Source organism: Saccharothrix sp. NPDC042600 (assembly GCF_040647305.1).
GTDB lineage: Bacteria > Actinomycetota > Actinomycetes > Mycobacteriales > Pseudonocardiaceae > Actinosynnema > Actinosynnema mutabilis.
The window spans coordinates 57,672-115,342 of the sequence record NZ_JBEZBW010000015.1; the positions used below are offsets into that span (position 1 = coordinate 57,672).

A 57,671-nucleotide genomic window follows, 5' to 3' on the forward strand; every position below is an offset into this window, starting at 1 on the left:
CGCCGCGAGCACCTCGGGCGCGGGGGCCTCGCGGCCCTGGAAACGGGCGGGCGCGGGTTCGCCGGTGAGCACGAGCCCGGCGGCGGCCATGGGTTGCAGGTCGCCGGTGCCCAGGGAGCCGATCTCGGGCATGCGCGGCGTGACGCCGGCCCCGACCAGGGCCAGGACGCGGTCCACGACCTCCGGCCGGACACCCATCGTGCCGCGCGCCATCGTGTTGGCCCGCAACACCAGCGCCAACCGGGCCACCCGGTCGGACAGGGCCGGCCCGACACCGGCGGCGTGCGACCGCAGCACCCGGCGCTGGAACTCGACCCGGTCGGCCTCGGCCAGCGGCTGGTCCTTCAACGGTCCCAGCGCCTGGTTCCAGCCGTAGACCCGCTGCCCGGCGGCGATCGCGTCCAACGCGCCGTCGCGGGCCTCGACCATCTTCCGCCGCGCCTTCAGGTCCAGCCGCACAGTCAGCCGGTCGGCCTCCAGGACTTGCACCAGCCGGTCCCAGCCGAGCGAGTCACCGTCGAGCACCAGGTCCACCCGCCGCTCGGCGACCGCGAGCGGCGACACGGCACCGGTGCCGGCCATCGCGACCAAAGCGGCGGTGAACACCACGAGCAGCCGTCTCCACACCGGCTCATCGTGGCACCGCGACGCCCGGACGACCTCCGGCCGACCCACGAACCGCACCATCGGGTAAGCAACACCGTTCACGGTCGAGCGGCCGGCGGTGGAACGGCCACAAAGGAGAGTTATCCTCACCCGCCGGCACCATCACCATCGGGGGACTTCCAGTGAGACGTGCACTACCGCTCGTAGCTTTGCTCGCCGCCGCCTGCACCACGGCCGAACCGCAAGCGGCCACCCCCACCCCTCCGCCGGCAACGACGACGACGGTCACCACCTCCACCCCCGCGCCGGCGGAACTGGCGCCGCAACGCGTCCGCGCCGCCACCCTGCCCGCCGACGCCCTGGACCGCTTCGGCGTCCCCGAACCCGGCACCGACTCCAACGGCCAACGCATCCAGCTCCCCCTGCCGTGCGCCGAGCCGAAGACGACCGGCCAGCAGGTCTTCGGCTACCACGTCAACCACCACCGCGAGTGGAAGAACCGCGGCTTCCAGTTCGTCCACGTGGTCACGTGGTACCAGGACCGCACCGGCGCGGACGCCGTCGCCAAGACGCAGGACATGGCGCAGTCCTGCCGCGAGTACGTCTACTCGACCAGGGACACCGGCGACCACACCCTCAACGTCACCGCGCCGATCACCCTCCCCACCCCGCCGGGTGTCAGCGCCGCGTACACGTACTGCGAGGACAACGGCACCGTCCACGTGTGCTGGGCCCTGCTCGGCCACAAGGACCTGACGTCCACCCTGACCACCTTCGCCGCGACCCGAGAGCAAAGCCTGACCCTGCTCACCGAAATGCTCCCGGCCGCCGCCGACCTGCTCACCAAGGCCTAGCCCAACGGAGTTCCGCCGCGGGCCGTGACGACGTACCGCGACCAGGCGATTCCACCGCTCTGCAACCCCCGTGCAACGACCGACGCCGACGCTGGGCCGCGTGGGTGACGAGCGACGTGAGTTCCAGGCCGACCTGGCCGAGTTGGAGAGGGGCATCCGCGACGAGGTCGAACCGGCGGTGGAGCACTTCGCCAAGGTGCTCTCCGACGTCGAGACCGTCGAGGACGCCGACCCCGACCGGATGCTGGACAACTTCGCCGTCATGGCGGGTTACGTGCAGGCGGTCGGGGCGGTGCTGGAGGGGCAGCGGGCGGCGGTGGCGTCGTTGGAGGCGTTTCGCGAGGCGCTGAAGGACGTCGTCCGCACCTATCGCGTGGTGGACGAGGCGGGTGCCGACAGCCTCCGGGCACTGCGCCGGGACTGAGGGGGATCGTGGAGGATCACGAGTTCGACGCGACGTTCAACAGCGGCGACAACTGGCTGACCTTGGCCATGTTCGACCTCTGGGTCGGCTTTCTGACCAGCAAACTCCCCTGGGGGACGCTGGAAGCGACACAGCAGACCTTCCACGGCCTGCCGATGTCCGGGGTCGGCCGTGACGACTTCTACGCGGTGCCGGCCGCGCTGTGCCACCAGGACCTGGACATGATGGGCCGCGTCTACGAGACCGTCGCGGCCAACCGCCTGGCCCTCGACGACGGCATGGAGAAGTTCCAGGACGGCTGCAACACCATGTTCCGCAACTGGCGCGGCGAGGCGCAGGGGGCGTGCGCCACGTACGGCGGCGCGATCATGGACTTCGTCAACGAGCAGCGCGACGCCACCGCCGACCTGGCCGCCTCCGTCCTCGGCTGCGCCGGCGCGGTGAAGAAGGCGCGCGAGGACTGGCTCGCCCTGGCCGACGCGTTCGTGGGCGCGCTCAACCAGAAGGCCGCGCAGGATCGCGCCTCCGGCTGGAAGGTGGTCATCACCTCCCTGGCCACCATCACAGCCGCCGCGGTCACCGTCGTCAGCAGCGGTATGACCGCGTTCGCGGGGGCCTTGGCCGCCGTGGCGACCGACATCGCGGCCGAAGCCGCGAAGGAGTCGTTGGACGCCGAGAAGTACCAGGACATCGCCCAGAACTACCTCCGTGCGTCCCGCCAGGTCCTGGACCAGCTCGACGCCGCCAACATCGACGTCGAGCGCAAGTTGCGCGGCATCTCCAGCCGCGACCTCACACCACCGCCGCAACCGCTCGACATCGGCGCGTTCGACCGCAACCCCGGCGGCCAACTCACCCCGGAGCACCGGACCGACAACGTCGACCGCTGGCTGGACAAGAAGACCAAGCAGGCCCAGACCGAACAACCCCGGTCCCCCATCGCTTCGAGGTTGACGACATGAGCGCCGCCGACGAGTTCCGCCGCATGCACGAGGACGCCACGCGCCGGGACGCCGACAAGATCATCGACATGGTCCACGGCAGGGCCATGGACTCCCGCGGCCACGCCACCTCGCCCGACGGCACCGTGCGCGTCACGGTGGACCCGACCGGCGCGCTGCTCACCCTCGACCTCGGCCACGCGCACCGGGCCCTGGCCGACCGGATCGTCGAGACCGTGCGGACGGCGGTCCGCCGGGCCCGGGAGGAGGCTGACGGCCTGTATGCACCGCTGGTCGACCTGGGGCTCGTCGCCCGCTCGCCCGTCCCGCCGGCTCCGGCCGCCCCGGCCGCTCCGGCTCGTCCTCCGCTTCCCGACGAGGAGCCGCCGCCGACCTACCTGCGCGGCGCGGACTGGTGACGTGGCCGCGATCGTCTGCGCGCCGGCGCCCGAAGTCGATATACAGGACGGGTGGAGGGGATCGCCGGCGAGAGAGCAGAGGTGTCGGGTCAGCTCGCGGTGCTGGGCGAGGTGCGGGTGCACCTCGACGGGCGACCGGTCGACTCGGGCCCGGCGCGCCAGCGTTGCGTCCTGGCGGCTCTCGCGGTGGACCTCAACCACGTGGTGCCGGTCGAGCGGCTGATCCGGCGGGTGTGGGGCGACGAGCCGCCGCACACCGCGCGCACGACCCTCTCGACCTACGTCTCCCGCCTGCGCAAGGTGCTCCCGCCCGGGGTGGAGCTGGCCAACCGGTCGGGCGGCTACGTCGTGCAGGCCGATCCCGCCGCCGTCGACCTGCACCGCTTCCGGCGACTGACCGCGCTCGCCCGCGGCGGCGCGGACGAACGCGCCGTCCGGGTGCTGCGGGAGGCGCTGGACCTGTGGCGCGGCGAGGCCCTGACCGGCATCCCGGGTGACTGGGCGGCGGGCTACCGCGAGCTGCTGCGCCAGGAACGCCTGGCCGTCGAGGGCGACCTCACCGACGCGCTGTTGCGGCTGGGACGGGCCGAGGAGCTGCTGCCCGCGCTGGCCGCCCGCACCGCCGAACACCCGCTGGACGAGCGCCTCGCCGCCCAGTACATGCTCGCCCTGCACCTCGGCGGTCGCAGCGCCGACGCGCTCGACCACTACCGCCGCACCCGCGCGCTCCTGGTCGAGGAGCTGGGGACCGAGCCCGGTGAACGGCTGCGCCGGCGGCACCAGGAGGTCCTGTCCTCCGAAGCCCCGGCGGAACGGCCCAAGCCGCCGAACACCCTGCCCCGCGACCTGGACGACTTCACCGGCCGCGACGACGAGCTGCGCCGCCTGCTGGCCGGCGGGCACGTCACGGTGGTCGACGGGATGGCGGGCGTGGGCAAGACGGCGTTGGCGCTGCGCATGGCCCACCGGGTGGCGGCCCGCCACCCCGACGGGCGGCTGTTCCTGGACCTGCACGGCCACTCCCCCGGTCAGGCGCCGGTGGCGGCGGTGGACGCGTTGGAGAGCCTGCTGCGGCAGGCGGGCGTGGCCGGTGACGCCATCCCGCGCGGCCTGGACGACCGGGCCGCGCTGTGGCGGGCGTGGACGGCGGACCGGCGGGTGCTGGTGGTGCTGGACAACGCGGCCGACGCCGCGCAGGTCCGGCCGCTGCTGCCCGGTGGCGGCGGGTGCCGGGTCGTGGTGACCAGCCGGGACCGGTTGACCGGCCTGGAGGGCGTCGACCGGCTCTCGCTGGACGTGCTGCCCCTGGACCAGTCGGTCGCGCTGGTGGAACGCGTGCTGGGCAAGCCGGTGGACGAGGAGCCGGCGGCCGTGCACGAGGCGGCGCGGATGTGCGGGTTCCTGCCGCTGGCGCTGCGCATCGCGGCGACCAGGGCGCGGTCGCGGCCGTCGTGGACCATCGCGCACCTGGCCGAGCGGTTGGGCGACGAGCACGGGCGGCTGGCCGAGCTGCGGGCGGGCGACCGCGGCGTGGAGGCGGCGTTCTCGTTGTCCTACCGGCAGCTCGACGCGGCGCAGCGCCGGATGTTCCGCGGTCTCGGGGCCGCACCGGTCGTGGAGTTCGACCGGGGCACGGCCGCCGCCGTGGCCGCCGTCCCGGCCGCCGAGGCCGAGGTGCTGCTGGAGGGCCTGCACGACGCCAACCTGCTGCTGGAGCCGACGCCGGGCCGCTTCCGGTTCCACGACCTGCTGCGCCACCACGCCCGCGCGCTGGCCACCCGGGAGGACAGCGCCGAGGACCGCGACGCCGCCGCCGCGCGGCTCTGCGACTTCCTGCTGCACACCGCGGCCCGCGCCGCCGACGCGCTCGAACCCAGCCGCGTGCGCTTCCCGATCGCGGTGGCGCGGTTCGACCTGCCGGCGTTCCCGAGCTCCGCCGAGGCGATCGCGTGGCTCGAAATGGAGCACCGCAACCTGGTGGCCGCGGTCGGTGTCGCGTTCACGCGCGGGTGGTGGACCCGGTGCTGGCAGCTCGCGCAGACCCTGTGGCGCTTCTTCTTCGTGCGCGGCCACCTCCAGGACTGGGTCACCACCCACCAACAAGCCCTGACCGCCGCCGGACACGACGACAACCCGGCCGCGGAAGCCGAGATCCTGAAGAACCTGGGCCTGGCGCACTGGCGCAGCGGCGATTTCGACGCCGCCCTGGACCACCACTACCGCGCGTTGGTCCTCGACGTCCGCACCGCCGACGCGCACGGGGAAGCCAAGACGCACAACCACTTGGGCCTCATCCACTCGCGCATGGGCAACCACGACGACGCCGTGCGCCACCAGAAGTCGGCCGTGGCGTGCTACCGGCGTGCCGGCGACCGCACCGGCTTGGCGAGGGCGTACCTGGGTCTGGGCAACGCCCACTACCACGCGGGCGAGGCGGCGTTGAGCGTGCAGTGGTACACCTTCGCGACCGCCTTGTGCGCGCAGGAAGAAGACCACTGGGGACTGGCGCTTGCCTTGGTGGGCCACGGTTTCGCGTTGGGCTCGCACGGCCGCCCGTTGCTGTCGCAAGCGTTGGACCTGTCGGCCGTGATCGGCGACCGTTGGAGCGAATGCCTGGCCCTGTGCGGGATCGGCCGCTGCGACCACTTGGACGGCGACCCCGGGCGCGCCGCCGACACGCTCCGCCGGGCCGTGACCCTGGCCCGCACCACCGGCGACCGCTGGGGCCTGCGCCTGGCCCTGTCCACCCTGGGCGCGGTCCTGACGGACCTGTCCCTGGACGACGAGGCCGTGGCCGCCCACACCGAGGCCCTGGCCCTGGCCCGCGAACTCCACAACCCCGACCTGGTGGCCGAAACCACCGCCGCCCTGGCCCGCACCGCCGGTTGGTGACGCGAGTGGGAAGCCGCGTGGCGGGGCGCGGAGCGGGGTGATCCGGACCGCGCCGCGGGCGGAGCGCCGGACCCGACGCCGCCGACAGTCGTGCCGACGCCCCACTACCTTGTGATACCGTGTACTGGTACTCAGCGACACTAGGTACCAGGAGGGTCGCTTGGACGGCCTGACGGAGATGTTGAAGGGCACGCTCGAAGGCTGCGTGCTGGAGATCATCGGCAACGAGGAGACCTACGGGTACGCCATCACGCGCCGCCTGAACGAACTGGGCTTCACCGACGTGGTCGAGGGCACGGTCTACACGATCCTGCTCCGCCTGGAGAAGAACGGCCTGGTCGAGGTGACCAAACGACCGTCCGGCCAGGGCCCGCCGCGCAAGTTCTACGCCCTGAACGACAGCGGGCGCGAAGAGCTCGCCACGTTCTGGGCCAGGTGGGAGTTCATCACATCGAGGATCGACAAGCTGAAGGAGGGCGGACGGTGAGCTTCTGGGAAACCATCACCGGCAGCGACCTGACCAGGGAGTACAAGGCGTTCGAAGCCCGGGCCGCGGCCCTGCCGGCCGACCACCGGGCCGCCTGGGCGGAGATCAAGGGACACCTCTCCCCCTACGCGGACTTCACCGGCCGCAACCTGATGCCCATCCTCGACGGAGCCCTCGGCCTGCTCGAACAGGCGGCGGCCGACGGCCAGGACGTCCACGAGGTGCTGGGCGACGACATCGCGGGCTTCTGCGCGGCCCTGGCCGGCGGCGCGGGCGCCCGGACGTACCGCGACCGGTGGCGCGAGCAGTTGAACAGGAACGTCGCGAGGAAACTGAGCCGGCTGGGAGGCTGACGTGGGCATCCGGGACATCGTCGAGGGCAAGAAGCAGTGGCGGGCGCACGTGGCCAGGGTCAGGTCGCTCCCGCCGGACCACCAGATCGTCTACAACGAGATCCAGAAGTACTTCTTCAAGGTCGGTCCGCTCGACCTGACCGACGGCACCCTGCTCCAGGACCTGGTCGACTTCTTCGCGGAGGGCGCGGCGTCCGGCAAGGGCGTCCTCGAACTCATCGGCGACGACGTGGCCGCCTTCGCCGACGGCCTGATCAAGGACTCCCGCACCTACGCCGACCTCTACCAGGAGTCCATCAGAAGGACCTAGGCCACAGGTCGGCGCAGGGCCGGATGCAGCCGAAAGGCAGAATCAGGAGCGGCTGACAACGGGGGGGACATGCGCATCGGTCGACCGGTACAGGCACTGCTGGTGCTCGTGGGCGCGTTCGCGGTCGTGATCGCGGTCGTCGCGGCGTGGCTGTGGTGGGAGTCGGGTGAGCGGGACCGCAGGTTGGCGCGGGTGGCCGAGCAGGTCTCGATCGACGGTTACCGGCTGGCGAAGAAGGTGGAGGACGTCGAGCACGGCCGCGAGTTCGTCACCGCCTACTACGTCGGACCGGCGACCGAGGACACGATCGACCTCGTGTCCGGCATCGCCGTCGAGCCGTCCGGCGGGTCCCGGACGACCGACGGGATGGACATCGGAGTCGCGACCGGCCACCCGGAGTACTGCCTGGTGTCGGTCAGCAAGCACGACCGGACCCAGAGCGCCCGCCCGGCGGACTCCGGCGTCACCGACGACGAGTGGGCGCGCGAGCGGTCGGGTGAACTCGACGTGGTCGGGATTTTGATGTTCTGCGACACGGACAGCGAAAAGGCCCGGTAGGTCCGGCACGGCGCAACAGGTCACCCATCTGTGTGATGGCGCGTATCAAGAGCGACCTCGACGGCTCTGTCCGTTCGCTGGGCATCGCCGACACGGGTGAAGCCCCACACCACCCGGAGGTCAACCGATGCGTGCCCACCGTCTCGTCGCCGCCCTCACCGCGGGCGCGTTGCTGGCCATCACACCACCCGCGCTGGCCGACGAACCCCTCTACAGCCGCGAGGAGACCGCCGCCGCCCCGGCGGTCGTCCCGGAGCACCTGACCAGGGCGTCGAGGGCGATCCGCGACCGGGTCCTCGACCACGTCGCCGCCAACGGCACCGCCCACGAGTTCAGCGTCTACCGCGACCTCGACGCCGGCACGGTCGTCGTCGGCACCAACGCCCCCGCCGACGTGCTGGCGCGGCTGATCGACGGCCACGCCGACGTGGTGCGCACCGTGGGCCAGGGCGTCGAGGAGACCGCGTCGCGCAAGTCCGACAGCGCGCCGTTCTACGGCGGCGCGGGCATCCGCCCCAGCGGGGGCACGGACAAGTGCTCCACCGGCTTCACCGTCAAGAACGCCGCCGCGACCCGGTTCATGGTGACCGCCGGCCACTGCTACCCCAACGGACAGGTGGCCGTCACGGAGAACGGCGGCGTCACGGTCGGCACCGTCACCAACGGCATCAGCACCACCCACGACATGGCGCTGCTGAAGAACCAGTCCTACGCGCCGCGCGTCTACCTGGGCGGAGTGGACAGTTCCACCAGCGCCCCGGTGCTGTCCGCGATGGACCCCCTGATGGACGTCGGCGGCTACTGCCACTCCGGGCGCACGACCGGCGAGCAGTGCGGGCACAAGGTGGTCGACGCCGACGCGATGGCGTGCACCAAGAACGGCTGCAAGGACCACGTCGTCAGCTTCAAGCTCGGCGTGCTGCCCGACCTCGGCGACTCCGGCGGCCCGTTCTTCGCCAAGAGCGGCACGAACATCCTCATCCGCGGCATCGTCTTCGGCCGCAACCTCACCGACATGACCGGCTGGGTCGAGCCCTACAGCCGCATCAAGGCCCAACTCGGCGTCACCGTCGTCAGCGCGTCCTGAGTGGGTCTCCACGACGTCCCGAAGCGCACGGAGACCCGCATGTCGCCGCTCACCCGGCAGTCGCAGTCGATTCACCCGTCCGAGGACACCGGAACGGCTAACGTCCCGGTGCGATGACCACCCGCGGCGAACCCCACCGACGTCCCGGCACGCTGATCCGCGCCGTCCCCCTGGCGCGCCGGTTCCGGCCCGACCACACGGGGGCGGCGTACCGCGTGTTCTACCAGGGTGTCGGCCACGACGGCCGGGGGCGGCTGGTCACCGGGTCGGTGTTCGTCCCCGACGGCACGCCCCCGCCCGACGGCTGGCCCGTGATCAGCTACGCCCACGGCACCACGGGCCTGTCCGACCGCACCGCGCCGTCGCGCACCGGCCTGCTCCGGCTCGAACGCGCCCACATCGCGGCCTGGCTCGCCGCCGGTCACGCCGTCACCGCGACCGACTACGAAGGGCTGTCCACCCCCGGACCGCACCCGTACCTCAACGGCGAGGCGGCCGCCGACGACGTGATCGACATCGTCCGCGCCGCACGACGACTCGACCACCCGCTGGACCGCCGCTGGCTGGTCGCGGGCTTCTCCCAAGGCGGCCACGCGGCCCTCTTCACGGCGCTGATGGCGACGAACTACGCCCCGGAGCTGGACTTCCTCGGCACGGTCGCCTTGGCCCCGCCCGTGCACCTGAGACGCGTCATCGCCGCCCGCACCAGCGACCCGGCCGCGCCCGTCTGCCCGTTCGTGCCGATCGTCCTGGCCGGCATGCGCACCCGCCACCCGACCCTCGCCCACACGTTCCTCACCCCGCGGGGCGCCACCCTGGTCGACCAGGCGGCCCGGCTGTCGCTGGTCGAGATCTTCCACGCCACCAGGGACTTCACCAACCACCAGACCGGCATGACCAACCTGACCGACCACCAGGACGTGGCCCGGGTGCTGGACGACTGCCGAGTCCCCATCACCCGCCTCGACCGCCCGCTCTTCCTGGCCGCCGCCGGCAACGACGAGATCGTGCCGTCCACCGTCATCCACGACTTCGCCACCGACATCACGGCAGCCGGCAGCACGGTGCACCTGACGACCTACCCGGACGCCACCCACAGCACCATCCTCACCGCGGCCGGCACCGACGCGACGACCTGGGCAGCCGGCCTCACCGGCCACTCGCACACCCCCGCCCCGTTCCGGTTCGACCTCCTGGACGCCACCGGCGACGGCCACCTGGGCCGCGACGACTACGAGGCCTTCGCGCTCCGCCTGGTCCAGTCCTTCGGCCACCCACCCCACTCCCCCGCCGCGATGACCGTCCGCTCCGCCTACCGCACCCTTTGGCGCGCCCTGGCCACCGAATCCGACACCGACGACGACGGCCGCATCAGCAAGGCGGAATTCCTGACTTGGGCAACCAACACCACCCACACCACCTTCACTGAAACCCTCCACCCGCTGGCGACAGCCGTGCTGTCCTTGATCGACACCAACGGCACGGGCCAGGTGGAACGCTTGGAGTTCCAAACCCTGTCGACCCGCTGCGGCCTCCCCGAATCCCTGTTCGACCGCCTGGACACCAACCACCGCGGCACCATCGAGATCACCGAACTGATCGAGGCCACCATGTCCTTCTGCCGCAACCCCACCCCGGAAAACCCGGGCCACTGGCTCTTCGGCCGCTTCTGATGACACCGGCCTTGAGCAGGGGCGACACCTGCGAACTGCCCGCCACCGCGGTCCACTGGCTCACCGACGACCCGCAGCCGGGCATCGTCCTGGTGGAACTGGTCGACGCCCAGGGCCGGCCCCACCAACTGGTGGGCAAGAGCGCCTACTTCACCGGCGACCTCTTCCCCGGCTCGACCTACCCGCGCCCCGCCGGCATCCCCTGCACGATCGAGGACATCGACCACGGCATCGCCACCGTGCGCACGTTGTGGGTGACCAGCACCGAGGACATGCCATTCTCTTTCGACGTCGAGTTGGCCGTTCTCAAGCCGGCCCCGCCGGGCATCACGCTGTCCTGAAAGGAATTCACTTCTCTCGTCCGACATTCGGCGCAACGAATCCCCTCCACCAGGACGGTTTTGCCGCCGATTCGCGGCACCGCCCCGCTCGGCCCGTTTGACCGCCCCCGAAGCCGGCAAAGGTCTGGACCATCAGCCGGCCGTGTGGGTGGTCGGCGACCAGAGGAAGTGGAGTGACGGATGAGCGACGCGCAGCTGCCACCGCTGTCGATCGACGAGCTGGCCGCCGAGGGCGGCACCGCCCTGCCGGACAAAGAGGTGTACTCGCTGCTCGACCTGAACGTCGACCTGGACCTCGCGCTCGACCTCGCGGCGCCGATCGGGCTCGCGCTCGCGGGCAACGCCAACGTCGCGGCGCCCATCGACGCCGCCGTGGGCGCGAACGTGCTGTCCGACGGGTCCACCGCGCAGGCCCTCTCCGAGCAGGGCGTCGCGATCCAGCAGGGCATCACCGGCGAGGCGGTGGCCAACTCCGACCAGGACAGCGCCATCGGCCAGGGCACCACCCCGACCCCGCCGCCCGCCGTCACCGACACCCCGGCGCCCACGGACGTGGCCGGCGCTCTGGACGGCGGTCTGCTCAACCTCGACGTGAACCTGGCCGCCGACCTCGACCTGGCCGCCCCGATCAACGGCGCGGTCGCCCTCAACGCCAACGTCGCCGCCCCGATCGACGCCGCCGTGGCCGCCAACCTCGGCTCCGTCGGCTCGGAGGCCACCGCCGTGGCGCAGCAGCAGGCGATCATCCAGCAGACCATCGACGGCTCCGCCGAGGCGAACGCCGAGCAGAGGTCCGAGATCGACCAGTGAGCGAGACGATGAACGCCGCACCGCCGCCGGCCGGCGGGGACATCGCGTCCCCGCCGCGCCGCGCGCGCGACGTCGAACTGATCGGCGCGCTGCGGGACTCCGGCCACCGCCACCCGCCGGCGCTGGTCCGCCGCGGCGACGGCCAGGTCCTCCAGCTCACGCCGCTGCTCTACCGGGTGCTGGCCGCCGCCGACGGGCGCACCGATCTCGCCGGGATCGCCGCCGCCGTCGGGCCCGCCATCGGCCGCACGGTGTCCGCCGACGACGTGCGCACCCTCCTGGACACCAAGCTCAAACCGCTCGGGCTGCTCGACGGCTCCCCGCCCGCGCACCGCAAGGCGGAACCGCTGCTCGGCCTCCGACTACGCCGCGTGATCACCGAGCCCGCCCGCACCCGCCGGATCACCGCGCCGTTCGCGCGGCTGTTCCACCCGCTGGTGGTGGCGACGGTGCTGGTGGCGTTCGCGGCCGTGTCGTTCTGGGTGCTGTTCGTGAAGGGCCTCGCCGGGGCCACCCACCAGGCGTTCCACGAGCCCGCCCTGTTGCTGCTGGTGTTCGCGGTGACGGTCCTCTCGGCGGGCTTCCACGAGTTCGGGCACGCCGCCGCCGCGCGCTACGGCGGCGCCACCCCCGGCGCGATGGGCTTCGGCCTGTACCTGCTCTGGCCCGCGTTCTACACCGACGTCACCGACAGCTACCGGCTCGGCCGGGCCGGTCGGCTGCGCACGGACCTGGGCGGGCTGTACTTCAACGCGCTGGTCGCGGTCGCCGTCCACGTCGTCTGGTGGCTGACCGGCTGGGACGCCCTGCTGCTGGTCATCGCCACGCAGATCCTCCAGATGGTGCGCCAACTCGCGCCGCTGGTCCGCTACGACGGCTACCACGTGCTCGCCGACCTGACCGGCGTCCCCGACCTGTTCCACCACATCAAGCCCACGCTGCTGGGCCTGCTGCCGCACCGCTGGGGCAAGCCGCAGGCCCTCAAGCCCTGGGCGCGCGCGGTCGTGACCACGTGGGTGCTCGTCGTCGTGCCGTTGCTGCTGACCAGCACGGCCCTGCTGGTGCTGGCGTTCCCGCGGGTCGTGGGGACGGCGTGGCAGAGCGTCGGCGAGCAGTGGCGGTCGGCGCGGACCGCCTTCGACGACGGCGACCTCGCCCTGCTGCTGGTGAAGGTGCTGTCGGTGGTCGCGATCGCGTTGCCCGTGGTCGGCATCGGCCTGCTGCTGACCCGCCTCGCGCAACGGCTCAGCGTCCGCGCCTGGAAGTCCACCACGGGCAGGCCCGGACGGCGTGCGCTCGTGGTGCTGTGCGGTGTCGCCGTGATCGCCGGCCTGGCGTGGGCGTGGTGGCCCCAGCCCGACCGCTACCGGCCGATCCGGCCCGACGAGCGCGGCACGGTCGCCGATGCCGCGCCCGTCCTCGCGTCGGCTCCCGGCCCCGTGCGCCCGGAGCCCCAACCGGTGCCGGCCCGCACCGTGTGGCCGACCGACAAGCCGTTGCCCCGCAAGGACAAGCCGGTCCTGGCGATGGTCCTGGAACCGGTCACGCCCGGCGCGCCGACGTGGGTCTTCCCGTTCGACCGACCCGAACCGCCCGGTCCCGGCGACAACCAGGCCCTGGTCGTCAACACCACCGACGGCGCGGTCCGGTACAAGGTGTCCTTCGCGCTGGTGTGGGAGACCGACGGCGTGGTGGACAACCGCAACGAGGCCTACGCGCTGGCGTCGTGCCGGGGCTGCACGACGGTCGCCGTCGCCTTCCAGGTGGTCCTGGTGGTCGGCGAGGCCAACGTCGTGGTGCCGGAGAACGTCGCCGTCGCCGTCAACCACTCGTGCGTCGAGTGCGTGACCTACGCGCTGGCCTCGCAGCTGGTCGTCAGCCTGCCCGAGGACCTCAGCCCCGAGGCGAAGGCCCGGCTGGAGGAGGTGTGGGCGCAGCTGTCCCGGCTGGCCGAGGACGTCCCGGGCATGACGGCCGCGCAGATCCAGCAGTCGCTGGAGGACGCCAAGTCCCGCATCCTCGACGTGCTGCGGGAGGAGGGCGTCCCGATCCCCGGCACGACGACCACCACCCCGCCCACCACGACCACGACGGAGAGCCCCCGCCCGACCACGCCCGAAGCACCCGCGAGCACCCCGGTGACGACGACCACGCCACCCTCGTCCGAGAGCCCGACGACGACGGTCACGTCCCCGCCCACCACGGTCTCGACCAGCTGATCCGTCCCCGGACTCTCGTACTTTAGACCGATCTGCGGTCGGAGCGGCTCGCATACCATCACTCGGTGCACGAGCTCCTCCGCGCCGTCTGGGACGAACCCCGCCCGCCGAACCCGCCGTCGCGCGCCCGGTGGGACTGGGCGCTCATCGGCGTGCTGGCGGTGCTCGGCGTGCTTGAGGGGGTGCTGCGCGACGACCTGACCTCACCGGTCGTCTCGGTGCTGGTCGTGGTGGGTGTGCTGCCGACGTTGCGGTGGCGGCGGACCCGTCCGCTGCTGGTGCTCGTGATCGCGTTCGTGGTCGGCGGCGTCGCCGCGGCGCTGGTCGGTCACGAACTGCAGATGTCCACGATGGCGTACTTCCTGCTGCTGCCGTACTCGCTGTTCCGCTGGGGCTCCGGGCGCGAGGCGGTGCTCGGGTCGCTGGTCGTGCTGGCCAACGTCGGAGCCTCGGTGGCGCAGGGCCACACGAGCCTGTCCGACGGGCTCGCCGGTGTGCTGGTCGTGTCCACGGCCGCCACCCTCGGCACCGCGCTGCGGTGGCGGGTCAAGGCGCGGCTGCGTGAGCTGGACCGGGCCAAGCTGCTGGAACGGGAGCGGCTCGCCCGCGACCTGCACGACACCGTCGCCCACCACGTCTCGGCGATGGCGATCCGCGCCCAGGCCGGTCTGGCGACCGCCGACGCGAACCCGCGGGCCGCGGTCGAGGCGCTGCGCGTGATCGAGGCCGAGGCGTCCCGGGCGCTGGCGGAGATGCGCGGCATGGTCCGGCTGCTGCGGCACGCCGAGCCGGCCGACCTGGCGCCCAACCCCGGCGTGGCCGACCTGGACCGGCTCGCGGGCCGCTCGCCGTTCGGGCCGACCGTGGACGTGGAGGTGGTCGGCGAGGTAGCCGACCTGTCGCCCTCGGTCGGCACCGCGGTCTACCGCCTCGCGCAGGAGTCGGTCACCAACGCCCGGCGGCACGCCCGGCACGCCTCCCGCATCGGGGTCCGGGTCGTCGTCGAGGACCGGGCGGTGCGGCTGTGGGTGACCGACGACGGCGAGCGCCCCAGCCGCCCGACCGCCCGCGGGCACGGGCTGATCGGCATGGCCGAGCGCGCCGGCCTGCTCGGCGGCACGTGCGAGGCGGGTCCCGGCCCGGAGCGCGGCTGGACCGTGACCGCCGTGCTGCCGCGCGTCGGGGGGACCGCGTGAGCGTCACCGTGGTCGTCGCCGACGACCAGGAGATCATCCGCACCGGCCTGACGATGATCCTCGACGCCCAGCCGGGCATCGAGGTGGTGGGCGCGGCGGCCGACGGCCGGGAGGCGGTCGAGCTGGCCCGGCGGCTGCGGCCCGACGTGTGCCTGTTCGACATCCGGATGCCGCTGGTCGACGGCATCGAGGCGACCCGCGCGCTGGCCGGGCCGGGCGTGGCCGACCCGGTGGCGGTCGTCGTGATCACGACGTTCGACCTGGACGAGTACGTGTACGCGGCGCTGCGCGCGGGCGCCAAGGGGTTCCTGCTCAAGGACGCCGGTCCGGGCTTGCTGGCGCAGGCCGTCCACGCCGCCGCGAACGGCGAGGCGCTGATCGCCCCGAGCGTCACGGCGAGGCTGCTCGACGCGTTCGCGGGCGCCGCGCCGCCGGTGGCCCCGGCGCAGCCGGTGGAACCGCTCACCGAGCGGGAGGAGCAGGTGCTGGCCGCGGTGGCGGCCGGGCGCACGAACAGCGAGGTCGCCGACCAGCTCCACATCACGTTGAGCACGGTGAAGACCCACGTCGCGAGCCTGATGAACAAGCTGGGCGTGCGCAACCGGGTGGAGATCGCGATCTGGGCCTACGAGACCCACCGGGTCCGGCGGTAGCCGAAAGTACGACCCGGTGCCCGGTCTTCCGGCCGGTCCGACTCCTGGTCCAACGCCCGATGATCCGAGCCGCCGCACCGGCCACGATCTGGGCATGACCACGACAACACCGCAGCGGCGCACCACGTGGGGCGTGCCGGCCGGGCTGATCGCGCTCGGCCTCGTCCCCGTGGTGGCCGGCAGCCTCCGCCTGGCCGAACTGGGCGGCGGCCCGCAACTCATCGCCTCCGGCGGCCGGGACTACGCGAGCGCTCCGGGATTCCTGGTGGCGCACATCGTCGCCGTGATCGTGTACGCCGTTCTCGGCGCTTTCCAGTTCGCACCGGGGTTTCGCGCGCGGCGGCGCGGTTGGCACCGGGTGGCGGGCCGGCTGCTGGTCGTCTGCGGACTCGTGGGCGCGGTGTCGGGCCTGTGGCTGTCCCTGTTCCAACACCGGCCGGAGATCAGCCCCCTGCTCACCGGCATCCGACTCGTCGTCGGCACGGCGTGGGTGGTCTTCCTCGTCCTGGGCTTCACCGCGATCCGCCGCCGGAACTTCGTCCACCACCGCGCGTGGATGACACGTGCGTACGCGATCGCTCTGGGCGCGGGCACCCAGGCCTTCACCGTCGGGGGCTGGCAACTGGCCGCCGGCACACCCGACCCGTTCACCGAAGCCCTGCTGATGCTCGCCGGCTGGCTGATCAACCTCGCGGTGGCGGAGTGGGCGATCCGACGCTCCACAGCCCGACGTGCGCCGATCACGGCGAGCACGGTGCGAACCGGATGACCACCCTCCCTGCGCAACCCTCCTCGTCCACCTCCACCGACACGAGACCGTCGACGGCGTTCAGAACGGAGAAGTGCGCTGTCCCCGCTTGGTACAGCGGGGACAGCGCGGTTGGCGTGTGAGGTCAGGGTGCGGTCAACAGGGTCAGGCTGTAGCCCGTCAAGGCATCCGACACCAGGGAGAACCACGACACGTTCTCCTTGCCGTCGTGGCTCAGGCAGCGCAGCTTGTTGGGAACGTTCTTGTCAGGGGTGAAACGGCCCGCGCTGGTCATGCCCTCCGCGTAGTTGCGCTTGGTGGCCTCCCAGCTGAAGTTCGAGCCGCCGGAGTCGCCCGGTTCGACGCACGCGTTGTGGCGGGTCAGGTTGGACACCTTCACCGCGGCGGTGTTCGGGTTGTTGTCGTGGTCCATGAGGATCGTCTCCCCCTTGGCCTTGATGACGCCGCACGTCAGCTTGGTCGTGGCGCCCGACTTGCACACCGAAGTGCCCGCCAGGGAGGACTTCTTCCCGTGGATGTAGTACTTGGCTTCGTTGGCGTAGGCGTTGACCCACGGACCCTGCTGCCACGCGGCGGTGTTGGACACCCGCACCGCGGCGCGGTCCACGCCGGGGAAGGTCGAGTGGGACACCACGCCGATGGCCGTCCCGTTCGCCGACGTCGGCGTGCCGTACGGGCCGCAGTGGCCGGCGGTGAGGAAGTAGCGGTTGTTGCCGTTCACCGCGTTGAAGCCGGCCGAGCAGCGGACCGCGCCGCTCCAGTACCCGTCGCCGCCGCGCAACAGGGCCGCGGCGGCGGGCGCGGCGTCGGTCTCCACGACGCGGACCGCGTCACCGTGGCGGGCGACGGCGTCGCGCACCGCCGCGCCCGGTGTCTGTCCACTCACGACGGTGATCACGACCGCGTTGCTCTTCGGGTCGGCGTGCCAGGCCGCGACGCCGGCGAAGGCGTCCGGTTCGGCGTCCAGCCGCTGGTCCAGCTCGGTCTTGACCGACTCGATCGCACGCAGCGTGCGGGTCACCACCCGCGCCTCCGCGCCGGCCGCGCGGACCTGTTCGGCGTCCTCGGTGGTGGTGACGGCGACCACGAGCTTGGCGGTGGTCTCGTCCAGCCACGAACCGCCGTGGTCGTCGCCCAGTCCGGGGACGAGGTCGGCGTCGAGCCGCATGGCGGCGTCCTGGGCGTCGAAGCGGGCCAGGGCCTGTCCCTCGGTCAGGCCGAGGTCGCGGCGCAGCGCCTCCAGCAACGCCGCGGTGGCCGGGTCGTCGGTCGGCTCGGCCGCGGCCGGCGCCGCGGTGAGGCCGGCGACGGCCAGGGTCATCCCGGCGATGACCCCGTGGATCTTCTTCCTGCGGTGCATGTCCCCTCCTTGTCCGGCGGCGCGAACCCCGCGCCGCACAACGGGATGGCGTTCAACGCGGGTGAACGGTGTTCGGTCGCCGGAGCCGCCAGGCGACCGGCGGGTGCGGCCCCGGGTGGTAGCCGCTGAACGTGCCGGTGTTGACCGACGTGTCGAGGTGGTGGCCCAGGTCCGGGAAGTCCCGGGTGAGCCGGGAGATCACCGCCCGCAGCGCGCGGGTGGTGTTGACCCGGGCCCGTTCGGCGGGTGAGCACGCGGGGCGCGCCCGGCCGCCCAGGCCGAACGCCCGCGCCAGTTCCGCGGTCAGGGCGTCGATCTCGGACCTGGCCCGCTCGGCGCGCTCCGGGTCGTGGCACTGCTCGGCGTCGGCCACCTCCTCGCGCAGGTCGGCGAGGCGACGGCGGTAGGCGTTCTTGGCGGTCTCGTCCAGCAGCGGTCCCGTGCCGCCGCACCCGCCGGCCGTCAGCTCCGGGTCGTGGTCCGCCGGCGGCGCGCCCGGCCCTTCCACCGCCGACAACTGGAGCGCGTGCAGGTCGATCCCGGGCGAGGACAGCAACGCGTGCAGGTAGCTCAGCCCTTTGCAGTGGCGCAGCCGCAGCACCGAGCCCGCCCACTCCAGCGACCAGTGGTCGCCTTCGCGGGACAGGGTGGCGACGGGCGTGCCGGCCGTGCCGGTGAAGCGCAGGCGCAACGACACCGTGTCGCCGTCGGCGGTCAGGTCCACCACCCGCCAGTCGGCGGCGGTCAGCGCGCGGCTCACCTCGTGCAGCGCGCCGGTCACCGAGGCCAGCGGCGGGCCGGATTCAGGGGAATGGGCGATGGTCATGCCGTCGAGCCTGGTGGGAGGCTTTTGAGCGGCCTTAGGGCCGGATTGGGCGGCACTGCTCCGATCGAGTGCACCGGCCCGGGAGGTCCTACCGTGCGGCGGCCGAACGGCGATGGACGGGGTGTGACGACGTCCGTGACGCCCGACGCCCTGTCCCGTCCCCGGCTGGACCACCTGCTCACCGCGGCCCGCTCGACCCGGCTCACCACGGTCGTCGCGCCCGCCGGGTACGGCAAGACCACGTTCCTGGCCGGCTGGGTGGATCGCGCCCCGGTCGCCTGGCACACCGTCACCGAGCGGGACCGCTTCGTCCAGCCCTTGCTGGCCGGGCTCACCGCCGACCTGCGCGCGGCGCTGCCCGCCCTGGACTTCACGCCCCCGGACGTGCTGGCCGACGACGAGGCCACCGGCAGCGCGGGTCGGGCCAACCGGGCGCACGCCATGGCCGCCGCGCTGTCCGACGCGGTGACCGCCGCCGCGACCGGCCCGGACCCGGTGTTGCTGGTCCTGGACGACCTGCACGTCCTGCACCGCGACGACCCCGCCGCCGAGCTGCTCGCGGCGCTGTGCCTGCAAGCGCCGCCGGCGCTGCGCGTGGTGCTCGCCGGGCGGGAACCGACGCCGTTCCCGGTGCGGCGGCTGCGCGGGCGTGGTGGGCTGCTGGAGGTGACGGCGGCCCAGCTCGCGTTCACCGAGGCGGAGACCGCGCGGTTGCTTCCCGGCGTGGACCGCGACCGGGTCGCGGAGGTCCACCGGACGACCGGCGGCTGGCCGGTGGCGGTGCGCATGGCCGCCGACGCGGTGCGCCGCGACCCGGACGCCCCGCTGGAACTGCCGCGCAACCGGACCCTCTACGACTGCCTGGCGCACGAGGTGTTCGACCGGGAACCCCGGCGGGTGCGTGGACTGCTCGCCGCGGCCGCCCTGTTCGACCGCTTCGACGCCGAGCTGATGACCGCGCTGGGCTTCGCCGACGCCGCCGACGTGCTCGCGGACCTGGTGGCGCGCGGCCTGTTCGTGGAGCGCCTGGTGGCCGCGCCGGGCCGGCTGGGGCTCATCCCGTTGGCGCGGGCGTTCGTGCAGAGCCGCTTCCCGCTCGACCGCGCGGAACGGGACCGGCTCAGCCGCGCGGCGGCGGAGTGGCTCGCCGGGCACGGGCACCTGACCGAGGCCCTGGCCGTGCTGACCGGCATCGGCGACCACAAGGGTGTCGCGCGGCTGTTGGCGGGCCGGGGCGACGAGCTGGTGCACCAGGGTGGCGCGGACGCCGTGATCGCGGCGGTGGACCGCATCCCGCCGGCCGACCGCGACCCGATGACCTGGCAGCTCGCGGGCGTGGCCCACCAGGTGCGCGGCGAGTGGGCGATGGCGTTGGCGTGCCTGCGGGGAGCGGCCGGTCCCGACGGGCGGATGAGCCCCGCCCTCGCCGCGCGCGTCGCCGCCATGCACTACTTCAGCGGCGCGCCGGACCAGGCGCTGGCGGCGTGCCGGGAGTGCGAGCTGACCGGCGAGGACCCGGCGGCGGAGTCGCGCGTGCACAGCCTGGCGGCGGGCGCGCACTGGGCGCACGGCGACGTGGCGGCGAGCAAGGCCCGCATCGCCGCGGCCACCGACTTGGCCGAGCGCTGCGGTGACGACGCGGCGCTGTCCGCGGCGCACACCGTGCTGGCCATGATCGCCGACGCCGAGGGCGACCGGGTCGCGGTGGCCGACCACACCGGGCGGGCGCTGGCCCACGCCCGGCTCGCGGGGGACGTCCTCGCGGAGATCCGGGTCCGGGTGAACCGGTCGGCGCACTTCGTGCACGAGGCGAGCCACCGGGAGGCGTTGGCGGAGCTGGAGGTCGCGCTGCGCTTGGCCGACCTGACCGGGTTCGCGGGCTACCGGGCGCTGGGCCTGAACAACCGGGGCGCGGCCTGGCTGGGCCTGGGGCAACTGGACGAGGCGGCGGCCGACCTGCACGCGGCCCGGGCCGTCTACACCAGGTCCGGGTCGCGGCTGGCGAGCCTGGCGCTGGAGTCGTTGGGCGAGGTGTACCGGCTGCGCGGCGACCGCGCGCTGGCCCGGTCGGCGTTCACCGAGGCGGTGCGGCTGGCCGAGGAGAACGGCGCGGTGCCCCAGGTCGTGCCGGCGTTGGCGGGCCTGGCCCGGCTGCTGGCCGACGAGGAACCCGCGACCGCCCGAGACTTGGTGGACCGCGCGTTGGCGTGCGGCACCGGCCTGGGCTACCCGGCGGCGCTGTTGGCCGCCGCCCGGCTCGCGCTGGCCGACGGCCGCGACGACGAGGCGGCGGCGTTCGCGGACCGGGCGCGGTCGGAGGCGGGTCGCCGGGGTGACCGGGCGGCCGTGGCGGAGTCGCTGGAGCTGTCCGGGCGGGCGCAGTCCGACCGGGAGCGGGCGTTGGCGCTGCTGGACCAGGCGGCGGCGGTGTGGCGGGAGATCGGCAACCCGTTGGGCGGCATCGCGGTGTCGATCGCGCGGGCCCGGGTGCTCGGCGGCACCGACGGCCTGGCGCTGGTGGTCGTGGCGGAGCGGGAGGCCGCCCGGGCGGGGGCGCGCGGCCTGGCCGCCGAGGCCGCGGCGGTGGCCCGGGAGTGCAGCGCGCGGGACCGGCCGGCCGTGTCGATCCGCACCCTGGGCGGTTTCGGGGTGCTGCGCGGCGGCACACCGCTGCCGGCCACCGCCTGGCAGTCACGCAAGGCCCGTGACCTGGTCAAGATCCTCGTCTCCCGGGCCGGCCGCCCCGCGACCCGGGAGGCGCTGATGGCGCTGCTGTGGCCGGGCGAGCCGCCCGCCCGCGTGGCCAACCGGTTCTCCGTGGCCCTGTCCACCGCGCGCCTGGTCCTGGACCCCGACCGCGGCGACGCGCACGGCATCGTCGCCGACGCCGACCAGGTGCGCTTGGACCCGGCCGTCGTGGACGTGGACGTCCTGCGCTTCCTGGCCGGCGCCAAAGCGGCTCTGACCCGCCCCGCGCCGGCGCTTTTGGCCGCCGCCGAAGCCGCCTACGCCGGTGACTTCCTGGAGGAGGACCCCTACGCCGACTGGGCGGCCGAACTGCGCGAGAACGCCCGCCTGACCTACCTGCAGGTCGCGTCCGCGCTGGCCGCCCACGCCCTCGACGCCGGCGACCACGTCGCGGCCAGCCGCTACTGCCTGCGCATCCTGGAACGCGACTGCTACGACGAGACCGCGCACCTGACCGTGATCCGCTGCCTGACCGCGACCGGCAGCCACGGGGAGGCACGGCGGCGGTACCGCACCTACGTGCAGCGGATGCGGGAGATCGAGGTCGAACCCAGCCCTTTCCCGAGCGCCTTGGCGGCGTGAGCCGCACGACCCTCCCGGGCCGTGCGGCTCACGCGTCACGGCATCTCGCAGATGGCGTACGCCTCGATGCTCCACGGGCTCGCGCCCTTGGTGCCGACCACGGTCATGCTCCCGGCGGACCAGTCGGGGTAGAGGCCGGTCAGACTGGCCACCGAGTCGGGCGAGTTGCTCTTCACCGTCCCCCCGCCGCCGAGCAACGACGACCCCGGGGCGCACTGCGCCGACGCCTTCTGCACCAAGTCCCCCTTCATGGCGCCGGTGTCGATCTCGATGTAGGTCTTCCCGACCAGCGCGGCGTCGCAGGACCCCCACGCCTTCACCGACCACTGCCCGTCGACGGGCCCGGACGCTTTGGCGGTGGCGGTCGTCAGGTCCTTGGAGGGAACGAGCCCGTACAACGTCGCCTGCCCGGAGGGGTCCACCACCTCGCCGTACACGCCCGTCAGGGACCCGACTCCCGGGCAGTCGGCCGAAGCCGACTTCAGGTCCACGGCCTGGGCGCCCACCACCGGCGCCGAACGCACCAGCACCGGGCTGCCCTGCCCGCACACGGCCCAGGCGGTGATGCTCCACGGCACGACGGCCTTCACCCCGCGCGCCCCCACCACGGCCCGCGACAGGTCCACCGCCGGCACCACCCGCGTGATGATCGCCGACCCCGTCGGACCGCCCTCGACCGACCCGCCGGCCGAGTACAACCTGGTGCCCGAGGGACAGACGACGACCACCTCCTTGTCCGCGAGACCGGCCGGCCCGGTCTGCGTCACGGTCACCCGCCCGGGCACCTCGGCCACCGCCGCCGGCGCCACCACCCCGAGCGCCAGTGCGACCCCCGCCACCAGCCCCACCATCGATGTCCTGCGCATCGAACCCCCTGGGTCCCGGCCGCGTCAGGGCGACGCGGCGTTGCCGGGGCAAGTCTGCGGAGGCCGCTTTCGGTGATCTTAAAGTCGGGCCCGGCCTGCCCGAACCCGCGACACGGGCACCGGTGCCCGACCTACGATCCGGTTGGTGACGAGCTTCCCCGCCGCGGCCCGACGAGTGCGCGACGACGCCCTCCCCCCGCGCGCCCGGCTGCTCGCCCTCCGGGAGTGCACGCTGAACTTCGCCCCCTACGGCTTCCGCGCCACCTGGCACCACCTCGTGGTCAACGCCCGGATCCCCCGGCGCCTGGAAGACGACCTCGACTCCCTGCACCGCGCGGTGGACGAACTGGAAGAAGCCCGCGCACTCTGGCGAACCCGCACCGCGACCTACCCGAACCGCCGCCGCCACGAGAAGTCCGCGGGCCGCCGGGTCCCACCGCAGGCGGACCGCTGGCAGGGCAACCCCGTCCACCTGGACTGCCCCGACTTCGAACACCACCCCACCGACCGCCTGGCCACGGTCATCCGCAGGGTGATCACCGCCCACGAGTCCGGCACCGACCCGACCACGACCTGCCTGGCCTGCGACCAACCCCTGAAGGGCACGCACAGACCCTGCCCGACCTGCGGCATCCGCCCCTCGGGCGCACCACGCGCCCACCTCCCACCCGCAGTCGCCCTCCGGGCGGCCGAGCGCTGGAACGCCGTCTGGCGACGGGAACTCCCGGCACCCGACGCGACCCCGGGCTCCACCCCGAAGGCCGGGCCGGCACCCCCGCGGGATGCCGGCCCGGCCGGAGGTGCGCGCTAGCCGCGGCCCATGAAGTAGAACGACCGGACCATGCCCATCATCTTCTCGGTGTAGACGTCCACCGGGTTGCGCAGCCGCCACGCCTTGGTCTTGCCGTACGTGGCCGCCCCGCTGACCGGCGGGGACAGCTGGATCCCGCCGGCCGCGCGGGCGCCCTGCATGCTGCCGGGATCCGCGATGTGCTTGTCGTAGCCGTACTCGGCGCTCAGGCCGGTGCCGAAGACCTCACCACCCACGCTGACGGCCTTCTCCCAGTCGCCCGGCGGGGTGTTGAGGTCCTCGATCCCGTTCTTCTTCGGCCAGTTGGTCGCGCCCACCGAGGCCGCCGGGCCGATGGCGGTGTCCATGCCGAACTTGAACGACAACGCCAGCCCGAACCCCTTGCGGTCCTTGACGACGCACAGTTCCGCGCCCAGCAGCACCGTCGCGCTGACCCCGCCCCCGCCGCACAGGCCGAGCACGCCCTTGCGCGGCTCCGGCTGCTTCGGCTTGGGCTGCGGTTTCGGGGTGAGGTCGGGGACCTGCTTCTGCGCCGGCGGTTGGAACCCGGGCTTGAACGGCCCGTGCAGGCCCACCGGCACCCGGGCCAGCACCTGCGTGCGCACCGCCCACGTCCAGTAGCTCTGGAAGATGTTGTACGCCACGTGCACCAGGTACAACGTCTGCCGGATCAGCATGTTGTAACCGCCGTACCGCACCCAGAACTGGCGGTAGCCGACCGGGTAGAACGTGTAGTACGGGTACAGGCCGTCCGGGTCGGAGGCGGTGGTCGGGGCGTTGTCGGCGTAGTTGTAGCCGTTCATCTGCTGCGAGCGGCCGAACTCCACCACCGGGTCCACCGAGACGAACCGGCCGGTGTCCGGGTCGTAGCTGCGCGCGCCGAGCGTGGTGAGGCCGATCGACGTGTCCACGACACCGCCGACGAACCCCTTCTCGTTGCCCGCGGGCCACGCGCCGGCGCTGCCGCGCACCTGCCCGAACGGGGTGTACCGCCGCCTGCTCACCGCGCCGGTCACGGCGTCGACCGCCAGTTCACCGGTGCCGTGGTGGTCGGCGACCAGGAACGTCACGCCGGTGCCCGTGCGCATCGCGCCCTGGTAGTACCGGGTCGCCTTGGGCGCGGTCGTCCCCTTCGCCAAGCGCACCTCCAGCTCCGGCAGGTAGAGCGTCGTGCCGGTCGCGTCCCGGCGCAGCAGCCGCTCGCCGTCGGCGGTGTGGAGGAACGCCGTCTCGCCCCGCTTGTCGTCGGTGACGCGCTCCAGTTCGCCCTCGGCGTCCCACACCAGCGTCTGGTTGCCGGCGGGTGTGCGGCGCTCGGTGGTGTTGCCGGCCCGGTCGTAGCCGAAGGACTCGCCGCCGGTCACCTCCGCGAGCTGGTGGCCGGTGAACTTCGGGTCCACGCCGGGGCCACCGGCGTAGCGGTACTCCCGGGTCGCGGTCCGCGTGCCGCCGCCCGGCCCGGCGCCGTAGCGGCTCTCCGCGGTGCGGTTGCCGCTGTCGTCGTAGGAGTAGGTCGCCCGGTACGGGGCCGGGCCGCCGACGGTGGCGGTGCCCGCGTCGGCCGAGCACGAGGTGCCCGTCTCCGTCCAGGCGTCGACCAGTCGGCGCAGGTCGTCGTAGCGGAAGCACTGGTTGTCCACGCCGTCGCGGGAGGTGTCGGTGATCTGCTCGACGTTGCCCGCGGGCGAGTACCGGTAGTGCACGCTGCGGTCGGTGCCCGCGGTGCCGGCGTGCACGGTGGTCGCCTTCGAGAGGCGCCCGGTGCCGTGCTCGTAGGCGAAGGTCTGGTCGAGCTGCTTGCCACCGGTGGACAGGCGCTTGCCGATCACCTTGCCGGTCTTGGTGTGGTCCGTGCCCACGACGTAGGTCGAGAGGTTGGACTGCATGGTCACCAACCGGCCGAGGTCGTCGTAGCCGAAGGACATGTTCTCCGCCGGCAGGTCGCCCGCCGCCGGGCTGCTCGCCGACTTCACGCTGCCGTCGGGGTGGTAGGTGGTGTCGAACACGTACCCGCCGCTCGGGGCGAGGACCCCTTCGGCCGTCGGCAGCACGACCCGCTTGCGGGTGGGCCGGTTCAGCGCGTCGTAGAAGTCGACCTGCGTGGTGTAGGCGGCGCCGCCGACGAACCGGGTCGTGCCGGTCTGCAGGCCCTTGCGGACGGTGTCGTAGGTCCACTCGGCGAGCTTGACCGGCGGGCTGGACGTGGCGTCGTACCGGGCGGTCTTGCGGCCCAGCACGTCGTACTCGACCGTCACCCGCTTGCCCCGGGCGTCCACCGTGGCCACGAGGCGGTCGAGGACGTCGTACTCGTAGCGGGTGGTGCCCTTGTCCGGCGCGGTGGTGGCCACCTTCCGGCCGCGCACGTCGTAGGACGTGGTCCACACGTGCCCGCCGGGGCCGGTCACCACCGCCTCCCGGCCCCGGTTGTCGTAGCGGAAGGTGGTGGCGACGTACCCGCCCGCCCGGTGCTCCCGGACCTCGGTCTTGCGGTCGAGGGCGTCGGTGAACGTGGTGACGACCGTGCCGCCGGCCGGCGGGACCTCGCGCGTCCAGCCCCCGCCGTGCTCGAAGGTCGTGCGCCACTTCTCCTGCACGTCGCTGCTGCCCACCAACAGCCGGTCCGCGGTCTTGCGGCCCTGCCCGTCGTACTCGTAGACGTGCTGGGTCTCGATCTGACCGGGGTCGGCCACGCCGAACAGCTCCGCCTTCGGCTCGCCGGCGGCGTAGTAGGGCTCGTAGGTGCGGTCCACCTCGCCGCTCTCGTTGTAGAAGGTGTCCGAGATCAGCCTGCCCCGGGTCGTGCCGTCCCGGCCGGGCAGCTGTTCCTGGCGCTTGCGCAGCCACCCGTCGAACAGCACGTGCGAGACGTCCTGCCCGCCGTCCTTGTTCAAGGTCCTGGTGGCGATGGCGACGATCGCGCCGGCCCGGATCAGGTAGTCGAACTCCTTGTCCGGGGTGGCGGTCGTGGCCCGGCCGCCCCGCCAGACCCGCACCAGCCGGCCCAGGCCGTCGTGGACCAGGGTCGCGGTCTTGCCGCCGGCGTCGGTCTCGCGCACCGGCTCGCCCCACGCGGGGTCGAGCTCCTTGATCTTGACGTGCGCGGAGTCCGGGTCGTCGGAGCGCACCGGCGGTGAGGTCGTGGTGACCTTGGTGGTCAGGCCGTGCGAATCGGTGTAGGCGGTGCGGGTGGTCCGGCCGGCGGCGTCGGTCTCCGCCTCGGCCCGCCCGTAGCGGTCGAACGAGCTGCGCTTGTCGGCCACGTGGGTGACCGTGGTCGCGGTCGCGTCCTGGGCCTTCTCCAGCGTGGTGACCGTGCCGGCGGTGGGCGCGGCCCTGAACGCGCCGCCGTCGTAGAACGTGCGCTCGTCGGAGATCAGGTCCTTGGCCAGCTCGGGCGTCTCGCCGCAGCGCCTGCCCACGACCCGCACCTGTGCGGGCCGGGCCAGGATGCGCTCGCCGTCGGCGGTGAACGTCGTGGTCGTGCACTTCTCGTCGCCGGTCGCGGCCACGTCGCCCTGGTCGTCCACCTCGGCCGGGGCGCCCGTGGTGAGGTGGAACGACTTCGTGGTGCTGCGGGTCTCCCGCCAGCCCGAGTCCACCTGCTTGAGGGTGCGGGTCTGCGCGACGCCGGTCAGGTTCGCGGTGACGGTGCCCCACGGCCGGGTGCGGCTCGCGGTCTGGTGGTGCCACGGCGCGGTGACGGTCCTGGCCACGGGCACACCGCCCGCGCGGTCGTAGACGACCTTGCGGACCTCCATGCCGCGCAACGACTCGTGGTCCTGGTGGGTGCCGCCCTCACCGTCGGACACCGACACGGACTTGCTGCCGCCGTCGCGGTCGAGCCGGTCGCCGTGCATGCCCTGGAAGTACCAGTGGTCGGTCTGCGACGGCGCCGGACCGGTCACGCCGGCCTTGACGCGGACCTTGTCGTAGCCGCGCCACTCCGACCACGTCTTGTACTTCTCCGGCGTGATGCCGTCGTCGTCGGCGTAGCGCCAGGACGGGCGGCCGATGCTGTAGTCGTAGTCGGTGACCATGTCCGGCGAGCCGCCGGTCAGGTCGGTGCGCACGACCTGGGTCACCACGTACTTGTGGAACCAGTCCAGCGTCGGGTCGACGCCGCCGCTGGTCTTGACCCAGTACACGGGGAAGCAGCGGCGGTGGTTGGTGTGCGGCGCGGGCAGGTCGGAGGTCGAGCAGTCGGCGCCGGAGTAGTTGACGTCCACCACCCCTCCGGTCTCGTTGTGGATCGCGCCCACCCGGTTCTTGACGAACGGACCGACGTCGTCGCCGAGCCGGTCGACCCGGTTCGGCCGCTGGGTGTAGGAGAAGGTGACCGGTGGCATCGCGACCGGCGTCGCCGCCGCGTGTCCGGTGTGGACGATGGACTTGAGCAGCAGTTGGCGGTCCACGTCGGCGGTGCCCCAGGCGTGCTCGAAGGTCCACGAGTCCACGGGTCGGTGGCCCGCGCCGTCGGGTTGGACGACCCGCGTGGTGATCCCGGTGATCCGCTTGCGCGTCCAGAACGTCGGTGAGGCCGCGCCGTGGTCCTGCTCGCACTTGGTGTCCGGCTTGCAGTTCAGGTCCCAGGGCACGTCTTCCCAGTACTCGGGGTGCGTGCCGATGTTGCCTTCCGCGCAGTCCTCGCCGGAACGCAGGCAGCGCTCGGCCACGGTGAAGTCCACGCGGGCGGGCGGCGTGGCCCGGAACAGGTCGTCGGAGCGCAGCCCGTAGTCGACGCGCTTGAGGTAGCCGCCGCGGTCGTAGTGGGTGTCGTCCTCGGCGCGCAGGTTGCGCGCGTACCGGTTGCCTTCCTGCTCGTAGAAGTACGCCACGGCGTTGCCTCGCGGGTCCTCGACGTAGTCGAGGTTCCACCGCCACGCCTGCCGGCACCAGGAGTCGGCGAAACCGCTCTTGTGGCAGGGATCGCCGCTGTCGTCGCCGAACACCGGCACGGTCCACGTCGACTGGGTCTCCGGCTTGCCGGAGGTCCAGCCGCGCAGCCGGTTCTTGCCGAAGTGGTAGCGGGTGCCGTCGGGGGTGGTGACGATCCAGTACTCGTTGTCGTTGTCGCCGTTGGCGGTGTCGGTCGCCGTCCCGGTGACGCGCTGGACGCGCGTGCCGTCGTCCTTGCGCAGCTTGTACCGGCCGTCGCCGAGCGGGACCAGGTCGCCGCTGCGACCGCCCAGCGACAGCACCGCGTTGTCGTGGCCCCAGCACTGGTCGCCGGGGTGGACGTCGTACTTGTCGTCCTTGGGCACCCCGTCGTCCTTGCAGGACTTGTAGCGGCGCTCGACGTGGCCCGGCCCGAGGTCGAACCCGTCGCCGACCAGCGAGCCCTGGTTGTTGGTGGCGGAGGTGCGGCCGTCGATGGACGACGACGAGTAGTGCAGCGCCAACTCCGGCGTCAGCCCGCCGGGCACGGGCGGCACGCGCAACGGGTACGACCAGGTGAAGTCGCCGGTCTGGGTGCCGACCTCCCAGGTCGCCGACGGGGCCAGCTCGGTGGCCTTGTAGTCGCCCTTGGCGCTGTCGGTCCCGGCGGTCGCGGCCAGCACGGCGCCCGGCGCGACCTCGGCGGACACCGCGCGGGCGCGGACGTCGTTGGCCGAGTCCAGCGGGGTGGCGGTGCGGCACTCGGGCCGGTCGGGGGTGGTGACGGCGCACGCGGGCAGCCGCACCAGCCGGATCCGGGAGCCGTAGGACCCGCCGAACGCCTCGGCGAACCCCGAGTAGTCCAGCCGGACCTCCGCCTTGCCCGGGGCCGGGGCGGAGTCCGCGCGGTCGACGGTGAACAGCACGCCCGACACCTCGGCGCGGGCCGCCGCCTCCTCGTCGAGCACCCGCACGCGGAGCTTGCCGGGCTCGGCGGACGAGGCGCTCACCGGCCCGCTCGGGGCCGCGTTCACCTCGACGTCGGTGGTGCCGGCCGCGGGCCACGCGACGACGGGGTCGGCGGCGGGTGGCGCCTCGGGTCTGTGCTTGACGGGGACGGCGCCGCCCTCGACCGCTGTCTCGCGGTCCTCCGGGCGGGCGGTGGTGGACGTGGCGTGGTGTGACGCCGCGGTGAGCATCCCGGCCAGCAGCACCGTGGACAGCGCGGCGGACAGGGTTCGACGCAAGGGCATGGGAACCTCCGGGTCCGGGGTGCGGGCCGGCGGCAGTCCGGGGGGAGGGCGCCGCCGGCCCGCGGTCACGGGTCAGCTCGGGATGGAGCCGATCTCCGTCGGCAGGGCGAGCGCGTCGACCAGGGGCTGGGCCGCGACCCCGCGCAGCACCCACACGTCGTCCACCAGGCCGGACCAGTTGCGGCCCGCGGGGTAGGCCCCGCCGACCAGGCCGCGGCCGAGCTGCAGCGAGGCGACCGGGCCGAACGGGCGGGTCCGGTGGCGGAAGGAGAGGTTGTCGGCGTCGGCCGCCGCCTCCCGGACGCCGTTGACCCACAGCGTGATCGTGCCCTCGAAGCCGTCGAAGGTGACCGCGATGTGGTCCCAGTCGCCGAAGTTGCCCTGGTGGAACATCGAGTGCTCGACACCGACCGTGGTCGCCCCGGTCGCGTCCTTGCTCGGCACGTCGAGCACGTACCGCTGCTTGACGTGGTCGTAGCGGACGGTGATGGCGCTGTTGTGCGCCCCGGCCAGGCTGAGCACGGCCATCGACCTGGTCGGTGTGCCGGCGGTGGAGACCCAGGCCGAGACGGTGAAGCTCTCCCGGGTGTCCACGACCGCGCCCGTGACCGAGGCGAAGTCGGTGTTGCCGCCGGGCAGCTCCAGCGCGCCGCTCGGGGTGCCGGCGGGCGAACGCACCAGCACCTTCGCCGGGTCGGTGGTGATCCTGGCGTTCCCGGCCAGGGTCAGCGCGCGCCGCGGCCCCTGCCCGCTGTCCGGTGTGGACGTGCCGGAGGCGGTGTTGAGGTGCCACTTGCTCTGCACGACCGGTTTGATGGTGAACAGGTCCTTCACCTCCTCGGCCGTGACGACCCGGTCGAAGACCCGCACGTCGTCCACCGGGCCGGGCGTGTGGTCGGTGTACGCGCCCTTCCAGATGCCGCGTCCGATCTGCAACGCGCCGCCCGCGTTCCACGGCGTGCCGACGATGTCCGCCGCCACCTGCTCGACGCCGTTGACGTACAGCCGCAGCTTCTTCGCCACCACGTCCTGCACGCCCACCAGGTGCGTCCACACGCCGGGCTGGGCCGGGTCGCGGGAGATCGCGGTGCCGCCGCCGGTGGTGTTGCCGTCGCCCTGGGTGCGCCAGAACCGCCACTTCTTGTCGTTGGGGTCGAACTTGAGGTAGAAGCCGGACATCTGGGCGCCGGACTGGCTCGCCACCACCACGTGCGTGGTCGGCAGCGTGGCGGGCAGCTTCACCCACGCCGACACCGCGATGTTCTTCGCCGTGTCCACGACCGCGCCCGAGGTGGCGGCGTAGGAGGTGGTGCCGTTGAGGTTCATCGCCGTGCCCAGGGCCCCGCCGACGCCGAGGGTCGCGCCACCCTGCGGTGTCGCCGGGTGGGACGCCTGCCCGGCGCTCTTGGGCGCGGTGTCGGCGAGCCTGGTGGCTCCCGCCTGCTCGTCGAGGGCCCAGTGCGCCTTGGGCGCCCGTCCCTCGGCCACCCAGAACTCGTAGGTGCCGGTGGACCAGTTGTTCGACGCGTCCCACGCCGTCACGTGCAGCACGTTGAGCCCGGCCTGGGTGGGCATCACGTCCACCGCCTCGGTGGCCGCGCTCTTGGCCTTCGCCGAGCCCTCCGACGGGTCGGTGTTCACGGCGAAGGCGTACTTGGCGACGCGGGCGTCGAAGGCGATGGAGAACCGGCCGTAGCGGCCCACGCCGTCGGCTGGCACCTGGTTCGGGTTGGCCGGGTCGAGCGCCGGGTAGTCGGTGGAGGTGACCTTCGGTTCGGGCAGCGCCCGCGCGTCGTAGACGAAGTAGCACGCGGTGGCGTTGCCGGCCGAACTCCACGGGCTCCACGCCCGCCCGTCGTAGGCGCGGACCTCCCAGGCCACGGTCACCCCCTGCGGGACGACGTTGGCCGGGACCTTCACGCTGAACGACGAGCCGCGGCCCTGGTGCGAGGACATCTTCGAGACCGTGCCGAGGTTCTTCGTGCGCCGCGCGCCGCCGGCGTCGGTCCACGAGAGCTGGAACTGCGCCTTGAGCTTCTCCCCCTCGACGCCCTTGTTGTCCGGGTCGGTGAGGTTGCGGGCGAACAGCGCCGGCAGCCGGTTGAACCGCGCCGGGCTGTCCGGTCCGCGACACGCGCCGCCGGGGCTGGAGGACAGTTGGCCCATCTTCGGCTGCGCCGGCGGGGTGTTGTAGTGCACCCGCACGTAGGCGTCGCGGCCGAACCGCTTCCACGCGAGCTGGTCGTCGCCGTCGCGCGCCCGCAGCCCGAACGTCGTGCTCGCCGCGCCGGCCTTGGCCGTCTCCCGCAGGCCGCTGGTCACGTTGAACAGGACGTCACCGGCCGCGCAGCCGGAACCGAAGCCCTTGGCCACGTTGCGGCTGTCCAGGCGGCGCTTCCAGTTGTCCGACGTCGAGGACCACGTGGACCCGGCCTTGAACGCCGAGGCCAGGTGGATGTCCACGATCCGCTTCTTGCAGGAGGTCGACCACACCCCGCGCACGTGGAACTCCGCCGAGATGATCTGCTTGTGCGCGAACCGCGCGGTGGGCACGCGGTAGAACAGCCGCTTCTCGTACCAGCCACCGCAGTAGCGGCCGGCCGGCGGGTAGTCGCGGGGGCAGCGGCCCATGCCCTCGTCCTTCTTGAAGTTGTGCTTCGACCAGCCGCCGCTGGAGACCATCAGCCGGGCCGAGGCGCGGGGCGTGTCCCACATCGGGTCGATGTAGACCGGGTACGCGGTGTCGGCCGCGTTGAGCAGCTCGGCGTCGGGCCGCAGGGTCATCTCACCGCCGGTCACGCTCGTGGTGACCTGGGCGACCTTGGACGTGTCGCCGGGTTGCTCGGCCGAGGGCAGGGTGAAGGCGTCGTCGCCCGCGTCTTCGTCGGTCTGCGCGGTCAACGCGCCGGTCGTGGGCGTGGTCGAGTCCCACATGATCGGCACCGGCGCTTCGTAGACGACCGCGCCGGTCGCCTGGTCCACCGCCTGCTGCGTGCCGTCCTCGGCGGTGCCGACGGTCAACCCGGGCGCGGACAGGCCCAGTGTGAGAGTCGTCAGGCGCGGGTCCTTGGCGGCCTGGGCGGTCTTGACGACCAGGATGTGCGAGAAGCCCTCCGGCTCGACCTGCACCCGCAGGTCCACCTCCGGCAGGACGTTCGGGTACACGGCGGTGTCGCCCTCCAACCGGGGCGCGGGCAGCGCCGTCGGCCAGGTCAGCGACATCGGCCGGCCGGCCCGGTCGATCGTGGTGAACGGACCCGTGCCGCCGCCGGACAGCGTGATCGCGACCGGGGTGGTGACCGGCGCGATCGCCCCGTCGGCCCGCTTGCGCAGCGTCGTGTCGACCGGGGCCCAGCCGCCGTCCTTCGCCGCGCGGACGGGCTGGAAGTGCTCCTGCGAGGTGAAGCTGCCGTCGGGCGTGGCGTAGACCTCGCGCGCCTCGCCGCGTTCGGACAGCACCTCCACCAGTTGCCCGGTGGCCGCGGCGGCGGCGAGCGCCTGGGCCTCGTCGGCCTTGGGTTCCTTGGCCACGCCCCAGGTGTTCTCCACCAGCGAGACGTTGTCCACGAACGCGCTCAACGCGCCCTTGCCGCCGAGCTGGAACACGACCTCGGCGACCGTGGTGTCCATCGTGGCGGTGAAGGGGAAGGAGAAGCGGGCCGGGGTCGGTGTCAGCTCGATGTCCTGGGTGAGCGAGGCGCTGTAGGGCGTGTCGCCCTCCTGCACCGCCACCTGCACGGCCACGTCGGTCGAGGCCGCCGCGTCGAAGGACAGCGTGTAGATCCGGCCGCTGACCAGCGTCCCGGTGCGCTGCACGACCACCGCGTCACCCGGGTTGGCCGCGCCCTCGGCGACGGTCGCCTTGAGCATCCCCTGCTCCACGGCCAGGCGCGGGTTGCCCGCGGAGAACCACGGGAGGGTCGAGGGGGTGTCGAACGTCCCGTTGCGCACGAGGTCCGCCTTGGTCGGCGCGGTGGGCCAGGCGTGCGCGCCGAGCCGGGTGGAGCCCGTCGGGGCGCCGATCGCCGCGGCCACGTCGGCGGGCAGCGGCGCGCCGGCCGCCTCCGCCGGGCTGCCCGGCGCCAACCGGTAGTCGCCGGCGGGCGCGCCGAGCAGGTAGGGGTCCTCCTGGTGGCGGGAGCCGGCGTCGCGGCCGGTGGCGGCCTGGAACTCGGCCAGCGTCCGGAAGTGCAGCGACACCCCGGTGACCCGTGACCACTGGACCAGGGTGGCCGGCGTGCCGCCGGAGCGCTGGTAGCCGTTGTGGTGCATCCGGTCCGCCGGGATCATGCCGTCGGCGCCCAGCCGCTGCCCGGAGGCGGCGGCGTTGTGGTCGGGGGTGGACACCAGGGAGGCGGTGCTCGTGCCGGCCGCGAAGATGTTGTTGACCAGGGTGGTGTCCGTGGTGTTCCACGTGATGCCCAGCGCCTTGTCGGCGTCGGTCAGGCACTGGTCCTCCGCGCCGGGGCACTGCGGGCGCGGGTCCTCCTGCACCACCAGGGCCTGGCCGTTGCCGACGGAGGTGTTGTTGTAGAGCCGGACGCTGTTGGAGCCCATCAGCGACAAGCCGCCCATGCCGTTGTCGGCGGCGACGTTGGAGGCGACCAGCGCCGGACCGGACACCTTGTAGTGCAGGCCGTGGTGGGAGTTGGCGCGGAACAGGTTGCGCACCGCGGTGAGACCGACGCAGGACAGGTCGCACGCGAAGCCGTGGCCCTGGTTGGCCTCGAACACGTTGTCCCGCACGGTCGGGTTGGTCAGCCGGGTCACGTGCGCGCCGGCGGCGGCGAGGTTGTAGCCGAGGTTGAACCCGAGTTGCTCGGAGTTGTTGCGCAGCACCCGGTTGCCCTCGAACGTGAGGTTGCCCGACCGGTGGGCGGTCAGGCCGTGGTAGCCGTTCTCGGCGATGCTGTTGCCGGTGAGGCGGACGTCGTCGGCGTTGACCAGCACGCCGGCGGCGGCGTTGTGGATGACGGTGTTGTTCTCCACCACCATGCCCTTGGCCTGCACGACGATGGCGGCCGGTTCCCTGGTCTGGTTCTGGCTCGACCCGTAGTGGGCGAAGCCCAACCCGCGCACCACCGAACCCTCGGCGCCGGCGAAGAAGTGCAGACCGCTCTTGCGGGCGGTGATCTCGAACCGGCGGCCGGCGGGATCGCTGCCCAGGTAGGTCTTGTCGGCCGGCCCGTCGTGGAAGAACGTGCCCGCCCGCACCTCTTCGCGGGTGGCGACCTGGCGCAACGGCTCGCCGTCGAGGAACACCATCTGCGGGTCGCCGCCGACGGGGTGGTCGTTGTTGAAGTGCAACGGGTTCATGCACTCGTCGTAGTCCGGCGCGGTGGCGCGGCAGACGCTGCCGGGGTTCCACCCGTCCAGCCGCCACGCGTTCCCGTCGACGACCAGCCGATCGGAGGGCAACTCCGTGCTGCCCTTGAACCACACCCGCTCGTTCGGGAAGGGCTGGAGCGTGACGGGGGCGGAGATGTCCCCCAACCGCTCCCGGTACTCCCCTTCCCGGAACACCACCGTGGTCATCCGTCCGGCGACCGCCTTGCCCACCGCCGCCGTCGCGGTGCGCAACGGCGCGGCCTGCGTGCCGGGGTTGGCGTCGTCCCCGTTCGGTGCGACGAACAACGCACCGTCCGGGACCGGATGACTCGTGGGGATGACGGACAACGGCGCGGTCACCGCGGCCGGCGCGGCCCGGGCGACCGGACCACCGGGCCCGATGGCCGTGACAGTGCTCGCGGCGGCTGCGATCAGCGCAAGGACGACACCTGGTCTTCGCACACGCATGGACTCCCCCAACCCCTCCAGCGGCTCTTTTCGCCGAAGTGCGACGCTAGGGGCGTCGGGTCGGGACTCTGCCGGTCGAACAACCCACAAACGCGCCCTGACGGGCAGCCGCGCCCGGTCCCGGTGCGTGGCCGCCGGGTCCGCCGTGTCCACCTGGACGTCGAGGGCCGGTGCGCTCGGTGGCGAGCGCACCGGCCCCCGCGTGTCACGAGGTCCAGCCGTCCGGCAGGCCGTCCACCTCGGCGTGCTCCCCGTTCGCGCGGATGTGCACGGTCGCCTGTCCCAGCCGCAGGTCGGTCAGGGCGAGGTCGCCCCACCGGGTCGGGACGTGGGGTGACAACGCCAGCCGGCGGCGTGGCACGTGGGGGTTCAGGCCCAGCACGGAGCGGACCAGCAGGAGGGGTGCGGCGCTGGCCCACGCCTGCGGTGAGCACGACGTGGGGTACGGCACGGGTGGGCTGAAGTCGTCGCGGGAGAAGCCGCAGTACAGCTCCGGCAGCCGGCCGCCGAAGGTCGCCGCCGCGTCCAGCAGGCCGTCGGCCAGCCGGTGCGCCAGATCGACCGCGCCCGGCACGTGCGCGTAGCGCAGCAGGCCCGCCACGGCGATCGCCGTGTCGTGCGGCCACACCGAGCCGTTGTGGTAGCTCATCGGGTTGTACGCGCCCATCGAGGACGACAGCGTGCGCAGCCCGTACCCGGTGTCCATGTCCGGCTCGGCCAGCCGCGCCACCAGCGCCGCCGCGTGCTCGTCGGTGGCGATGCCGGTCCACAGGCAGTGCGCCGCGTTGCTGGTCAGCGCGTCCACCGCCGCCTTGCGCCCGTCCAGCGCCACGGCGTACCAGCCCCGGTCGGGCAGCCAGAACGCGTCGGCGAACGCGGCCCGCAGCTTCGCGGCCCGTTCGCGCTGGGCGGTCGCGGTCGCGGGGTCGCCGAACGCCTCGGCCAGCTCCGCACGGGCCAGCCGGGCCGCGTAGACGTACCCCTGCACCTCGCACAGCGCGATCGGCGGCACCGCGACCCGCCCGTCGGCGTCGTTCACGCCGTCGAAGCTGTCCTTCCAGCCCTGGTTGAGCAGTCCCCGGTCGGTGGCGCGGCGGTATTCCACGAAACCGTCGCCGTCGCGGTCGCCGTGGCGGTCCACCCACAGCAGCGCCGCGTCCGCCGCCGGCAGCAGCGACCGCACGACCTCCTCGTCCGCGCCCCACCGCCACGCCTCGGCCAGCAGCATCACGAACAGCGGCGTCGCGTCGACCGTGCCGTAGTAGTGGCTGCCGCCCAGCACGTTCGTGTTGTCGGGGCCCAGCCGCAGCTCGTGCAGGACCCGGCCGGGCTCCTCCTCGGTGGTCGGGTCCACCCGCCGTCCCTGGGTCTCGGCCAGGGTCTGCAGCGTGCCCAGCGCGAGGCCGACGTCCAGCGGCAGCGCCATCCACGCGGTGAGCAGGCTGTCGCGCCCGAACAGGGTCATGAACCACGGCGCGCCCGCCGCCACGAACGGCCGGCCGTCCTGGTTCTGGATCTGCAACGCGCCCAGGTCGCTCTCCGAGCGCCGCAGCACCCCGGTCAGCACGGGGTCGCCGACCGCGACGACCGTGCTGGCCGCCCGCCACGCCTGGATCTTGCGCGCGGGCGCGGTGCTCTCCATCCGCTCGCCGCGGCGGAACCGCGGCTGCACCGGCCGGTTGGCCACGCTGGGCTGCACCACGATCTCGGTGGACCACCGCCCGCCCGCCGGCACCACGATCCGCCAGCTCAGCACGCCCGGCGCCACCACGGGGTCCGCCGTCGCGGCCACCGCCACCCCGCGCGAGCCGTCGCCGCGGTCGCGGAAGAGCAGGTCGCTGCCGGAGGCGGAGACGTCCGCGCCGCGGTGCGCGGCGCGGCCCTCCTTCACCGCGAACAGGTCGGCGAAATCGGCGTCCACGTGCAGGTCCAGCCGCGCGACGGTGGCCTCGCGGCCGAGGTTGTCCAGCGTGATGGTCTCCCGCAGGCCGTCGCCGACCAGGCGTTCGCGCACCAGCAGCAGCGTGCTGTCGGCCGACCCGGCGGCGGGCGGGCGGCGCAGCACGAACCGCGCGCCGAACGCCTCGTGGTGCAGCACCGACAGCGGGTGCGGCACGTGCCCGTCCAGCCGCAACTGCCACCGCGACAGCACCCGCGCGTCGCGGAAGAACAGGCCGTGCGCGGTGCCGTGGTCGATGTCGCCGACGTGGTCGGACAGGCAGAACGTGCTGCCCTCCACCAGGGTCACCGCGCCGCCGACCACGGCCGGCTCGCCCGCGTTGAACGGCTCGGCGGTCATGCCGCGTCACCGGACGCCGGCACCGCGGTCGGGCCGTCGTCACCGAGATCCGCGCGGTTGAGCGCGTCGTCCAGCGCGTCGTCCAGCGCGTCGTCCAGCGCGTCGTCCAGCGCGTCGTCCAGGGCCGCGAAGTCCCGCCGCAGCGAGGCCAGCGAGCTGGACGGCTCCAGCGCCCGCAGGTAGGCCGCCTCGTAGCCCGCGCCCAGCGCCTCCGCCCCGAAGTGCTCCGCGACGTGCGCCCGGCACGCCGCCGGGTCGAGGTCGCGCACGTCGTGCAGCGCCCGCACCAGCTCGTCGGGGTGGTCGCGCACCAGGCCGGTCACCCCGTCCACCACGACCTCCGGCACCGCGCCCGCGCGCAGCGCCACGACCGGCGTGCCGCACGCCATCGCCTCGATCATCACCATGCCGAACGGCTCCTCCCACCGGATCGGGAAGAGCAGGCACCGCGCGGAGGCCAGCAGCTTGCGCTTCTCGGTCGCGTCGGCGACGCCGAACACGTGGTCGGCCGGGGTCAGCCGCGGCTTGACCTCGGTCTCGAAGTACTCCTTCTCCACCGGTTCGGCGCACTTGCCCGCCAGCACGACCGGCAGACCGGCGGCGTGCGCGGCCTCCAGCGCCAGGTGCGGGGCCTTGTCCGGGTGGAAGCGGCCGAGGAACAGGGCGTAGTCCTCTTTGGACTCCTGGAACGGCCAGTCCGCGACGCGCAGCGCGTTGTGGACGGTGCCGATCCAGTTCAGCTCGGGCGCGAGCGCGCGCTGCCGGTCGCTGATCGCGACCAGGTGCACGTCCCGGCCCAGGGTCCGGTAGTAGCGCCGCAGGTCCGCGTCCACCGGCCCGTGCACGGTGGCCACGGTCGGCACGCCCAGCTCGGCGAAGCGGGGCGCGTTGAGGGGACCGCCGAAGGTGTGGTCGTGCACGACGTCCACGCCTTCCGAGGCGATCAGCCGCTCGACCGCCCGGCGCGCGGCGAGGGCGTGCATGACCTCGGGGTAGGGCTCACCGAGGCGTTCGGGGACCGTGCGGTCCCACACGGGCACGAACCGGGCGCGGGTCCCCGGCTCGCCGGCGCCCACGAGGGTGACGGTGTGGCCGCGCGCGACCAGCGCGTCGGCGAGGTCGGCGACCACCGCCTCGACGCCGCCGTACGCCTTGGGCGGCACGTCGAAGTAGGGCGGGACGACCAGGGCCACGCGCAACGCCCGGCGGGCGCGCTGACCTGCGACGAAGGGATGCGAGCCGCTCAAGACCTTCCTCCCTGAGCCGACGGGGCTTGGCACTCTCCGCCATCGAGTGCTAACAACCCGGGCGCGCGGCGCGCAAGAAGATCGCCGAAAACGAGACCCGGGTCACACCCGTTCGCGCAGGCCACCGCGTGGTCCGCCGGCCGGGCGGTGGCCGCTCAGCGTCGCCGGAGGAGGGACTCGCGCACCGCCTCGCCGACCCGGTCGAACAGCGCCGGGTCCACCTCACCGGGGGCGGCGTGGGGCGCGACGCGTTCCGCCGCGCGGACCAGGGCCGCCATGTCGGCCAGCTCGGTGGTGTCGTAGTGGGAGCGCAGGTAGCGGAACTCGTAGCTCTCCTCGTGGTTGGCGTGTTCCAGGACCGCCTGCCGCAGGCCCGCCAGCCCGTCGGCGAACTCGGGGTGGTCCGGGCCCAGCTCGCCCAGGCGCGCGAGCAGCTCCCTCGCCTGCTGCTCCTCGCCCAGGCGGTCCTCGACCACGGCGTCGCCGCCTTCCACGCCGCGGGCCGCCGGGTGGACCACGACCTCCTCGGCCGCCTCGTGCAGCGCCAGGAGCCGGACCAGGCGGGCGAACGCGGTGGCGCGCTCGTCGCCCTCGCCCGTCTCCACCGCGGTGAACAGGTCGCGGATCCGCGTGTGCTGGTCGACCAGCACCGCGACCACGTCGGCGTCGATCACCGCGTCACCCCGCTGCGGCGCAGGGACGGCACCGGGTGCTCGCCCTCGGTCGAGTGGCGGTAGTCGCGGCCGGCCTCGGCGCGGTTGAGGTCCACGACCACCTCGCTGGGCGGCTTCTCACCGCCCATGATGGCGTCCTGGAGGGCCTCGAACCGCTCGTGCGCGTCCTGCACGTACCCGGTGCCCAGCGTCGTCAGGTCGATCTGGGTGTCGAGCAGCTCGCGCAGGTACTGCTTGTTCGGCTCGAAGGTCACCGGCGCGGGCAGTTCCGGCGCGACGACCTCCTCCGGTTCGCGGTCGTCGTTGGCGCGCATGAGGTCGCACGCCAACCGCAGGTGCTCCAACTCCATGTTGAGGTGCAGCTCCCAGATCGCCTTGATCCGCGGGTCGGACTCGGTCTCCATGAACGAGTGGTAGAGGTAGCACTCGTTGTACTCGTGGTTGACCAGCCGCTCCCACCACGTCTCGCCCGGGTCCACCAGGGACTCGTAGTGGGTGACGTGCTCCTCCTCGATCAGGCCGATCTCCTGGTAGAGCTGCCGCGCGATGGGCTCCATGTACTGCGGGCCGACGTTCATGTAGAAGTTCATCGTCTGCTGCTCGGCCGACATGATGGTCAGCGCGTGCAGCTTGGAGATCGGCGCGGCCGCGGCCCGGTCGTAGGGCTCGCGGACGTTGTCGTGCGGGTGCCGGTGGTGGTACTTCGTCGGCCGCCCGGGGATGACCTCGGTGAGGTCGTCCACGATCTTCTCCGCCTTGCGGCGCTGGATCATCTCGTACAGGTTGGCGTAGCGGTAGAGGTGGTCGAAGTCCTCCAGCACGCCGAACTCGTAGGCCTGCTTGAGGTACGGGTCGGGTTCCATCCGCGCGACCCAGGCGGTGAGGTCCACCGCGACCTGCTCGTAGGCGATCGTGGTCTCCAGCGGCGACGAGACGCCGGGCAGCAACCAGTTGACCGCCTTCTGCTGTTGCTGCTCGATGTAGCGCACCTCGGCCAGCTGCCGCTTGACGTCCAGGTCGGGGCAGTTGCGGGCGAACTGGTGGCTGAACATCAGCGCTTCGACCTCGATGCCGTTCATCGTGATGATCCGGCACCGGGTGTAGGGGTCGGCGTGGTCCGGGTCGATCGGGTCCACGTCCAGTTCACGCCACGTGCGCAGCTGCCGGTCCAGCGGGATGCCTCGGTGTTCGAGCGGGTTGAACGTCATCGGGAACGCCCATTCGTGTGGTGGTGGGGCGGCGTGACCGCCCTCGGGTCGGCCGCCGCGCGGCGCTCGGGCGACCTCGAAGCGCGGGTGGCGGGTCCCTGTGGCGGGTGCCCGGGGATCCGGCGCCGAAACCGGCGGGCGGCCCGCACGGCAGGACCACCCGATCGGTGGACCCTCGGGTGAGGAGTTGGCCGGACCGGCACGGCCGCTGGCTGCTGAACGGCTCGAACCGGCCCGACCCGGCCCGCCCGGGCGCACCGGCCGCTCACGCGCGGCGATACCGGCTACCCGTTCCGCCGCGGCGTACACCCCCGACGACCCGTCCACCGACTTCCGGCCCGCGAGGGTGTAGCGTGGTCCGCATCGGGTCGGCTCGGTCGAGTCCGCCCGAAGCATCCCGCGTCCCGAGACGGCTCCGACATCGTTCGCGTTGAGCCCCGAGGGCGCGGAGAAGGACGGAAACCCATGTCAGCCCAGTACGTTTCCCGGTACGAAGCACGAGTGGACCTCGTGCGCACCACGTTGCGGGAGTTGTCCGACCTGGACGCCAAGACCGCGCAGGACGTCGCGGTCCGGGTGGTGCACGTGTTGGACCACCTGCCGGAGAGCATCCGGTGACCGCGGACGGTTTGTTCAGCCACCCCGAGGTCCCGCGGCCGACTCCGCCGGTCCCCCCGACCGACGACGAGCACGAGCCGCTGTTCCTGGAACCCGGGACGGGGGCCGACCAGGCGTAGGCGTGATGTCCAGGGACGTCGTCCCGGTTCGAGGGGTGTGTCGGATCAACCGGCTCTCCCGCCCATCGACCGGGTCACCGGCGAACCCCTGCGCCGTTACGAACACAGCCACCCCGGCTCGCTGATCCACGTCGATGTAACCAAGTTCGGCAACATCCCCGACGGCGGCGGCCACCGCTTCACCGCGATCGCGGTCCTGCGGCGAGCCGTCGCCTGGTTCGCCCAGCGCGACGTCACCGTCGAGCGGGTCCTGACCGACAACGGCGCCGCCTACCGGGCTCACGCCTGGCGCGCAGCCTGCGCCGAACTCGGCGTCACGCCGAAACGAACCAGGCCCTACCGGCCCCGGACCAACGGCAAGATCGAACGCTCCCACCGCACCCTGGCCGACGACTGGGCCTACGCCCGCCACTACCGGTCAGAGACAGCCCGCCGGGGCGGGCGCGTCGTCGATCAGCTCGTGGTCGGCTGCGCGTTCCGCCGCAGCGCGGCCAGGCGTCGCGGGCGCGGCCAGCGGACCTGCCAGACCCAGCCGAGCTGCTCGAACGCCCGGATGACCCGCGCGGACACGTCCAGCTGACCGCGGTCCACGCCGTGGCGGGCGCACGTCGGGTCGGCGTGGTGGGAGTTGTGCCAGGACTCGCCCATCGACAGGATCGCCAGCGGCCAGAAGTTGGCCGAGCGGTCGCGGGCGGTGAACGGGCGGTCGCCGATCATGTGGCAGATCGAGTTCACCGACCAGGTGACGTGGTGCTGGAAGGAAATCCGCGCCAGGCCGGCCCACAAGAACGCCGTCAGAGCGCCCCACCACGACAACGTGATCACCCCGCCGAGCACCGTCGGCACCGCCACGCTCAGCAGGACCCACAACGGGAACAGCCGGTCGACGACCCGGATGTCCTTGTCCGCCACCAGGTCCGGCGCGAACCGGTCGACGTTGGTGGTGTCGCGGCCGAACAACCACCCCATGTGCGCGTGCCAGAAACCGCGCGCCAACGCCACCGGCGAGGTGCCGAACAGCCACGGGGAGTGCGGGTCGCCCTCGCGGTCGGAGAAGGCGTGGTGGCGGCGGTGGTCGGCCACCCACCCGATCACCGGTCCCTGCGCCGCCAGGCCGCCGGCGATGGCCAGCGCCACCCGCAGCGCCCGCTTGGCCTTGAACGCGCCGTGCGTGAAGTACCGGTGGTAGCCGATCGTCACGCCCAGCGTGGACAGGGTGTAGAACACCGCCGCGAGTGTCACGTCCACCCAGCTCAGCCCCCACCCCCAGGTCAGCGGCACGGCGGCGACCAGCGCGAGGAACGGGATCACCAGGAACGCCCGGATGACGGACATCTCGGTGCGGGTGCGGGGTTGTTCGGCCAACAACGGTTTCGGTGCGGCGAGTGTGGACGAGGTCATGAAGGCACTACCTGACTGAAGAGCGACACGGTGCCGAGCGGTGCTCGGTCGAACCGGCGTCGGCGCGAATGACGTCCGGACCACAGCGGGCCGGCCGGCCGGGAAAGCGGGGAAGCGACGTGCCGACCGGTGCGGGCACGGCTTCCGCGGTTGCCCCCAACGCTACACCGCCCGCCGGCCCGGCACCGGTTGCCGAGACGGGCACCGGTTGCCGAGACGGGCACCGGTTGCCACGAGCCGCCGCGGGCGACCGGGCGTACGGTGGGCGCATCGAGCGACCGGCGCGTGCGGGGGCGGAGTCGTCCGGGGTCGGCAGGAGGCTCCGGTCCGGCGCGGTGGCGCTGTTCGTCGTCCTGGCGGGGCTCGCGGCGGTGTTGGTGGTGTGGCTCGGGCCGGGTCAGGCCGGTGCGGCGCTGTTGGGCGCGCTGGGGTGGCTGGTGGCGCTCGCGGCGCGGGTGCCCGCGGTGGCGTCCTCGTCCGGGGCGCCACGACCACCGCGTTCCACCTGGGCGCGACGCTGCTCCTGGTGGCCGGTCCGTGGTGGCTCCCGGCGACCGTCGCGGCCCACGCGGCGGTCAACCTGACCTTCACGCGGTGGGCCCGCCGACGGCTGCCGGCCGCCGAACTGGGGTGCGCGGTGGTGAGCGCACTCCTGCTGCTCGGCGGCGTGGCACTGGCCGGCTAGCCCCGCCCGCCTCCGACTTCCCACCGCTCCTCGCCGACGACCTGCCCGAGCGAAGGCGTCCCCGACTCAAGGGCGTTCGCGAAGCCGGCGCGTGCGTCGATCAACCGCTCCCCGTCGACCAGCCAACTGCTCACCGGCCGGTCCCAGGTCAGCACGCCCGGGGCGGGCGTCCTGATCTTCGCCGGAATCCGCTCCACATGCGCGTTCTGCGCCCGGATCGCCGCTGCCCGACCGGCGGGATCGGTGGGCACGACGGTGTTCCGCACCGCCTGCGCCATCTCCGCGCACGCGGGCACCGCCACCTCGATGATGCGCGGGTCCTCGATCGCGGTGCTGTCGCGGTCGTCGATCGACAGCACGCTCACCAGCGTCCCGAACACGAACATGAAAGGACGCCCGTCCCGATCAACGTCTCCGTGGTGGTGAACGGCTACCGCAGCCACCACGGCGGCTTGGCGAGTTCGGCCTCGGACAGCGGTGGCGCGGGCGGCAGCGCGGGTCTTTCGGGCGGCTCGTCGGTCACACGGGCATCATGCCCTCCGAACGCGTGCCGGTCGGGTCGTTCGTTGCCGTTGTGCACGGGTCGATGCGCGGACTTACCGTCGAACCGTGCTCAGTGGGACAGGCCTCGCCGGATGACCGCGCTGCTGTTGTTCGGCGACCAGTTGGGGCCGCACTTCCGGGAGGCGCACCCGGACCGGGAGGTGCTGCTGGTGGAGTCCACGTCCGCGCTGCGCCGCAGGCCCTACCACCGGCAGAAGCTGCACCTGGTCCTGTCCGGCATCCGGCACCTCGCGGCGGAACTGGGTGAGCGCGCCACGGTGCTGCGGACGGCGTCCTACGGCGAGGCGATCCGTCGCTTCGGCCGTCCGCTGGTCGCCCACCAACCCGGGTCGCGCGCGGCGGAGGACCTGTTGCGCCGGTTGGGTGTCGAGGTGCTGCCCACCCCGGCGTTCACGTTGTCCCGCGAGGAGTTCGCGGACTGGGCCGCGGGCCGCGAGAAGTTCCTGATGGAGGACTTCTACCGCGCCCAGCGGACCCGTTTCCACGTGCTGCTGGACGGGGGCGACCCGGTCGGCGGGCGCTGGAACCACGACCGCGACAACCGCGAGCCACCGCCCAGGCGCGGCGGTCTGGACGTCCCGCGGCCCTGGTGGCCGACCGAGGACGACATCGACGCAGGCGTGCGCGCGGACCTGGACGCGCTCGACGCCCCCACGGTCGGCGCGGACGGCCCGCGGCGGTTCGCCATCACGCGGGCCGAGGCGTTGGCGGCGCTGGAGGTCTTCGTGCGCGACCGCCTCCCCCACTTCGGGCCGCACGAGGACGCCGTGCTGACCGGTGACTGGGCGATGGCGCACTCCCTGCTGTCCGTGCCGCTCAACTTCGGCCTGCTGCACCCGTTGGAGGTCGTGCGCGCCGCCGAGAACGCCCACCGCGAAGGCAACGCTCCCCTGGCGAGCGTCGAGGGGTTCATCCGCCAGGTGCTGGGGTGGCGCGAGTACGTGTGGCACCTCTACTGGCACCTCGGGCCGGACTACCTCCAGCGCAACCACTTCCGGGCCACGACACCGCTGCCCGACTGGTGGGCGCGCCTGCGGCCGGGGAACGTCCGCGCGGCCTGCCTGCGCACCGCGCTGGAGGGCGTCCGGGACCGCGGCTGGGTCCACCACATCCAGCGCCTGATGGTGTTGGGCAACCACGCCCTGCAACGCGGCTACGACCCGAAGGCGCTCAACGACTGGTTCGTCACCTCGTTCGTCGACGGCTTCCCGTGGGTGATGCCGGTCAACGTCATCGGCATGAGCCAGCACGCCGACGGCGGCACGATCGCCACCAAGCCCTACCTCAGCGGCGGCGCCTACCTCAACCGCATGACCGACCACTGCCGCGGCTGCTGGTTCGACCCGACCAAGCGCACCGGCGAACGCGCGTGCCCCTTCACCGCCGGGTACTGGGCATGGCTGGCCCGGCACGAGGCCGAACTCCGGGGCAACCACCGCATGGCCCGTCCCCTGCAAGGCTTGCGCCGCATCGCGGACCTCGACGAGATCCGGGCCGGCGAACCGCACCGCCGCGTCTTCTAGCGCCTGGTGCGCCTGGCGCGGCCGATGGCGGCGAGCACCGTGTCGACGGCGTCGGTGAGGCTGGTCGGTCGCCCGACCCCCGGTGGCAGGTCGAGCGACGACCAGCCCGCCCCGGCGACGGCCACGACGGAGTCCGAGCAGCGCACCAGGTCTTCCACCGGCGCCAGGCGGGCGAGGTTCGGCTCGTGGGCCCACAGCACGACCACCACGGGGTGCAACAGCGCCGTGGCGTCGAGCAGCGCGGCGCGCGGGACGCGGGCGCCGAGGTGCCGCCACGAACAGTCCTGTTCGGACAGTGCCGCGCCGAGCGCTTCCAAGGGCAGGCTGTGCTGTTCCTCCGGGACGCAGGCGAGCAGGACCGACACGCCGCCGGACTCCTCGGGGTGCGGCACCCCGCGCAGGGCGCGCAGGATGCCGCTGGAGGCGATGTGCTCGACGTCGACCCCGTTGCCCTGGACGGTGATCCGGTCGCCGAGCGCGGTGAGCGCGGGGGCGAACACGTGCCGCCACGCCACCTCGACGCCGTACTCGGCGATCGTCCTCGTGCCGATCTCGGCCACCGACGGCTCGTCCAGCCGCCGGGCGGCGCGGACGAGTCCGGTGCGCACGGAACGCGGGGGCCGCCCCGCGGGAGCGACCTCCGCCGGGACGGCCCCCGCGTCGTCGTCCAGGACCCTCGCCGCGGCGGCGGCCGGCGCGACCCCGCGCGCGGTCAGCGCGACCATGCGCCGCAGCCGCCGCAGGTCGTCCTCGGTGTAGCGGCGGTGCTTGCCCGCGCCGCGCGCCGCCGGGCCCAACCCGTAGCGGTGGTCCCAGGTCCGCAGCGTGGACGGGGACACGCCCAGCAGCCGCGCGACCCCGCCGGGGGTCCACTCGCCGCGGTCCCCCGACGCCCGCGCGCCGCCGCTCATGATCCGGTCACCGGCGGCCCTCAACCCCTTCCGTCCCGCGCGAGGATCTCGCGCAGCTCGCTCTCGCCCAGCCCGCCCCAGATCCCGAAGGTCTCCCGGACCGTCAGGGCGTGGTCGCGGCACTGCTCGATCACCGGGCAGCGGGCGCACACGGCCTTCGCCCGCGCCTCCCGCTCCTGCCGGGCCGAACCCCGCTCGTTCGGGGTGTGGAAGAAGGCCGCGGCGTCCATGCCCCGGCACAACCCCTTCAACTGCCAGTCCCACGACTCCGTGACCGGCCGTGGCAAACGGGACAACTCGGGCATGACGTCTCCTCAACCTCGGCCGGTGGTCGCTGCGACGGGGGAAGGACCGCAGAGGGTGACCGGGGCCGGCGCGCCGCCCTCCTGGACGGTCACCCGGAACCGGCACGGGTCGTACCCGTCGCGGATCAACGCCGTGGCGATGCCCGCCACCTGGTCGGGGGTCGGGCGCGCGGTGCGGGACAGGACGAAGCCCGACCGGCGGTCCGGCGCGCCGACGACGGCCCACCGGTAGTCGCGGTCCAGCCCGATGACCCAGTAGGTGCCCGGGTCGTCGAACACCCAGGCGCCGCCGACGTTGACGAAGGTGACCTCCAGCCGCGAGGTCGTCCCGGCCTCGGCGGGGCGGGCGCGCCCCTCCAACCGGACCTCCTGGCCGTCGGCGCGGCGGCAGGAGTTCACGACCCGGACCAGGCCGTCGGGCAGCAGGGTGTACTCGGCGCGGTCGTCGCGGGCGCACGCGGCCTGGAACGGCTGCGGGATCGCCGCCAACTGCAACCAGGTCCCCTGGTAGCGGGCCAGGTCGACGGACCGGACCGGGGTCACCTCCCCGGTCGCGGCCCCGGCCAGGGGTGCCGGGCCGAGGGCGGCGACCAGGGCGGTCGCCAGGACGGACACGATCGTGCGTGGGCGCATGGCGCGGGTGTCTCCTTCCGGGGAGTCAGCGCAGGACGGGGTTGCCGTAGCCGACGACCAGGCCGGCGGTGAACGCGGTCACGCCGAAGGTGCTGTTGAGCACCCGGGCGGCGGCCGGGGTGAGCGCGAGGGTCACCCCCCGCGGGGTGGCGGCGCCGAGCGTGAACAACTCGGCGCGCTGCCCGAACCCGACCAGGCCGGTCAGCACGCCCCGGTCGAGGTCGATCGTGTAGTCGGTCAGGAACAGCCGCGTGTGCCCGGCCCGCAGGACCAGGCCGCCGACGTGCTCGATCGTGCCGTCGCCCGGGTCGCCGACGACGGCGAAGCTGATCACGCCGTCGCGGGAGCGGGCGAAGAAGGGCTTGACGTCGACGCCGAGCGAGGTCAGCGCGGCCGCGGCCGTCGGGTCCAGGGTGAGGTCGGTGCGCCCCTGGAAGAACTTCGCCCACGCCCCGCCGGTGGCCCATTGGCCGGGAACCGGCGAGGCCGACGCGGCGGGCGCCGCCACCGCCCCACCCACGACCGCGAGACCCAGGGCGAGTGCGGCGGCGGTCAGTCGCTTGCTCATGGCAGACGCTCCTTGCGGATGCGGACTTCGGACGGTCGGACGTTCGACGGCGGGGCTCGGGCGGTTCGAGTTGAAACGATTTCGAATCGAATCTACCCCGGAGGCGACGATCCCGCCGATCAGGAGCCGGCCACACCGCCGCCATGTCCGCACCGCCCACGCGGAGAGCCGGCGACCCGCGCGGTCGTGTCGGTCGCGCGGCGCGCCGCGATTGCTACCGTGGCGATCATGAGTCTCAGCAGCCTCGGGCTCACGGGTTTCGAGGAGCGGGTGTACCGGGCGCTGCTTCGCGGGGACGACCCCGACGCCGTCGGCGGGCCGGACGACGTGCGCGCGGCGGTGGCCAAGCTCGTCGGGCTGGGACTGGCCCGGACCGAGGGCGACCGGGTGCGCCCGGTGGCGGCCGAGGTCGGGGTGGCGCGGCTGATCCGGCGGCGGATGCGGGAGGCCAACGCCGAACTGCGCCGCATCTCGCGGGCGTGGGAGGCGGTGCCCGCGCTGGCGACCGAGCAGCGGGCCGGTTACGACGCCGTCGAGCGGATCGAGTCCGCCGAGCAGGTGGAGCAGCGGATCTGGTCGCTGGTGCTGGACGCGCACGAGGTGATGGCCGTCCACCACCTCCAGCGGCGGATCCACACCACCGCGCTGCCGCGGTACCTCCGCCGCCTGGGCGAGGGCGTGCGGTGGCGCACCATCGTGCCCCGCGCGCGGCTGGAGGACCCGGCCACCGCGGAGTACTACGCGTTGCTGCACCGCTCCGGCGACCGCCACCGGGTGACCGACGAAGCCGTGCAGCAGATGGTGATCCTCGACCGGGCCGTGGCGTTCGTCCCGATCGAGCCGAACACCCACGGCTCCGGGGCCCTCGTGCTGCGGCAGGCGGGCGCCGTGACCACCCTGGTGGACCTGTTCGAACGGGTGTGGGCGCACGCGGACGACCTCGAACCGGGCGGGTCGGCGGTGCTCACCGAGCGCGAGCGGCGGGTGCTGCGGTTGCTGGCCACCGCGGCGAAGGACGAGACCTCCGCCCGGGAGATGGGCGTCAGCCTGCGCACCTACCGGCGTTACGTCGCCGAGCTGCTCGCCCGGCTCGGCGCGGGCAACCGCGTGCAGGCCGCCGTGATCGCGAAGCAGCGGGGCTGGGTGTGAGCCCCGCCGCCGGTCACGGCGCCGCCAACCGGTGCAGCCGTTCGCCGATCCGGTAGTAGAGGTTGCCGAACCGGTCGGCGGTCAGGCCTTCCGCCCCGGGCCGGGTCAGCAGCACGGTCACCGCCTTGCTCCGCTTGTCGATCCGGAAGATCCGGTCGCCGGACGTGCCGTAGACGTGGGCCGGGTCGGTGGGGTGCGTCAGCAGGACGCCGTCCCGCCACGCCGAGCCGGGCTCGGCCGCGTAGTCGGGGTCCGGGAACAGGCGCGTCACCGTGATCGCGTCCGGCCGGGCCGGGTCGAGCGTGACCAGCGCCCCGCCCGCGAGCCCCCACACGTGACCGTCCACTTCGGACAGCGCGGTGACCGCTCTCGGCGCGGCCAGCGGCAGCGGGTGCCGCGTGACAGCGCCGGTCGCGGGGTCGTAGGAGAACAGCGTCGCCGACGCGCCGGGCAGGTAGACGGGGTCAACCCCCAGCGCGCCGCGGGTGGAGGTGCCGCCGAAGAGCTTGCCGCCCGCGTGGGCCAGCGCCACCACGGACTGACCGGGCACGACGCAGATGGTGCGCGCCACGCCGCCTTCCTTCCACACGCTCAGCGCCCCGCTGCGCTTGCCGTACTTCGGCACGGTCCCCATGTAGACCGTGCCGTCGGGTCCGCCGGCCAGCGCGTACGGGCGGTCCTGCGGCGGTGGCCCGTTGCCCGGTTCGCAGTCGTGCGCCTTGTCGCCCGCGCTGCCCGCGCTGTACCGGAGCGTCGGCGGCCACGACCCGCCGGGCTCGTAGCTGTGCAGCCGGGCGGACGGGTAGGTGGCGAGGTAGAGCCGGCCCTGGTGGGTGAGCATGGCGTCGGTCTGGGTGAGCCCGGCACGGGTGGCGGTGTCCGGCCTGCCGTCGTCGGCGTCGCCGCGCAGCGGGTCGTACACGCCCGTGCCGCCGGTCAGGTAGCCACCGGTGTAGATCCTGCCGTCCGGTCCGGTGGCCAGCGCGTTGACCGCGGCGGGCAGGACCGGCGTCGCGGGCACGACCCCGCCGGTCGCGCGGCCGGTCGCCGGGTCGTACTTGAAGATCCTGGTGCCGTCCTCCGCCGCGCCCAGGCCGACGAGGACGCCGCCGGTCCACGTGTACCCGGTGACGTCGAGGCCCGGCCGGACGGCCGTCGCGCGCACCGCCCTGGTGGCCAGGTCGTAGGAGTGCAGCACGCCTTCCTTGACGAACCACACCTTGCCGTCGCGGGCCGTCGAGTGGTGCAGGTCCACGTCGGTGATCGCCGCTTCCGTGACCGCGCGGTGCGAACCGTCGGTGTTCTCGATGACGCGCAGCACGAGCAGGGTGCGATCGATCCAGGCGAACAGGCGGTCCCCGGTCCAGGTGAGACCGCCGACCATGGCGTTGTGCGCGTACTCGGCCGGCAGCAGGCTGTCCACGCGCCCGGTCGTGTTGTCGTACCGGACCAGCGCGGCGTTCGTGCCGGTGCCCAGGTAGGTGGCGTTCGCCGCCGGGTCGTGCGCGAGGCTGCGGACGTACTCGGCCCCCGCCACGGCCGGCACCGAGCCGATGGTGGTGAAGGTCCCGTTGTCGTACTTGAAGTAGCGGCCGTCGTTGTAGGTGCCGCCGTAGACCTTGCCGTCCGCTCCGGGTTCGAGGTCCCAGATGAACGAGTACCCGCCCTCCGCGCGGCCGAGGTCGGTGATCGTCGACTGGCCGGGGACGTGCCGGTACAGCTTGGAGTTGGGGTAGGTGCCGAGGTACACGCTGCCGTCGGTGGCCGTCGTGGCGGCCCACCCGCCGACGGTGGGCGTCGCGGCGGAGTCCGGGATGGTGATCGTCCTGGTCACCCGCTCGGTGGCCAGGTCGATGACCGCGAGCCTCGGGTTGGTGTCCGCCGTGCCGGTGTAGAGCGCGTACGCCGCGCCACCGGCGAAGGTCGTGGCGTTCGGCGCGCTGCTCTCGATCTGCACGCCGAGGTCGGTGTGGTCCTCGCCGACCAGGACCTCGTCCCAGTACGCGGTGCCGACGTCGGCCACGCCCGAGTAGACCAGCGCCGACACCGTCGCCGTGCCCGCGGGCGCGACACCGGAGGCGGTGACGACGTTCCACCGCGCCCCGGAGGCCCTGGACCGGGCGCTGCCGAGCAGGTCGCCGGACGCGCCGCGGAAGCGGAGGTAGAGGTCGGCCTCGCCGTCGTCCACCCAGACCTGCGCGTAGGCGGTGTAGCGCGTGCCCGCCACCGCCGGGGCCCCCGGTCGGCTTTCCACGCCGTACGCGCTGCCGGTCGCCGTGTCGGCGACGCGTGCCGTCGTGCGCCCCCGCCAGGTCGCGGCGGTGACCCCACCCGGGCTGTGCGAGCCGCTCCAGCCGGTCAGCCCGTCGTCGAAGCCGCTGTTGACCAGGCGCAGGTCGGCCGCGCGGGCCGGTTGCGCCGACACCGTGCACAGGGTCATCAGCAATGCGACCGGCAAGGCTCTGGACAGTGTTCGACGCACGGGACGCACCTCCGCGGAATTCTCCAGTGACCCGATGGTCGCACCGATGGTGATTTCCGCGGGCGAATCGCGGTGGCAACAAGTTGTCAACGCTGTGCAGCACGCTGCCGGCCCACGCCCTTGCCGCCCCGAAAGGCGTTTCCCGAGGATGGTTCCGCCAATTCTTTGTCGGCAGTGAAGGGAAACATCAAAGGTGAAGCTGAAGAGACGGTTGGCGACCGTGCTCGCCGCCCTGGCGGCCACCGCCTCCGGGCTCGTCGTCGCGCCCGGCACGGCCCACGCCGGGATCTGGCACGACTACCCGCCCGCGGCCAACCGGACGTGCAGCCAGACCGACGTCTACAACGGCACGGCCTACCAGGTGTGCCTTGAGTTCAACTACGCCCGCACGCAGGTGCGCACCGTCGCTTTCATCAACCCCGGCGCGTACACCAACTTCCAGGTCAACCTGCGGCTCAAGTTCGGTGGCGGCGGACCGGACATCACCGATTCGTGCCCGACCATGAGCACGAACGGCAGCCGCGCCTGCTACACCGCCTTCACCGACCTGCGCCGCCCGTACGCGCTGGCCGAAGCCACTTTCGGCATCGCGGGCCAGTGGATGCCCAAACTGCGCTCGCTGGACATGCGCTTGTCCAACAAGGCGCAGGAGGAGGCCAACTGGTGCGGCCCCGCCGCCGCCCAGACGGCGCTCGCGACGATCGGCTACTCGGTGCCGTCGCAGCGCCAACTCGCCGACGAAGTGGACATGAGCTTCAACGGCGTCACCCTGCCCGGCCGGCTCCCGCAGGCGATGAACCGGCACATCCCGTCCGGCGACTGGCAGTACGAGTTCGAGAGCTTCCACGTCGCCCACTTCGACGGCGGCGTGAAACGCATCATCGAGTCACTGGACCGCGGCCGACCGGTGCTCGTGCTGGTGATCCCGAACCGGCTGCCGTGGGCGGGCGACTCCAGCTCACTGCTGCGGCACTACGTCACCATCCACGGGTACGGCGGCACCGTGAACGGTGACGGGTCGGTGGAGCCGAGGACGTTCAAGGTGGCCGACCCGGCGGGCGGGTCGGAGCACGCCGTCGCGGTGGACACCCTCCTGAGGGACAACGCCATGTGGGCCTACGCGTCGCCGGGCAGCATCGCGGTGGTGCGCACCTGACACCCACACCCGCTCAAGACCATCGGCACCCGGCCGCCGGTGGTCTTGAGGGGGTGTTCCCGTCCGGCGGGACGTCGAGCGCGTGCTGTGGGCGAGTATCCCCCCGCGCCTGCATGTCTCCCGCACGTGGACGTGGGCCGGCGTCCCGGCCGTTCCCGACGCGGCAGCGGGCGCGCCCGGGTCCGGCGATTGTTCGAGGGTCGTTGCCCCGACACCTCCATGCCGACATCGAACAACCGGTTGCGGCGAGACAACTTCCGTGTTCGACGAGTCCCACGAAGGTCGCGACCCGGACCGTGTGCCGGCGGCGGTGGTCACCGCCGGCCATCACGCACCGCCGCGCGCCTCGGCCGAGGTACCTGTCGCGGGCCCTCGACAGGCGCGCTCGCCCCGGAGGCCGCGCAGTGTGCCGGGGTGGCGGGGTGGGGTAAAGCCGCCGAATGCGGGACCCGCCGGGTTTTCGCAGGTCGGGGATTGGCGGGTTGTGGACACCCCGGGCGCCTTGACCCGCCGGAAACGGCCTCATTAATTTGTTTAGTCAACGTACTAATTGCCGCCTTGGCAACGTGACGCGCCCCATCCGGCGGGAGGCCTCAGTGGTGAGTTCGTCCGAGCGCGTTCGGTCATCGGTCGCCGCCGTGGTCGTGGCGTTGCTGGGGGCGCTGGTCGCGGTGGCCGCGCCCGCCCGGGCGCACCCCGGGCACGGGGACGAGACGTTCAAAGCGCTCGTCTTCAGCAAGACCGCGGGCTTCCACCACCCCTCGATCGACGCGGGTGTCGCCGCCATCCGCCGGCTCGGCGTCGAGCACGGCTTCACCGTGGACGCCACCACCGACGCCGCCGCGTTCACCGACGCCACCCTCGCCGAGTACGAGGTCGTGGTCTTCCTCTCCACCACCGGCGACGTCCTCGACGCCGCCCAGCAGAGCGCGTTCGAGCGCTACATCAAGGCCGGTGGCGGGTTCGCGGGTGTGCACGCCGCCGCCGACACCGAGTACGACTGGGCCTGGTACGGCGACCTGGTCGGGGCCTACTTCGCCGGGCACCCCGCGCCGCAGGACGCGACCGTCAAGGTCACCGACCCGGCGCACCCGTCCACGGCGCACCTGCCGCAGACCTGGCGGCGCTTCGACGAGTGGTACGCCTACCGCGCCGACCCCTCCCCCGACGTGCACGTGCTCGCCGAGCTGGACGAGACCACCTACACCGGCGGCACGATGGGCTCCAGCCACCCGATCGCCTGGTGCCAGGACTACGACGGCGGGCGCTCCTGGTACACCGGCCTGGGCCACACCGAGGAGTCCTACGCCGAACCGGCCTTCCTGACCCACCTGCTCAAGGGCATCCAGACCGCGGCCGGCGTCGTCGCCGCCGACTGCACCGCCACCCGCACCAACGCCTTCGAGAAGGTCACCCTCGACGACACCACCGCCAACCCGATGGAACTCGCGATCGCCGACGACGGCCGCGTGTTCTACATCGACCGCAACGGCGCGATCCGGGTCGTCCGGCGCGATGGCGCGGTGGTCACCGCCGGCACGCTGAACGTCTACACCGGACAGGAGTTCGGCCTCCTCGGCATCGCGCTGGACCCGGACTTCGCCACCACCAACCACCTGTACCTGTACTACTCCCCCGCCGGAACCGAGTCCGTCGACCGGGTCTCCCGGTTCACGCTGCAAGGCGACACGATCGTGCCCGGCAGCGAGAAGGTCGTGCTCACCGTCACCACCCAGCGCCAGCAGTGCTGCCACGCCGGCGGCGCGCTGGAGTTCGACAACGACGGCAACCTCTACATCACCACCGGCGACAACTCCAATCCGTTCAACTCCGACGGCTACACCCCGATCGACGAGACCCCCGGCCGCGCCCCTTGGGACGCGCAGCGCTCCTCCGCCAACAGCGACAACCTCAACGGCAAGATCCTGCGCATCACCCCGCAGGCCGACGGCACCTACACCGTCCCCGCGGGCAACATGTTCCCGCCCGGCACCGCGAACACCCGGCCCGAGATCTACGCGATGGGCTTCCGCAACCCGTTCCGCATTGGCCTGGACCCGCTGACCAACAAGCTCCAGGTCGCCGACTACGGCCCCGACGCGGGCAGCAGCAACCCACAACGCGGTCCGGACGGCCGGGTCGAGTGGAACATCGTGGACCGGCCCGGGTTCTACGGCTGGCCGTACTGCGTGGGCGACAACACCCCGTACGTCGACTACGACTTCGCCACGGGCGTCTCCGGCACGCCGTTCGACTGCGCCAAGCCCGTGAACGACTCGCCCAACAACACCGGCGTCACCGAACTGCCCGCCGCGATCGGCACCAAGATCTGGCAGGGCAAGACCAGCACCGGCAACCCGGAGATCGGCGGCAGCGGCGCGCCGATGGCCGGCGGCACCTACCGGTACGACCCGGCACTGGACTCGCCGCGCAAGTGGCCCGCCTACTGGGACGGCAAGGCGATCTGGGGCGACTGGAACGACGGCCGGCTGTTCTCGTTGCAGCTCGACGCCGAGGGCACCGGCGTCGCCGACATCAGCCGCATGCTGCCGGGGATGGCGTTCAACCGGGTGCACGCCATGCAGTTCGGCCCGGACGGCGCGCTGTACGTGATCGAGTGGGGTTCCGGGTTCGGCGGCAACAACGCCGACAGCGGCGTCTACCGCATCGACTACGTGCGCGGCGACCGCAGCCCGATCGCGGTGGCCGAGGCCGACAAGACCTCCGGGCACGCGCCGCTGACCGTCCGGTTCGACTCGGCCGGCTCGCGCGACCCCGACGGCGACCCGCTGACCTTCGCGTGGGACTTCGACGGCGACGGCACCACCGACAGCACCGACGCCGCGCCCAGCCACACCTACACCACCAACGGCGACCGCACCGCGCGGCTCACCGTCACCGACGCGGGCGGCCGGTCCGCGGTGGCCAACGTGCGGATCGTCGTCGGCAACACCCCGCCCGTGGTCACGCTGACCGCGCCGGCCGACGGCGGCTTCATCGACTTCGGCGACCAGGTCTCCTACCGGGTCACCGTCACCGACGCCGAGGACGGCACGATCGCCTGCCAGGACGTGGTCGTGCAGCCCGCCCTGGGGCACGACGAGCACTCCCACGGCTATGAGCAGCACCGCGGCTGCGAGGGCCTGGCGCTGATGTCCGGCGACGAAGGGCACGTGGGCGCGAACATCTTCGGCGTCCTCACCGCGAAGTACACCGACAAGGGCGGCGACGGCGCGTCCCCGCTGACCGGCGAGTCGATCCTGGTGCTCCAGCCCAAGCACAAGGAGGCCGAGTACCACACGGCGACCGGCCGCACCGCGGACGGCGTCGGCGAGGACTCGCCGGGCGTGCAACGGGAGACCACCTCCGACACCGGCGGCGGCCAGAACGTCGGGTTCATCACCGACGGCGACTGGTTCTCCCTGCGCCCGGCGACGCTCCAGGGCATCGACCAGGTGCGGTTCCGCGTGGCCGGGGCGTCCGAGGGCGCGCGCCTGGAGGTCCGCGTGGGAGCGCCGGACGGCCCGCTCGCGGGGACGGCGACGTTCACCGGCACCGGCGGGTGGCAGACGTGGACCACGGTCACCGCCGAGATCGCCGACGACGTCCCGGCGGGGTCCGAGCTGTTCTTCGTCACCCGCCGGCCGGAGGGCACCGCGACGACCGGCTACCTGGCCAACCTCAACTGGGTGCAGTTCGCCGGCCGCGGTGTCACGCACAACCAGCGCCCCGCCGTCACCGCCTCCGCCTCGACCACCACGGGCGCCGCGCCGCTGAAGGTGGACTTCACCGCGTCGGCCACCGACCCCGACGGTGACACCCCGATCAGCTACACGTGGGTGTTCGGCGACGGCGGCACCGCCACGGGCGCGTCGGTGAGCCACACCTACGCCGCGCCCGGCACGTTCACCGCCAAGGTCACCGCGACCGACTCCCGCGGCGCGAGCGGCTCGACGACCGTCGCGGTCACCGTCCGCTCCCCCGACGTGACCTGCTTCGCCGGCCGCTCGGACGACTTCCCGGGCTCCTCCCTCGACCGCGACCGGTGGACCACGGTCGTGCGGGAGAACCAGGACCTCGCGGTGCGCGACGGCAGGCTGGTGATCCCGTCCGCACCCTCGGACCTCTACGCGAGCACCAACAACACGCCCAACATCGTGCTCCAGGACCTGCCGTCCGGGCCGTTCCAGGCCACGGCCAAGCTGCGCTTCCCCGCGCGACGCGCCTACCAGCAGGCCGGTCTGGTGATCTACGGCGACGACGACAACTACGCCAAGATGGTGCTGGAGGGCCGGTCGGACACCGACGACGCGGCGAGCCGGATCTTCCAGTTCATCCGCGAGGAGGCCGGGCAGCCCAACGAGGTCGGCGAGTCCAACACCGCGCCGCTGGGCGCGGCGTACCCCGACACCGTGTGGGT

At 73.0% G+C, this 57,671-nt stretch carries 43 protein-coding genes and 1 pseudogene (2 of these 44 cut by a window edge); 27 read left to right on the forward strand and 17 right to left on the reverse strand.

Annotation, left to right across the window (positions count from 1 at the left end):
• Positions 1-627, reverse strand: the 5' portion of a protein-coding gene (locus tag AB0A74_RS13355; protein WP_358249085.1) for an aromatic amino acid ammonia-lyase. The gene continues 1,059 nt to the left of window position 1, outside the view; 627 of the gene's 1,686 nt are visible here — the first part of the coding sequence; it begins with the start codon at positions 625-627; the stop codon falls past the left edge of the window.
• Positions 628-815: 188 nt separating this feature from the next.
• Here AB0A74_RS13355 and AB0A74_RS13360 point away from each other — a divergent pair, with 188 nt between their 5' ends.
• The 17 genes from AB0A74_RS13360 to AB0A74_RS13440 all read left to right on the forward strand — a co-directional run bounded on the left by AB0A74_RS13360 (position 816) and on the right by AB0A74_RS13440 (position 16,592).
• Positions 816-1,460, forward strand: coding sequence for a hypothetical protein (locus tag AB0A74_RS13360; RefSeq protein WP_358249086.1), 645 nt, complete (start codon positions 816-818; stop codon positions 1,458-1,460).
• A gap of 100 nt (positions 1,461-1,560) precedes the next feature.
• A complete protein-coding gene (locus AB0A74_RS13365; protein ID WP_358249088.1) occupies positions 1,561-1,884 on the forward strand; it encodes a hypothetical protein in 324 nt (107 codons plus the stop codon).
• An 8-nt stretch (positions 1,885-1,892) separates the two neighbouring features.
• The gene (locus AB0A74_RS13370; RefSeq protein WP_358249090.1) at positions 1,893-2,846 is read left to right on the forward strand and encodes a hypothetical protein; all 954 of its coding nucleotides are present in this window, start codon (positions 1,893-1,895) and stop codon (positions 2,844-2,846) included.
• The gene (locus AB0A74_RS13375) at positions 2,843-3,244 is read left to right on the forward strand and encodes a YbaB/EbfC family nucleoid-associated protein (RefSeq protein WP_358249091.1); all 402 of its coding nucleotides are present in this window, start codon (positions 2,843-2,845) and stop codon (positions 3,242-3,244) included. The genes AB0A74_RS13370 and AB0A74_RS13375 overlap by 4 nt, the downstream gene beginning before the upstream one ends.
• A 51-nt stretch (positions 3,245-3,295) precedes the next feature.
• Entirely contained in the window at positions 3,296-6,136 is a 2,841-nt protein-coding gene (locus AB0A74_RS13380; protein ID WP_358249093.1) for a BTAD domain-containing putative transcriptional regulator, read from the forward strand.
• 160 nt (positions 6,137-6,296) lie between these two features.
• On the forward strand, positions 6,297-6,623 hold the full coding sequence (locus AB0A74_RS13385) for a PadR family transcriptional regulator (RefSeq protein ID WP_358249095.1): 327 nt from the start codon (positions 6,297-6,299) through the stop codon (positions 6,621-6,623).
• A complete protein-coding gene (locus AB0A74_RS13390; RefSeq protein WP_358249096.1) occupies positions 6,620-6,976 on the forward strand; it encodes a DUF1048 domain-containing protein in 357 nt (118 codons plus the stop codon). Before AB0A74_RS13385 ends, AB0A74_RS13390 begins: the two co-directional genes overlap by 4 nt.
• A 1-nt stretch (position 6,977) precedes the next feature.
• On the forward strand, positions 6,978-7,286 hold the full coding sequence (locus AB0A74_RS13395) for a DUF1048 domain-containing protein (RefSeq protein ID WP_358249098.1): 309 nt from the start codon (positions 6,978-6,980) through the stop codon (positions 7,284-7,286).
• A gap of 69 nt (positions 7,287-7,355) precedes the next feature.
• A complete protein-coding gene (locus AB0A74_RS13400; protein WP_358249100.1) occupies positions 7,356-7,844 on the forward strand; it encodes a hypothetical protein in 489 nt (162 codons plus the stop codon).
• Between the two features lie 127 nt (positions 7,845-7,971).
• Positions 7,972-8,931, forward strand: a complete 960-nt coding sequence (locus AB0A74_RS13405) for a S1 family peptidase (RefSeq protein ID WP_358249102.1) — start codon at positions 7,972-7,974, stop codon at positions 8,929-8,931.
• Between the two features lie 113 nt (positions 8,932-9,044).
• The gene (locus AB0A74_RS13410; protein ID WP_358249104.1) at positions 9,045-10,604 is read left to right on the forward strand and encodes a lipase family protein; all 1,560 of its coding nucleotides are present in this window, start codon (positions 9,045-9,047) and stop codon (positions 10,602-10,604) included.
• Between the two features lie 11 nt (positions 10,605-10,615).
• On the forward strand, positions 10,616-10,945 hold the full coding sequence (locus AB0A74_RS13415) for a hypothetical protein (RefSeq protein WP_358249105.1): 330 nt from the start codon (positions 10,616-10,618) through the stop codon (positions 10,943-10,945).
• Between the two features lie 180 nt (positions 10,946-11,125).
• Positions 11,126-11,755, forward strand: coding sequence for a peptidoglycan-binding protein (locus tag AB0A74_RS13420; RefSeq protein WP_358249107.1), 630 nt, complete (start codon positions 11,126-11,128; stop codon positions 11,753-11,755).
• Positions 11,752-13,974, forward strand: coding sequence for a hypothetical protein (locus AB0A74_RS13425; RefSeq protein WP_358249109.1), 2,223 nt, complete (start codon positions 11,752-11,754; stop codon positions 13,972-13,974). Before AB0A74_RS13420 ends, AB0A74_RS13425 begins: the two co-directional genes overlap by 4 nt.
• A gap of 65 nt (positions 13,975-14,039) precedes the next feature.
• On the forward strand, positions 14,040-15,170 hold the full coding sequence (locus tag AB0A74_RS13430) for a histidine kinase (RefSeq protein WP_358249111.1): 1,131 nt from the start codon (positions 14,040-14,042) through the stop codon (positions 15,168-15,170).
• Positions 15,167-15,823 carry a response regulator transcription factor gene (locus tag AB0A74_RS13435; protein ID WP_358249113.1) on the forward strand — a complete coding sequence of 219 codons (657 nt, stop codon included), beginning with the start codon at positions 15,167-15,169 and terminating at the stop codon, positions 15,821-15,823. Before AB0A74_RS13430 ends, AB0A74_RS13435 begins: the two co-directional genes overlap by 4 nt.
• A gap of 94 nt (positions 15,824-15,917) precedes the next feature.
• Positions 15,918-16,592 (forward strand): DUF2306 domain-containing protein, encoded by a 675-nt coding sequence (locus AB0A74_RS13440; RefSeq protein WP_358249115.1) that lies wholly within the window; start codon positions 15,918-15,920, stop codon positions 16,590-16,592.
• A 124-nt stretch (positions 16,593-16,716) separates the two neighbouring features.
• Here AB0A74_RS13440 and AB0A74_RS13445 read toward each other — a convergent pair whose 3' ends face one another.
• A complete protein-coding gene (locus tag AB0A74_RS13445) occupies positions 16,717-17,952 on the reverse strand; it encodes a S1 family peptidase (RefSeq protein WP_358249117.1) in 1,236 nt (411 codons plus the stop codon).
• A 52-nt stretch (positions 17,953-18,004) separates the two neighbouring features.
• A complete protein-coding gene (locus AB0A74_RS13450; protein ID WP_358249119.1) occupies positions 18,005-18,778 on the reverse strand; it encodes a hypothetical protein in 774 nt (257 codons plus the stop codon).
• Between the two features lie 123 nt (positions 18,779-18,901).
• Here AB0A74_RS13450 and AB0A74_RS13455 point away from each other — a divergent pair, with 123 nt between their 5' ends.
• Entirely contained in the window at positions 18,902-22,108 is a 3,207-nt protein-coding gene (locus AB0A74_RS13455; protein ID WP_358249121.1) for a BTAD domain-containing putative transcriptional regulator, read from the forward strand.
• Positions 22,109-22,143: 35 nt separating this feature from the next.
• Here AB0A74_RS13455 and AB0A74_RS13460 read toward each other — a convergent pair whose 3' ends face one another.
• Positions 22,144-22,974: a hypothetical protein gene (locus tag AB0A74_RS13460; protein ID WP_358249122.1), complete on the reverse strand. Its 831-nt coding sequence runs from the start codon at positions 22,972-22,974 to the stop codon at positions 22,144-22,146.
• 145 nt (positions 22,975-23,119) lie between these two features.
• Between AB0A74_RS13460 and AB0A74_RS13465 the strand changes: the two genes are divergently transcribed.
• Positions 23,120-23,785: a hypothetical protein gene (locus tag AB0A74_RS13465; RefSeq protein WP_358249124.1), complete on the forward strand. Its 666-nt coding sequence runs from the start codon at positions 23,120-23,122 to the stop codon at positions 23,783-23,785.
• Here AB0A74_RS13465 and AB0A74_RS13470 read toward each other — a convergent pair.
• The 6 genes from AB0A74_RS13470 to AB0A74_RS13495 form a co-directional block, all read right to left on the reverse strand.
• Positions 23,782-29,913 (reverse strand): RHS repeat-associated core domain-containing protein, encoded by a 6,132-nt coding sequence (locus AB0A74_RS13470; RefSeq protein WP_358249126.1) that lies wholly within the window; start codon positions 29,911-29,913, stop codon positions 23,782-23,784. The two genes, AB0A74_RS13465 and AB0A74_RS13470, sit on opposite strands and share 4 nt — an antisense overlap.
• A gap of 72 nt (positions 29,914-29,985) precedes the next feature.
• Positions 29,986-35,547 (reverse strand): LamG-like jellyroll fold domain-containing protein, encoded by a 5,562-nt coding sequence (locus tag AB0A74_RS13475; protein ID WP_358249128.1) that lies wholly within the window; start codon positions 35,545-35,547, stop codon positions 29,986-29,988.
• Between the two features lie 367 nt (positions 35,548-35,914).
• Positions 35,915-38,008 (reverse strand): glycogen debranching N-terminal domain-containing protein, encoded by a 2,094-nt coding sequence (locus AB0A74_RS13480; protein ID WP_358249130.1) that lies wholly within the window; start codon positions 38,006-38,008, stop codon positions 35,915-35,917.
• Entirely contained in the window at positions 38,005-39,255 is a 1,251-nt protein-coding gene (locus tag AB0A74_RS13485; RefSeq protein ID WP_358249132.1) for a glycosyltransferase family 4 protein, read from the reverse strand. Before AB0A74_RS13485 ends, AB0A74_RS13480 begins: the two co-directional genes overlap by 4 nt.
• Before the next feature lie 155 nt (positions 39,256-39,410).
• Positions 39,411-39,929, reverse strand: coding sequence for a hemerythrin domain-containing protein (locus tag AB0A74_RS13490; protein ID WP_358249134.1), 519 nt, complete (start codon positions 39,927-39,929; stop codon positions 39,411-39,413).
• Positions 39,926-41,137, reverse strand: coding sequence for a hypothetical protein (locus AB0A74_RS13495; protein ID WP_358249135.1), 1,212 nt, complete (start codon positions 41,135-41,137; stop codon positions 39,926-39,928). The genes AB0A74_RS13490 and AB0A74_RS13495 overlap by 4 nt, the downstream gene beginning before the upstream one ends.
• Before the next feature lie 465 nt (positions 41,138-41,602).
• Between AB0A74_RS13495 and AB0A74_RS13500 the strand changes: the two genes are divergently transcribed.
• The 3 genes and pseudogenes from AB0A74_RS13500 to AB0A74_RS13510 all read left to right on the forward strand — a co-directional run.
• Positions 41,603-41,755, forward strand: a complete 153-nt coding sequence (locus AB0A74_RS13500; RefSeq protein WP_358249137.1) for a DUF6307 family protein — start codon at positions 41,603-41,605, stop codon at positions 41,753-41,755.
• Positions 41,752-41,874 carry a hypothetical protein gene (locus AB0A74_RS13505; RefSeq protein WP_358249139.1) on the forward strand — a complete coding sequence of 41 codons (123 nt, stop codon included), beginning with the start codon at positions 41,752-41,754 and terminating at the stop codon, positions 41,872-41,874. Before AB0A74_RS13500 ends, AB0A74_RS13505 begins: the two co-directional genes overlap by 4 nt.
• A gap of 38 nt (positions 41,875-41,912) precedes the next feature.
• A pseudogene (locus AB0A74_RS13510) lies at positions 41,913-42,310 on the forward strand (DDE-type integrase/transposase/recombinase); the annotation flags it as partial.
• Positions 42,311-42,327: 17 nt separating this feature from the next.
• Here the strand turns inward: AB0A74_RS13510 and AB0A74_RS13515 are convergent.
• The gene (locus tag AB0A74_RS13515; protein ID WP_358249141.1) at positions 42,328-43,275 is read right to left on the reverse strand and encodes an acyl-CoA desaturase; all 948 of its coding nucleotides are present in this window, start codon (positions 43,273-43,275) and stop codon (positions 42,328-42,330) included.
• A gap of 430 nt (positions 43,276-43,705) precedes the next feature.
• On the opposite strand from AB0A74_RS13515, the gene AB0A74_RS13520 reads away from it, so the two are divergent.
• Entirely contained in the window at positions 43,706-43,960 is a 255-nt protein-coding gene (locus AB0A74_RS13520; protein ID WP_358249143.1) for a hypothetical protein, read from the forward strand.
• Here AB0A74_RS13520 and AB0A74_RS13525 read toward each other — a convergent pair.
• Complete coding sequence (locus AB0A74_RS13525; protein WP_358249144.1) at positions 43,957-44,346, reverse strand: hypothetical protein; 390 nt, start codon at positions 44,344-44,346, stop codon at positions 43,957-43,959. The genes AB0A74_RS13520 and AB0A74_RS13525 overlap by 4 nt on opposite strands.
• Positions 44,347-44,595: 249 nt before the next feature.
• Between AB0A74_RS13525 and AB0A74_RS13530 the strand changes: the two genes are divergently transcribed.
• Entirely contained in the window at positions 44,596-46,047 is a 1,452-nt protein-coding gene (locus tag AB0A74_RS13530; protein WP_358249146.1) for a cryptochrome/photolyase family protein, read from the forward strand.
• Here the strand turns inward: AB0A74_RS13530 and AB0A74_RS13535 are convergent.
• The 4 genes from AB0A74_RS13535 to AB0A74_RS13550 are packed head-to-tail and all read right to left on the reverse strand — an operon-like array spanning position 46,044 to position 48,464.
• On the reverse strand, positions 46,044-46,958 hold the full coding sequence (locus tag AB0A74_RS13535) for a MerR family transcriptional regulator (protein ID WP_358249148.1): 915 nt from the start codon (positions 46,956-46,958) through the stop codon (positions 46,044-46,046). The two genes, AB0A74_RS13530 and AB0A74_RS13535, sit on opposite strands and share 4 nt — an antisense overlap.
• Positions 46,959-46,978: 20 nt before the next feature.
• On the reverse strand, positions 46,979-47,263 hold the full coding sequence (locus tag AB0A74_RS13540; RefSeq protein ID WP_358249150.1) for a WhiB family transcriptional regulator: 285 nt from the start codon (positions 47,261-47,263) through the stop codon (positions 46,979-46,981).
• Positions 47,264-47,272: 9 nt separating this feature from the next.
• A complete protein-coding gene (locus AB0A74_RS13545; protein ID WP_358249152.1) occupies positions 47,273-47,896 on the reverse strand; it encodes a lipocalin family protein in 624 nt (207 codons plus the stop codon).
• Positions 47,897-47,921: 25 nt separating this feature from the next.
• A complete protein-coding gene (locus tag AB0A74_RS13550; protein ID WP_358249154.1) occupies positions 47,922-48,464 on the reverse strand; it encodes a hypothetical protein in 543 nt (180 codons plus the stop codon).
• A gap of 228 nt (positions 48,465-48,692) precedes the next feature.
• Here AB0A74_RS13550 and AB0A74_RS13555 point away from each other — a divergent pair, with 228 nt between their 5' ends.
• Positions 48,693-49,613: a helix-turn-helix transcriptional regulator gene (locus tag AB0A74_RS13555; RefSeq protein ID WP_358249156.1), complete on the forward strand. Its 921-nt coding sequence runs from the start codon at positions 48,693-48,695 to the stop codon at positions 49,611-49,613.
• 13 nt (positions 49,614-49,626) lie between these two features.
• On the opposite strand, the gene AB0A74_RS13560 is transcribed toward AB0A74_RS13555, so the two are convergent.
• Positions 49,627-52,071, reverse strand: coding sequence for a hypothetical protein (locus AB0A74_RS13560; RefSeq protein WP_358249157.1), 2,445 nt, complete (start codon positions 52,069-52,071; stop codon positions 49,627-49,629).
• A gap of 217 nt (positions 52,072-52,288) precedes the next feature.
• Here AB0A74_RS13560 and AB0A74_RS13565 point away from each other — a divergent pair, with 217 nt between their 5' ends.
• Positions 52,289-53,251 carry a C39 family peptidase gene (locus AB0A74_RS13565; RefSeq protein WP_358249159.1) on the forward strand — a complete coding sequence of 321 codons (963 nt, stop codon included), beginning with the start codon at positions 52,289-52,291 and terminating at the stop codon, positions 53,249-53,251.
• 599 nt (positions 53,252-53,850) lie between these two features.
• Positions 53,851-57,671, forward strand: partial view of a ThuA domain-containing protein gene (locus AB0A74_RS13570; RefSeq protein ID WP_358249161.1) — the 5' portion only. It continues 1,336 nt past the right edge of the window; the window shows 3,821 of its 5,157 coding nt (coding positions 1-3,821); it begins with the start codon at positions 53,851-53,853; the stop codon falls past the right edge of the window.

Coding starts and splice junctions, on each gene's coding strand:
- AB0A74_RS13375 (WP_358249091.1), top strand. CDS start 2,843: ATGAGCGCCGCCGACGAGTTCCGCCGCATGCACGAGGACGCCACGCGC.
- AB0A74_RS13400 (WP_358249100.1), top strand. CDS start 7,356: ATGCGCATCGGTCGACCGGTACAGGCACTGCTGGTGCTCGTGGGCGCG.
- AB0A74_RS13405 (WP_358249102.1), top strand. CDS start 7,972: ATGCGTGCCCACCGTCTCGTCGCCGCCCTCACCGCGGGCGCGTTGCTG.
- AB0A74_RS13410 (WP_358249104.1), top strand. CDS start 9,045: ATGACCACCCGCGGCGAACCCCACCGACGTCCCGGCACGCTGATCCGC.
- AB0A74_RS13420 (WP_358249107.1), top strand. CDS start 11,126: ATGAGCGACGCGCAGCTGCCACCGCTGTCGATCGACGAGCTGGCCGCC.
- AB0A74_RS13440 (WP_358249115.1), top strand. CDS start 15,918: ATGACCACGACAACACCGCAGCGGCGCACCACGTGGGGCGTGCCGGCC.
- AB0A74_RS13445 (WP_358249117.1), bottom strand. CDS start 17,952: ATGCACCGCAGGAAGAAGATCCACGGGGTCATCGCCGGGATGACCCTG.
- AB0A74_RS13450 (WP_358249119.1), bottom strand. CDS start 18,778: ATGACCATCGCCCATTCCCCTGAATCCGGCCCGCCGCTGGCCTCGGTG.
- AB0A74_RS13460 (WP_358249122.1), bottom strand. CDS start 22,974: ATGCGCAGGACATCGATGGTGGGGCTGGTGGCGGGGGTCGCACTGGCG.
- AB0A74_RS13470 (WP_358249126.1), bottom strand. CDS start 29,913: ATGCCCTTGCGTCGAACCCTGTCCGCCGCGCTGTCCACGGTGCTGCTG.
- AB0A74_RS13480 (WP_358249130.1), bottom strand. CDS start 38,008: ATGACCGCCGAGCCGTTCAACGCGGGCGAGCCGGCCGTGGTCGGCGGC.
- AB0A74_RS13495 (WP_358249135.1), bottom strand. CDS start 41,137: ATGACGTTCAACCCGCTCGAACACCGAGGCATCCCGCTGGACCGGCAG.
- AB0A74_RS13500 (WP_358249137.1), top strand. CDS start 41,603: ATGTCAGCCCAGTACGTTTCCCGGTACGAAGCACGAGTGGACCTCGTG.
- AB0A74_RS13515 (WP_358249141.1), bottom strand. CDS start 43,275: ATGACCTCGTCCACACTCGCCGCACCGAAACCGTTGTTGGCCGAACAA.
- AB0A74_RS13525 (WP_358249144.1), bottom strand. CDS start 44,346: ATGTTCGTGTTCGGGACGCTGGTGAGCGTGCTGTCGATCGACGACCGC.
- AB0A74_RS13530 (WP_358249146.1), top strand. CDS start 44,596: ATGACCGCGCTGCTGTTGTTCGGCGACCAGTTGGGGCCGCACTTCCGG.
- AB0A74_RS13535 (WP_358249148.1), bottom strand. CDS start 46,958: ATGAGCGGCGGCGCGCGGGCGTCGGGGGACCGCGGCGAGTGGACCCCC.
- AB0A74_RS13540 (WP_358249150.1), bottom strand. CDS start 47,263: ATGCCCGAGTTGTCCCGTTTGCCACGGCCGGTCACGGAGTCGTGGGAC.
- AB0A74_RS13545 (WP_358249152.1), bottom strand. CDS start 47,896: ATGCGCCCACGCACGATCGTGTCCGTCCTGGCGACCGCCCTGGTCGCC.
- AB0A74_RS13550 (WP_358249154.1), bottom strand. CDS start 48,464: ATGAGCAAGCGACTGACCGCCGCCGCACTCGCCCTGGGTCTCGCGGTC.
- AB0A74_RS13555 (WP_358249156.1), top strand. CDS start 48,693: ATGAGTCTCAGCAGCCTCGGGCTCACGGGTTTCGAGGAGCGGGTGTAC.